Below are 57671 nucleotides of genomic sequence, written 5' to 3'. Positions count from 1 at the left end.
GGTCGTGCCTCTTCCGATTCTGCCCTTTACAACGTGCTCTATGGGGGTTCATTTTTGTTTATGAATGGCGGTCTCAAATTAGGCTTCAATACCGATAAAGGTAAAAACTTCAAATTCCAAGAAGTAACGGGGCATCCTTCTGCCGATAAATGGTATCACGTGGCAGTAACTTATGAAGAATTAGAAGGTCGCGCCTATTTGAAAATGTACGTGAACGGCGAATTGATGTTCGATTCTGCTGCCCCTGCTAAAATCAACGATTTCCCAATACTATGCTTTGGTAATGGTAACCTCGATGCTTATGTACGCGAAATGCGCCTTTGGAGCAAAGCGCTTACTCAAGGACAAGTAGCCGCTACCCAAAATTTTGTAAAACCCGATTCCGATGGCTTGGAATTGTACATACCGTATAACGAAGACCCTTATGTTGAGGAAAACGGACAAAAAGTAGTGAAAAATGCTTCTACCAATCCTAATAAAAAATTACCTGAAAAATGGTATATTCACACTATCAATGGAGAAGTAAAACTCCCTACTGTAGATTATAACACCGAAGTTGAATTCTAAAAAAGTAAAAACAATGAAAAAAATATATCTATTAGGAGTACTTACTGCTGTTGCTTTATCTGTAGCTTGTACTCGCGACTCTAAGGAGTTAGACATCCTTAAAGAACCTACGCCTACACCTCCCGTAGTTTCTAACCCTCCGGTAGACCTCTCTAAAACTATCGTATCTTTCTCACCCAGTGAAATAAGCGAAAAAGTGTTTAGAGACCCCAATACCAAACTCATTGAGGACACCTCTTTCAGCTTTGCGCCTAAGTACTTACAACGAGTATTGGCTACAGGCGAATCGGTAACCCTAAAAATTGAAAAAGAACAAGTAGGCTACGAAAGAAGCCTGCCCGATGGAGCTTACACTGTTGAAAAAGCTGAAATCTCATCAGCTAACGCCAATGAACAATTTAAGGTAACCCTCAAACCTGAGGCACTTAAAGAAATCGATATCACCAAAGAGTATACCCTCCGCTTTCGTATGAAAATAGCGAGTAAAACACCTCAAGACCTTGCTGTTGAAACCGCTACCGACGATGGTGCTTATCGCATCAAAATTTCTTTTGTAGAAGATAGCTTCCCTAAAGATGGCAACAATTTAGAAGAAGCTGACAGTGCTTCGTCCTCAATTATTGATGATGAAGAATATGAATTTGAGTCTAATTATGCTCCTGGTCACTTGAGCAAACTCAAAAATAGTTATGAAAACTGGTGGGTAGACGGTGAAAAAAATGGTATCTATCTTATCACTAATTTTGGTGATGAAACTGAAGTGAATGGTATAGTGATTTCTCAGCCTTGGAGTGACACAAAAACTCTTGAAGGGGTAGATATTTCAGCCTCTCCCGATGGTACTACTTATTACCCTCAAGGCTCTTACACACGTAGTAGCTACAAGCAAAAAATATACTTGAAGTTCAAAAAACCTATCAAGGTAAGGAGCATTAAATTTACCAATTTCAAAAAACATAACGATAGATATATCGATATCTATAGAGTTCAGTTCTTTTAAACAAAAATAGGTTTGGTTCTTAAAACTTTGTCAAATACCTCAATGCCTCGCGCTATGGTTTTTGGCAAAGTTTTTTTGTACTGTATTTTTTACTACTTTTGCGCCTTGATAATTGAAATCAAAAAGTAAAAAACTAATGAACACTACCCACTGGAAAAATCATCTCAACAACTGCGGATTGCACCGCACTCCCTGTCTATTTATCATCGACTATAAAGGCGAAAACGGAAGGGTATTCCCTCTCTCCCAGCTTCCTAATGATATTGTTTTCTCTTTTGCTGAAGAGAAAAAAACTAATGCAACGCCTATTCCTATAGAAAAATACCCCATTCCTTATCCCGAATTTCAAAAAGCCTTTGATAAGGTACATTCTCACCTTAAAAACGGCGATACCGAGCTTGTAAACCTCACTTTTGCTACCGAAATTTCAGCCGTTTCTCTCAAAGAGGTATATCACAACGCCTCTGCTAAGTACAAATTGCTGTACAAAGATGAGTGGGTGTGCTTTTCGCCCGAAATATTCGTAAAAATAGAAAATAACCTGATAAAAACCTACCCTATGAAGGGGACTATCAGCGCAACAATCCCCGATGCCGAGGCGACACTTCTCAACAACGAAAAGGAAATCGATGAACATCACAAGGTAGTACGCCTATTGTCCGACGATTTGCAAAAAGTAGCTACCAATGTACACACCACCCGCTTCAGATATGTAGATGTGATTAAAAAATCTACGGGCGATCTTTTGCAAACAAGTTCTGAAATCGTCGGTGAACTGCCCAACGGTTGGCAAGCACACTTAGGTGATTTGTTGGCGACATTGCTCCCTGCGGGTTCTATTGCGGGCGCGCCTAAAGAAAAATCGGTTGAGGTTATTGCCAAAGCCGAAAATTATGAGCGTGGTTTTTATACGGGCATTGCAGGCGTTTTCGATGGTAATATGGTAGATAGTTGTGTGCTTATACGCTTTATTGAACATATCGGTGATAAGTATTACTACAAAAGTGGTGCTGGCATTACCGCACAAAGCCAACCGCAAAACGAATACAATGAGATTATCGAGAAAATATATATCCCTATTTAATGGAAAACCAACAATTTATAGAATCAATAAAGCTCCTCGATGGTGATATCTATCATTTAGCATATCACCAAAAGCGTGTTTGCCGTACCTTTTCACATTTCTTCCCAAATGAAAAGGTACTTTCACTGCAGGATAGTATTGCCAAAATTGCCTTACCAGCAATTGGAAAGTACAAAATTCGTATTGTGTATAGCAAGGAGAGCTCTATTGTAGAAATACACCCTTATCACATCAAACCTATCAGCACTATCAAATGTGTAAACGCCGATGAATACGATTATTCTTATAAATTTTTAAACCGAGAATTTCTCAACACTTTAAAACAAACTTCTGGTGCCGATGAGGTGATTTTTCTCAAAAACGGCAAAGTTACCGATAGCAGCTATGCTAATATCATCTTTTTTGACGGCAAACAATGGCTTACACCTTCCACTTTTCTTCTCAATGGTACCTGCCGTCAGCGACTCCTCAACGAAGGTAAAATTACCGAAGCCCCTATACACTACACTGATATTCACAACTTTGAACAAATAGGTTTCATCAATGCGATGCTCGATATGGGAGAGTTTAATTTGCCAATGAGTAAATTAGTAAATTAGCAAATTTGAAAATTAGCAAATTTGAAAATTAGCAAATGAGGTTAAGCCCATATTTCTCATTAGAACAATCTTTCTCATAAATACTCACTTTTCCGGATTGTCCCCCTTCGGGAAAGCCAGCGAGTGCTCACAGCTGGGTATGTGCTACAAACGCCTACACACAAAAACTTTTTGGATATCCCTTCAACTGATTTACAATCACTTTTCCGGATTGTCCCCCTTCGGGGGAACGGGGGCTAACCCCCTTCCTCATTTATTAAAAATATTTTATAATACACCTCCTATAAAAAATAAATCCATTCCTTATATATTGCTTTTTCTTTTCGTTTTACTACCTCTTGAAGACTAAAAAACGCCATTTTTAACTGTTAAAAAACAAAAATCGTAAAAATAACACAAGTAAATAAAATAAAGGACTTTAATTTATATACTTGATTATGAGTGTTATATAAAACAACTTCCTCTTAAAGTAAAAATTTTAATAAAAATATTTAATAAAAAACTTGCAATTTTGTTTTTTTTTGTTTTTACTTTGCACCGTCAATAAAAATAATTAGCAAATTAGCCAATTAGTCAATTAGTAAATTAGTCAATGATTTATTTGCTGATTTCCAAATTTTCAAATTTTCAAATTTAAAAACTATGCAAAGTAAAGTAACTTTGATCAGACATTGGGTAACACTTTTGTTGCTCTGTCTAACTACTTCCTCTTTATGGGCGCAAACGCTCGATGTTAAAGGGAAAGTAACTGATGCTAACAAAGAACCCTTAATGGGGGCAAGTGTAGTAGTGAAAGGTACTACCCACGGGGTGAGTACTGATATGGACGGGAACTATTCCCTCAACAATGTGCCTCGCGGGGCTACTTTGGAAATTTCTTATATAGGAATGATTACCCAAAACATTGCTGTCAATGGGCGTTCGCTTATCAATGTGCAAATGAAAGATGAAAACCAACAGCTTGAAGAGGTGGTAATTGTGGGCTATGGTACTCAAAAGAAATCGAGTATGACAGCTGCGGTGTCTTCAGTCTCTGCTAAAGAGGTGCAAAAGCAGGTAACTGCCAATGTGGCTTCTGCCTTGCAAGGACGTACCCCTGGGGTAGAAATCTTGCAACGCGGCGGAATTGCGGGTGCTGAGGTGAATATTGTTGTACGTGGAGCAGGCTCATTTGGTGCTACTGCACCGCTTTATGTAATCGATGGGGCTATTGCCGATGGTCTTGATGCGCTCAACCCTTCCGATATCGAATCCATAGAAATACTTAAAGATGGTTCAGCAGCGGCTATCTATGGTTCACGTGCTGCCAATGGGGTTGTGTTAGTTACTACTAAAAATGGTAAGAGTGGTAAAACCATAGTAGAGGTAGATGCTTCTTATTCATACCAAACGCCTTCTAAAATGCTGAATATGATGAATGCTGAACAATGGCGTACTTTTGCTAACCAAGTAGCTGACAATAGTCCGTCTTACGACCGTGCTCCTCAAAACGTAAACCCTACCGACCCTAATCGCAGTACCGATTGGCAGGATTTATACTACCGCAATGCACCAATGAGTAGTTTCAATGCGAGTGTATCGGGTGGTGGCGAAAACTCTACTTTCAACACCAGTTTGGGTTATGTAAGACAAGAGGGAATTATCATCAAATCGGAATACGACAAGTACAATGCACGTATCAACTCTACTTTCAAAAAGGGTAGATTTTCCTTGACAGAGAAACTATCGATTGCCAATACTAAGAAAGTAGCTCCTCCGAGTGTTCGTACGCTCGAAATGCCTACTATTCCTGTAACCGATGAAAACGGTCGTTATGTGTCTACTGCTGCTTCAAAAGGCTATTCTATCACCAATACTAATATTTCTAATCCTTTAGCAGCTATTTATAAACAAGATGCTTTCACTCGAAACACTAGTGCTACGGGAAGTTTATCAGGAGCTTTTAAACTGATGAAAGGTTTGCAATATAAGCTAAATGTAGCAGGTACTTATGTAAATACCAATACCTATAAACACACTCCTGCTTATAATACCTTCTTTAATCCTGATGGTACTCCTGATGCTAAACTCAATCAAACAGGACGTACTTCATTATCGGAAGGTAGAGCGGAACACTTCAATTATACTATTGATAATCTGCTCACTTTTAACCGTACTTTTCAAAAGAAACACCATTTCGATGTGCTATTAGGTACCAGCTGGATGCGTGAGTTTTACCGTAAAAACTCTATCAGTTCAGGGGTGAACGATTTAGGAGCCCCTACCGTAAAAACGTATAATGGTGAAGGGGTAGTAGGGTCTAACCAACTTAACAGTGCGTTACTTTCTTTCTTCGGTAGGTTGAATTACGACTACAACAACAAGTATTTGCTATCTTTTAGCTTGCGCCGTGATGAGTCCTCTAAATTTGCCAAAGGGCATCGTATAGGCTATTTCCCTTCAGCTTCAGTAGGTTGGAATATTCATTCAGAACCTTGGTTTGATACCGAACTGCTTAGCAAACTAAAACTGCGTGCCAGTTATGGTGAATTAGGTGCTAACTTTATTGACCCTTATACTTTCTTGAATTTGGCTTATGGTCCTGTACCAGCTATTTTCGGTAGTAGCCGTCAGTATGGTTATGTTACTCGCTTTGCACAACAAGACCTTACGTGGGAAACTTCTATTACCTCCAATGCAGCTATCGAGGTAGGCGTACTCAACAATATGCTCACCTTCACAGCCGAATACTTTATCAAGCGCAACAACAATTTGTTAGCACCACTCGAGTCATTACCTTCTTCAGGACAAACAATTACGATTAATAAAGGAGCTGTACCTAACTACAATACAGCTTCTGTGGAAAACAAGGGATTGGAGTTTTCTTTGGAATTCAGAAAGAAATGGGATGATTTCACTCTTAACTTCCAAACCAATCTCACTTATATGCAAAATAAAGTGTTGGCATTGGGTGAAGGGGTACAACCTATTCGTGGAGAGTTGATGAGTGCTAAGTTTAACGACCGTCCTACCATTACTAAAGAAGGCTTACCTATCGGTACTTTCTGGGGCTATAAAGTAGTAGGAATTAATGACCAAGGCGATTTTCTTTATCAAGCCAAAGACGGCACTGCTAAGCTGGCTAAGCAGCTAAAAGAAGACGATAAACAAGTAATCGGGAACCCTACTCCTGATTTCACTTTTGGCTATAACCTCAATTTGAATTATAAAAATTGGGATTTCACCGCTTTCTTCCAAGGGGTAGCAGGCAATGAAATTTTCAATGCCGAAAAGTATGATTTGTACTTCAACTATAATAGTAATGCGCCTGTAGATGCCTTAAATTCTTGGACTCCTACCAATCGCAATACTAAATTACCTATTGCCAAAACTGATAACTATAATGGTGGCAATGCTTTACCCAGTACATTCTATATAGAAGATGGCTCGTATTTGCGTCTTAAAAACGTGCAAATAGGCTATACTTTTCCTGAAACATTACTCAAAAAGATAGGAGGCTTGCGCTCATTGCGTATTTACGGCAGTGCTCAAAACCTCTTTACCCTCACTAACTATTCTCTTTATGACCCTGAGGTAAGTAGCAACGCTTTGTTCAACAAAGGTATTGACGGCTTGGAAGCCAATGCCCCTGCTATCAATGCCCGCGTGTATAATATGGGATTAAAACTCACTTTCTAAACTGAATGCAAAATGAAAAAGAATATATACAAAATTATAGCTGTGAGCTTACTATTAGCCACTACAACGGCTTGCGAAAAAACCTTTGACGAATTGGCGAGCAACCCTAACCAACAAGACGTAAATGGATTTTACAATACCCCGCAAAATATCAACAAAGGGGTGATAGGAATCTATGCCTATATCACTACCCCTCGTGCGATGGGTACTGCAGGACGCTTGCAAATCAATCGTGGTGATGAGAGTAGCGACTGCTCCGACTATGGAGAACCTGGTCAGTATTCTGCTAACCTATCCAGCTCTTGGTATACCATTGTGCAACCTTATGCGCTCTTCTATACTGCAGCTTCTCAAGCCTGCCAAATGATAGAAGCAATTCCTAATGTAAACTTTACGAACCAACAGTTGAAAAATGCCTATTTGGGTGAAGCTTATTTTTTAAGGGCTTATACACACTGGTTTTTATTTCTCAACTTTCGCAATATCCCGTTGATGAAAGAATTGCCAAAGTCTGCCAAAGACTACAAACCTCAGGCAACTCCTGAAGAGGCTTGGGATTTTATTATCTCCGACCTCAAACGTGCTAAAGAACTCTTACCTGAAAAAGGTTTTTGGACAGGTGAATCAATAGGGCGCGTTACCAAAGGTTCAGCTATCGCACTGCTCGGTAAAGCCTATTTATACCGCTCAGGCATTGAACGTTATTATGGCAACAGCACTACTACCTATTACAACGAGGCAGCTGCCGAGTTCAACGAGCTTATCCTCAGTGGTAAATATCGCTTGGTAGCCGATTATAACGACAACTTTAAGGTAGCTACCGAAAACAACGATGAGTCTATTTTCGAGCTCCAATTCTTGGGTGATGTAACCAATACGGGCTTCAACCCTGGTTTGTCTAACAGTGGGGTGTGGCGTGACCCTCGTGGCTATTTACCTCCTACCAATAAAAATGCCAGCAGTAGTGTGATTCACGATTGGGTATACAATACCTTTGTCAATTCTAAAGATGCTTCAGGGCATACCGACCCACGTATGTTTGGCACATTGATTTTTGATGATACTAAACCCGAAATTAATGCCCGTACAGGTGATGAAGTACGTATTTTCGACAATAAAACTTTTAGAGAATACTACGGTGCAAAAGGTTTTGGAGTAGCTAAAGCTCAAGCTAATAAATATAAAGCGGCTTGCCGTAAAGGTATTGATTGGACACTTAGTACTCGTAACCCTGGTAATAACTTCTATATGTGGAACGGTAGAGCTAATGGCTTAAACCAAATAGAAATTCGCTATGCCGATGTATTACTAATGTATGCTGAAGCGGTTGTAAATGGAGGAACACAAGGCTCTTTGAGTGCGTTAGACGCTGTAAACCAAGTACGTGCCCGTGTAGGGATGCCTGCCGTAGCATCTGTAGATATGAACGTGATTGAACGCGAACGCATCTTAGAACTTACTCAAGAAGGACATCGCTTTTTTGACCTCTTGCGCTGGGGCAAAGTAGTACAACGCTTCCGCGAATTAGAAGCAAGTGATCCTAATTTCAAACAGTATAACAATTCAGCTTACCTCGGTTTCCAAGAACACAAAAACGAGTGGCTACCGCTACCAGTAGACGAAGTAGAAGGCAACCCTTATATCCAACGTAATAACCCCGGCTGGTAATTAGCAAATTAATATAATGAAAAAAATAATATTTTTACTTTCAATTACTTTATGTATAAAGTCTTTCGGTCAGGTACTTCATAACGGCATTCAGCTACCTGCTGAGTGGCCTCCCCGTTATGAAGAGCCTACTGAGAGAAAAGAAATGCCCGTACCTTATTTGCAGCATAAACCTGCTGTCATTCCTATCAATACGGGCAGACAACTATTTGTAGATGACTTTTTGCTCAGTGAGAACCATTTGCAAAAGGTTTATCATACCCCTACTTACTATGCGGGCAACCCTGTATTGGAACCTGATAGAGAATGGGAGAAAACTACCCAAGGAGCCGTCTATGCCTCTCCTTTCAGCGATGGGGTGTGGTATGACGAGCGTGATGGCAAATATAAAATGTGGTACCTTACTGGGGCTGGATCGCTCCACAAGCAAGACCCTCAAACTTTCTACACCGGTTATGCCGAATCAACCGATGGTAAGCATTGGATAAAGCCCGCAATGGGAGTTTATAGCAATACTAATATTGTAGAAACATCTAACCGTGATGCGGCTACCGTATGGCTCGACCGCAATGAAAAAGACCCTGCCAAACGTTGGAAACTCTTTAATGTAGAACGCCGCCCTTCTGACCGCCGTTGGCAGTTTGTACTCAAATATTCTCCCGATGGTGTGCATTGGAGCAAAGGGGTAGCGCAGTCAGGTGATATATACGACCGTTCTACAGCCTTCTACAACCCTTTTACTAAAAAATGGGTCATCAGTATGCGCTATGGCACCCCCGTGTCAAGCCGTTCACGTGCTTATGTAGAACATTCTGACCCCGAGACTCTTGTATCGGTAACCCACCGTATACGCAAAGACGACCGTGATAAGTACGTACACTTTTGGTTCACCCCCGATGATAAAGAGCTACGCCACGAAAAATACCCCGAAGTAGAACCTGGTATTTATAACTTCGATGCGATTGCTTACGAGAGTATCATACTCGGATTCTATAGTGCGTGGGCTGGACCTGAAAACAAAGTGTGCGAGCAGGATAAGATACAGAAGCGCAATGTGATTTCTCTCGGTTATAGTCGTGATGGTTTTCACTTTGCACGCCCTACCCACCAACCCTTTATGAATGTGAATGAAACTAAAGGAGCGTGGAATTGGGGGAATATGCAGTCAGTAAATGGGGTGCCTATTATTGTAGGTGATTCGCTTTACTTCTATGCCAGCGGTCGCAGACTCAGTGAGGTGTTCTGGGATAGCCATACCTCTACAGGCTTGGCTACTTTGCGCCGTGATGGTTTTGTATCGCTCAAAGCTGACAAGAAAGAGGCTTTTGCCACTACCGAAAAAGTGTCTTTTGACGGTGAATACCTTTTTGTAAATGCAGCAGTTAAGAAAGGCAAACTATTAGTAGAAGTGTTAGACGAAAAAGGTTCTCCTATTGCAGGTTTTACTAAAAAGGAATGTGTAGTATTGCAAAAAAGTGATAGTACCAAAGCACGCATACAATGGAAAAACAACGCTACCCTCACAGCACTCAAAGGCAAGACTGTACGTTTTAAATTCTACCTTACCAATGGTGATCTCTACGCTTTCTGGGTATCTCCTTGGGAAACAGGTGAAAGTCGTGGCTATACCGCTGGCGGTGGCAAAGGCTTAAACCCCTCAGGTATTGATGAACCGTAAAAATTAGCAAATTTGAAAATTAGCAAATGAGCAAATGAACCTCCTAATTCTCATATTGCCCATATAGTTTACACTTTTGCAGCTTGTCCCCCGTTCGGGGACAATTAACAAATCAACAAATGAAAAAAATAATATTTTTACTTTCAATTACTTTATGTATAAAGTCTTTCGGTCAGGTACTTCATAACGGTATAACACTATCACCACAGTGGCCACCCCGTTATGAAGAGCCTACTGAGAGAAAAGAAATGCCCGTACCTTATTTGCAGCACAAACCTGCTGTCATTCCTATCAATACGGGCAGACAACTGTTTGTAGACGATTTTTTGCTCAGTGAAAACTACCTTCAAAAGGTCTATCACACACCGCGCTTCTACGCTCAAAATCCGGTACTCAAAGCTGATAAACCTTGGGAAAACACTAAGGAAGGCTATCCTTACGCAGCTCCTTTTAGCGATGGAGTGTGGTATGACGAACACGACAACAAGTTTAAAATGTGGTACTTAGCAGGAGCATCTCAGGCAAATGATGCCAAACACGGATTAGCTACTTGCTATGCCGAATCACTTGATGGCAAGCATTGGACGAAACCCTCATTAGATATAGTGCCAGGTACTAACTATGTAGATGTGAACAATCGTGATGCGGCTACGGTATGGCTTGACAAACAGGAAAAAGACCCCGCTAAACGCTTTAAGTTCTTCAATGTAGAGTACAAAGTGATGAATAACATAGAGTACAAAAGCGACTATGCTCAATACCAAATTGTGTTGAAATATTCCTCCGATGGTATTCACTGGACTGATAAAGGCGTAGCTCACTCAGGTAGCATTACCGACCGTTGTTCCGCTTTCTACAATCCTTTTACCCATCGTTGGGCTATCAGTATGCGCTATTCGGTGCCTAAGGTATCTAATCGTTCGCGCTCTTATTTAGAGCACGCTAATGTAGAAGATGCTGTAAGTCTTGCTCATATGATGAGCCGACAGCTACACGAGAAATACCAAGTATTTTGGTTCACCCCTGATGATAAAGAAAAACGTCACCCCGATTACCCCGAAGTAGACCCTGGTATTTATAATTTTGATGCCATTGCCTATGAGAGTATCATATTGGGCTTTTACAGTCAGTGGCAAGGGCCTGAGAATGGCATTTGCAAAAAAGCAATGATGCCTAAACGCAACGAGGTACAATTAGGTTACAGTCGTGATGGTTTTCACTTTGCTCGCCCTACTCACCAGTCGTTTATGGCAGTAAATCCTACCGAAGGAGCGTGGAATTACGGCAATATGCAGTCGGTGAATGGGGTACCTATTATTGTAGGTGATTCTCTTTATTTCTATAGTAGTGGTCGTTCTAAGAATGGTATTTGGTGGGATGCTGGTATGAGTACCGGTTTAGCTACCTTGCGCCGTGATGGCTTTGTATCGCTCAAAGCTGATAAGAAAGAGGCTTTTGCTACTACCGAAAAAGTAAGTTTTGATGGTGAATACCTCTTTGTAAATGCAGCGGTTAAGAAAGGCAAACTATTAGTAGAAGTGTTAGACGAAAATGGGACTCCTATTGCAGGTTTCACTAAAAAGGATTGTATAGTATTGCAAAAAAGTGATAGTACCAAAGCACGAGTACAATGGAAAAACAACGCTACCCTCACAGCGCTCAAAAGCAAGCCCGTACGTTTTAAATTCTACCTTACCAATGGTGAACTTTACGCTTTCTGGGTATCTCCTTGGGAAACAGGTGAAAGTCGTGGCTATACCGCTGGCGGTGGCAAAGGCTTAAACCCCTCAGGTATTGATGAACCGTAAGAATTAGCAAATTTGAAAATTAGCAAATGAGCAAATGAATTTAACCTTATATTTCGCATTAGAACAATATATTCCTATAAATACTCACTTTTCCGGCTTGTCCCCCTTCGGGGGTTCGGGGGCTACCCCCTAACCCCTAACCCCTATCCCCTCCTTAACTAAAAATATTTAATAAATAATTTGTATTTTTAAAATAGTTACCGTACTTTTGCAGGATATTTTTAGAAACGAATTTAAAATTGAATATAAAAATATCAATATTTAAAAGAATAAATCAAAATTAAACCAATGGATTTTAAACAATTAGAAAAACAATACCGCGATGAACTCTTGCAAAACGTCATTCCGTTTTGGTTAGAAAAATCGCAAGATAAACAGTACGGAGGCTACTTCACCTGCCTCGACCGCCAAGGAAATGTATTCGATACTGATAAATTTATTTGGCTACAAGCCCGTGAGGTATGGCTCTTCAGTATGCTCTACAATCGCGTTGAAAAACGCCAAGAATGGTTAAACACCGCGATACAAGGGGCTGAATTTCTTAAAAAATATGGTCACGATGGGCACCTCAATTGGTATTTCTCTTTAGACCAACAAGGGAATCCTTTAGTAGAACCTTATAACATCTTCTCCTATACCTTTGCCACAATGGCTTTTGGTCAGCTGAGTATCGCTACAGGCAATCAGGAATACGCCGATATTGCCAAGAAAACCTTTGACATTATCCTCTCCAAAAAAGACAATCCTAAAGGCAAATGGAGCAAAGCACACCCCGGTACGCGCTCTCTTAAAAACTTTGCCCTCCCGATGATTTTGTGTAATTTAGCCCTCGAAATAGAACCGCTCTTAGAGCCTTCTTTTATTGAGGAGGCAATGGAGGCTTGTATCCACGAAGTGATGGAAGTGTTTTTACGACCTGAATTGGGCGGTATAGTAGTAGAAAATGTAAATGCTGATGGTTCACTATCTGATACTTTTGAAGGTCGTCAGCTTACCCCCGGTCACGCTATCGAGGCAATGTGGTTTATAATGGACTTAGGCAAACGCCTCAACCGCCCCGAACGGATAGAAAAAGCGGTGCAAACTACCCTAACAATGCTCAACTATGGTTGGGATAAACAGTATGGTGGTATTTACTACTTTATGGACAGAAAAGGTTGCCCACCTCAACAATTAGAATGGGATCAAAAATTGTGGTGGGTACATATCGAAACGCTTATCTCTCTCATAAAAGGCTACCAACTTACAGGTAATAAAGAGTGTTTAGTGTGGTTTGAAAAAGTGCACAATTACACTTGGGAGCATTTCAAAGACCCTAAATATCCTGAATGGTGGGGCTACCTCAACCGCCAAGGCGAAGTACTTCTCGACCTGAAAGGCGGTAAATGGAAAGGCTGTTTCCACGTACCCCGTGGCTTATATCAAGTATGGAAAACAATTGAAATGATCAATGGTTAATGAATAATGATAAAGAACATATAATATACAAAACTTTGTCAAAGTCTTTAATGCCTGCCGTGCTACGGTCTTTGATAAAGTCTGTACTATTCGTTTTATCTCTAATAATATTGACGGCTTGTACAGAAACCCAAAAAGAACAATCTATGAAAATGAATATCACAGCACTTACCACTCAAGGCTTAGAAGACGACCTTCAAAAAGGCGTCTCTGCCGCTTATGCTGCTCTTATAGATGATAATCTATTAGTAGCAGGAGGGTGCAACTTCCCCGATAAACTCGGTTTTGAAGGAGGGAAAAAAGTGTTTTATGACGAAATTCTTCTATTCAATAAAACACAGAACCAATGGCAAACTATAGGTAAACTCCCCGAAGCAGCTGCTTATGGGGTTTCAGTAGCTATTTCCGATGGCTATTTGTGGATAGGCGGGCAAACGGCTACTCATTCGTTAGCTACCTGCCATAAAGTGCAATATACTAAAGAAAAAGGACTTACCCTTACTGATTTCCCTGCCTTGCCCGAACCGCTTGATAACTTCGCTGGTACGAGTATAGGTAGTAAAGTTTTTGTAGCAGGAGGTAACGCTTCTGGCAAACCTTCTAATAAAGTTTACTATATTGATACCGAAACTGATAAAGAGTGGCATCGCTTAGCTGACTTCCCAGAGACTGCCAGCGTACAACCCGTAGTAGCAGCGGTAACACACGAGAGCGATACCCATTTGTACTTGTTTGGCGGCTTCTTTGGTGGTGATACTACTCACGCACCTGCCCTCATTACTACCGTATGGCGTTATAGCTTGCAACAACAGCAATGGCAGAAAGTAGCTACTGAAGAAACGGCTGATAAAAAGCTATTTACCCTCACAGGAGCTACAGCTTTAGCTATTGATAACCGCTATATTGCTTGTTTTGGTGGAGTGAATGCTTCTCTATTTATAAATACTATCACCGACCTCTATCATATAGGTCGCGATACTACCCTCACCGATGAGGCGCGCAAACAGAAAAACTACGACTATATGGCGCATTATATGACCCAACCTATAGCGTACTATAAGTTTAACCAAGAATGCTATTTGTTCGACACCCATACAAAGCAGTGGTCGGTACTCGATACACAACCTGATTTTGCTCGTGCGGGTGCTACTTTAGTAGGTACTCCCGATGAGTTTTATCTTATCCAAGGCGAACTCAAACCTGGTGTACGCAGCCCTAAAACCTATAAACTTAAAATTTTGTCTAACTAAAAAGCCCTGCTAAATTCCCTTCTTAAGAGGGGATAAGGGAGAATATTATGAAAAACAACAAAATATACCCTTGGATAGTAGTTGCCCTACTGTGGGTAGTAGCACTACTGAATTATTTAGACCGACAAATGCTCTCTACGATGCAGGAGTCGATGAAAATGGATATTAAGGAGCTTACCGTAGGCGATAACTTTGGTCGCCTAATGGGCATCTTCTTACTTATTTACGGATTGATGAGCCCTGTAGCAGGTGTTCTTGCCGACCGTCTCAACCGCAAGTGGATGATAGTAGGTAGCCTCTTTGTATGGTCGGCTGTAACCTATGGAATGGGCTACGCAACTACTTTTGACCAAGTGTACTGGCTACGTGCCCTGATGGGTGTGAGCGAAGCCTTATACTTAGCTACAGCCCTCTCAATGATCGCCGATTACCACAGCTCAAAAACACGTTCGTTAGCGGTGGGTATCCACATGTCGGGGCTCTATGCCGGTCAAGCCTTGGGAGGTTTCGGGGCTACCATTGCCTCTAACTATACGTGGCATACCGTTTTCCACTGGTTTGGTATTGCAGGTATTGTATATGCTGTATTCTTAGTGTTCACTTTGTTTGACATCGAAAGAAAACCCGCTGTTCCTCAACAAGCGACTACAGTTCCTAAAAGTAGTATGGGTCAATCACTTACCCTTGTGTTAGGCACAGCTTCTTTTTGGATATTGCTCTTCTACTTTATGGCATCGAGCTTCCCAGGCTGGGGTACTAAAAACTGGTTGCCTACCCTCTTTTCAAACAACTTAAACGTACCAATGGCAACCGCAGGCCCCATGGCAACCATTTCTATTGCAATTTCGTCTTTCTTAGGGGTACTCATCGGGGGAACCCTCTCCGATCGCTGGGTACAGACAAACATCAAAGCGCGTATCTATACTAGTACTATAGGTTTAGGTCTCACCATTCCTGCTTTGGTATTGATGGGGTTTGGTAGCTCCTACGCTGCAATGATAGGCGCAACTTTGCTCTTTGGTATTGGTTACGGAATGTTCGATACGAATAATATGCCTATCTTATGCCAAATTATTCCACAACAACAGCGTGCTACAGCTTATGGCATTATGAATATGGGAGGCGTATTGGCGGGTTATGCCGTTACCCGAATGCTCGGCTCTTCAAGCGATACTGGTAACTTAGGAGCTGATTTTAGCAAACTATCAGTAATCATCCTAATAGCCATCGTACTGATGCTCATATTCCTAAAACCAAAAAGAGAATTGTGCGGTAAATAATGAACAAATTAGCAAATCGACAAATTAACAAATTTATAATATATGACATTTGAAAAAATCAATGGGCTCATTGTAGCCCCCTTTACCCCTTTCGACAAAAAAGGCGAGGTAAATTTAGAACCAATCGATCAGTATGCTAAACTCTTACAAAAAAATGGATTGATAGGAGTGTTTATCAACGGTTCATCAGGCGAAGGCTATATGATGACGGTTGAAGAACGTATGAAGATAGCCGAGAAATGGGTATCAGTAGCTCCTCAAGGCTTCAAAGTGATTGTGCACTGCGGGGCAACTTGTATCAAAGATAGCTACAAAATGGCACAACACGCCCAAGAAATTGGAGCTTTTGGTATTGGCGCGATGGCTTCTCCTTTCCCCAAAGCGGGTAGAGTTGAAGAGCTTGTAAAATACTGCGAAGAGATAGCTTGCGGAGCCCCTAACTTGCCTTTCTACTTTTATCATATTCCGGTACTCAATGGAGTGTATTTGCCAATGTTGCCTTTCCTCAAAGCAGCCGATGGTCGTATCCCTAACTTAGCAGGTATCAAATATACTTATGAACCGCTTTATGAGTACAACCAATGTATGCTGTACAACAATGGCAAATACGATATGCTCTACGGCTTAGACGAGACGATTCTCAATGCGCTTGTAATGGGCGGAGCTCGTGGCGGTATCAGCGGTACCGGTAGTTATATAGGTAAAGTGTTGGTAGGCATCATCAATGAATACCACAAAGGCAATATTGCTAAAGCAGCCGAGTTGCAAAACTATGCCCAAGATGTGATAAATGTAATCGCCAAATATCGTGGTAACATCGTATGTGGCAAACGTATAATGAAGTTGCTTGGTTTAGACTTGGGTATCAACCGTACGCCTTTCCAAAACATCACCGATGAAGAAGAAGCTATCATTAAAAAAGAATTGGAAAACATCGACTTTTTTAACAGATGTAATCAACTATAAGTTTTTTCTTTTCACTAAAAGAGAAAGAGCCGGCAGCAATAAACTGTCGGCTCTTTCATTATAAAAAATACTAACTATGAACTACTTTAATTGCAATTCATTTACAATCTTTTGGATTTTATCGTCCAAAATCTTTTGAGTTGCTTCAAAAGCATCTACACTGCTCAAAGGCGTATTTACACTGAAATAGAACTTAATTTTAGGTTCTGTACCACTGGGGCGTGCTGCCACACGAGTGCCTTTATCGGTGTGATAGATAAGCACATTCGATTTAGGAACGTCTATATCTTCTACTTTGCCAGTAAGTGGGTGGAATGCCTTAGATGATTGGTAATCACAAATGAGACTTACTTTTTCTCCATTAATTTCTTTCAACGGATTTTCGCGTAAGTCTTTCATCATTTGGGCAATTTCTTCTGAGCCTGAAATACCTTTTTTTACCAAGGAAATGAGATATTCTTTGTAGAAACCGTATTTGGTATAAGCGTGTAGCAATTCTTTGTAGAACGAACTGCCTTTAGCTTTAGCGAATGCTGCAATCTCGCAAGCTAATAGAGTAGCAGTTACCGCATCTTTATCGCGTACAAAATCGCTTACCATATAGCCAAAACTTTCTTCACCACCACCTATAAAAGTGAGCTTAGGGAAATCTTTAATCATTTTGGCAATCCATTTGAAACCTGTAAGTCCTTCTTTGTATTGCACTTTGTAAGCATTAGCAATCGCGTGAACCATAGGGGTCGAAACGATGGTAGAAGCGACAAACTCATTACCTTTAAATCCTTTTTTGCTTTGTTGTTCCAATAGGAAGTCGGTCATCATTACCATTGTTTGGTTACCGTTAAGCAGTACCATTTTGCCGTGAAGGTCGCGAACAGCTATACCTATACGGTCACAATCTGGGTCGGTACCTATTACGATATCCGCTCCTATTGCGTCTGCTTTTTTGAGTGCCAACGTAAGCGCTTCGGGCTCTTCAGGGTTAGGTGATTTTACGGTAGGGAAATTACCATCGGGTACAGCTTGTTCTTCTACGATATGTACATTGGTAAATCCTGCGCGTTTGAGCACATCGGGTACCATTGTAATAGAGGTACCGTGTAAAGAAGTAAAAACAATTTTGAGTTTGTCTTTCTCAGGAGCATTGAAGTCGCCGTGTTTGATAGATGCTTCGGCAAAAGCATTGTCAAGTTCTTTGTCGATGTAGTGAATAAGACTCTCATCGGCGTTGAATTTGATATCTTTGAAGTCGAGTGCTTCAATAGCTTTCATAATATCACCGTCTTCGGGCGGTACGGTTTGTCCGCCGTCTTGCCAATACACTTTATAACCGTTGTATTCTGGTGGGTTGTGAGAAGCGGTAAGCACGATACCTGCTTGGCATCCTAAGTAGCGTACGGTGAAGGATAGTTCAGGAGTAGGACGAAGGTCGGAGAAGAGAAATACTTTTATGCCATTAGCCGCAAACACATCGGCTACTACTTTGGCAAATTTTTTAGAGTTGTTGCGGCAGTCGTGAGCGATAGCTACTTTTATTTCTTGGTTAGGGAAACATTTTTTGAGGTAGTTGCTCAATCCTTGGGTATTTTTTCCTAACGTGTATTTGTTGATACGGTTGGTACCGATACCCATAATTCCACGCATACCTCCTGTGCCAAACTCTAAGTTCTTGTGGAAAGCTTCGTTGAGTTCATCGGGATTTCCATCGATGAGGGCTTGAACTTTACTGCGGGTTTCTGCATCAAAAGTGTCAGAAAGCCACGCTTTTGCTGTGTCAATACTTTTCATAAAATCAATAATAAAGGCTGACTCCTAATTATATATTTTATCAGCGTTGTTTTTCGTTAGCAAAGGTACGAATATTTTTTTAATTAGCAAATCTGTTAATTAGCAAATTTACTAATTTTGAGAATTTTTCAATTCATTCCACCATTCGTATAGCATAAATTCTAATTCCTTTTTTTCTTTCCGTTCTACAAGGCGATGCGCTTCGGGTTTCTCCATTACATAATAAGCCAAAGTGCCTATTTCTTCTTCAGTTAGATGATGTTCGTTCTTGAGGTAGTTATTCATCTCATTTACAATATAGTGTGCTACCATCAAGTTCTTTTCGTTGATAACTTGTTGTTTGATAATTTTTGCTTTACCATTCAGCTGATTGATAATAGCTATAAAATTTATCCCTACATTTCCTACTAATAATTTATAGAGGGTGAGTTTATCTACTTGAAGAATATCTGTATTGGCATATTCTCGTTTTTCTTCCCAAGTGCGCTCTTTGGGGGTATGTTGTAGGATTCCTAAACTTTGAGCAGTTATTTTAGGTCTTTCACTCACACTTACTTCGTCTAAAATAATCGTAACGTCGGTCATTTTTAGAGTGACCAATCGCTGAAAATCCATTTGAGTAAGACTGCGATAGAGAGTTTTCTTACCCACAAAAGTAGCCTTGAGCGTATGTCCTTTTTGAGCTTCTATTGAAAACGAACCTTCTGCATCGGTAGTTGTGTAATGTTGATTGTCGATGTTTTGAATATGTACCCCTTCTATAGGTGCATTATTGTAGAACACCTTTCCTCTAACGCGCGTCGCTTCTTGCCCCCTTGTTACAAAGGAGATGAACAGGAGTAATATGAGGAAAAAATCTCTCATCTGTTGAGTAATCAATTGCTTGCTTGTGCGGCTCGTAATTCATTCCACGCTTCTAAAAGCATAAATTCCATTGGTTTGTTGTCTTTTTTGCGTACAAGCTCGTGAAAATCGGGGCGTTCCATTACAAAATAAGCTAAAATATCTATCTCTTCTTCGTTTAATTTGAGCTCTTTTTGTAGAAAAGGAGCCATATTTTCACGAATATAATGTGCTACAGCCAAGTTCTTTTCGTTAGCTACTATTTTTTTGATAATCTTTTTTTGTCCTGACAAAGTATTTAGAATTGAGACAATACCCAATCCCTTGCTAGCATATAGTCGTTTTTCAGCAAAAGTGCGCTCTTGAGGGGTATGTTGTAAGATACCTAAATCTTGAGCTGATAGTTTGCGATATTGTGAGACTTCTACCTCATCCAATTGGTTTACAGCTACGTTCATTGTGATATTAAGCCCTCCAAAGCCAAAATCGGTTTTGGTAAGTACACGGTATACAGTTTCCATTCCCACAAAAGTAAATTGTAAAGTATGGCGTTCACGCGCTTTAAGGGTAAAATAACCGTTGGCATCGGTAGTGGTGATGGCGTGAGTATAGAGGTTTAGCACGTGTACCCCCGATAGCGGAATTGTGTCGTGCATTACCCTGCCCCGCACCTCTGTCTGTGCCCATACATTGGTACCGTACCAACACAATACAAATATGAATATAAATAATCGCTTCATCGCTTGTTATTTGTTATTTGTTACCTGAATCTGTCCCACCTATTCTTATCGAAACTGTGCTTTTTCCAATACAACATAATGAGGAAACCGATGAGAGCGCCTCCCACGTGAGCAAAGTGAGCGATATTGCCTCCAAAGATAGAGAAACCTGTAAAACCTGAGATGAGGTCTAAGCCTACAAGTATAGGAATAAAATAGCGTGCAGCAATAGGGTAAGGCACGAAGAATAACATCAGTTTAGCATCGGGGAAGAACATAGCAAAAGCCACCAATATACCATAAATAGCCCCTGAAGCGCCTACTGTAGGGGTAGCTATAGCTGCTGCCATATTGTCAAAAGTACTCTTATTGATAATCGTTTCCCACATAGGCAAATATTTTCTGTCGGAAAGAGCACTGATTACTTCTTCGGTTGATACACCTACATTTTGAAGAGCTTCCAATCCTTGATGTACATAGTAATAATTAATTATAGTATGCAGTAAAGCCGCGCCTATACCACAAGAGAAATAGAAGAAGAGAAACTTACCGCGCCCCCATATATTTTCAAGAGGAGTACCAAAAGCCCACAGTGCATACATATTGAACAATAGGTGGGTAAAACCTCCGTGCATAAACATATAGCTCACATATTGCCACCACCCAAAATGAGTATTCTCAAAATAATGAAGTGCCAACAGTTGTGTGAGGTCTATATTTGGAATAAGATGCAGTTCTGTAATGAGTAACAACACTGCATTGATGATAATTAGGTGTAATACTGTTTTTGATATTCTTTCCATATTTAAATTAGCAAATTAGTTAATTAAGTTATCAATTTCATTTGTTGATAAACTGTAGTAAATTCGCTTTCCAAAAGGCGAAATTAACACTTCTTGACAACTAAACAAATTATTTATCAAAGTTTCTTGTTCTTCTTCACTGAGCACCTGCCCTGTTTTTACAGCTAAACTTTTGCATAAGGCTTTAGCAAATGCTTCTTTTTGAGTATTTTCGGTAGTAGGGAGCGCCTCTATATGCTGCTGCAATAGTTCGTTGAAAATATTAGGTATCTCACTATCAGTAAGATGTAAAGGAATGCCACTTACTACTACCTTGTCGCTCTCTATAGCAAACATAAATCCACTGCTTTCAAAGAGATCGCGCAACTGGGTGATTACTTCTAATTCGTGAGGTGCAAAAGATAGTTCGTAAGGAAACATCAGCTGCTGTACTGCTGTGTGAGAAGATTGTAGGTTCTTCATAAAATCTTCAAACAAAATGCGTTGGTGTGCCCTATTGCAGTTGATGATAATGAGTTCTCCTCCCAAAGTAGTAACTAAGTATTTTTTAGCTAATGCGATGATTTTCTTACCCTGATTTTTAGCAGGTTCGGCTTCAAAGAGTGAGCTCACAATAGTTTCAGAAGCCGACGTATCTACCGCCGATTCAATTCCCGTGTACAAACTTTCCCACGAGGCTGTTTTTTTAGGATAATTACCAAAATTGGAGCTACTTCTGCTACTGCTCCGGCTTTCGTACTCTTCTTTAAACGGATTGAAATTGGGGTCTACTTGTATTCTGGGAAATTCAGGGGTTTTATCTTTGTAGTTATACGGAATATCAAAAGTAGGGTCTTTGCTAAAATCGAGTGTAGGAGCAATATTAAACTGACCTAAACTGTGTTTCACTGCCGATTTTAGCAAAGCGTAAATGCTGTGCTCTTCCTCAAATTTGATTTCAGTTTTTGTAGGGTGGATATTGATGTCTATCGTGGTAGGGTCTACCTCTAAAGAGATGAAATACTCTGATTTTTGGTCGGCGTGGATAAGCCCCTCATAAGCGGCTGTAATAGCGTGGTTGAGGTATTGATTTTTCACAAATCGGTGGTTCACCATCAAGAATTGCAAGTTTTTAGTCTTTGCTAAATATTCAGGTTTTACAATAAACCCACTGATTTTCACTAAAGGAGTATCTTCGGCTATGATAGGCACTAATTTTTCATTGGTTTTTCCTCCAAACAGATGCACAATACGTTGGCGGAAATTGGTAGCTGGTAGGTTGAAGAGTTCGTTACCATTGTTGTACAGATAGAAGTGAATGGCGGGGTGAGCTAAGGCAACGCGGTGAAACTCATCGAGTATATGGCGAAATTCCACTGTATCCGATTTTAGAAAGTTGCGACGTGCTGGAATATTGAAAAAGAGGTTTTTCATCGCAATACTCGTACCCGCAGGACATACACAAGGCTCTTGGCGTGTGATTTTACTCCCCTCGATGTGTATTTCGGTACCTAACTCATCCTCAGGGCGTTTGGTTTGCATCTCCACGTGGGCAATGGCAACGATAGAAGCGAGGGCTTCTCCGCGAAATCCTTTAGTTTGCAAGTGAAAAAGGTCTTCAGCTTTTTGTATTTTAGAAGTTGCGTGACGCTCAAAAGCCATACGTGCATCGGTAGTACTCATTCCTATACCGTTGTCTATCACCTGCACAAGTGTTTTACCTGCATCTTTAATGAGCAGTTTTATTTCGGTAGCGCGGGCATCGATAGCATTCTCCAGCAGTTCTTTCACCGCCGAGGCTGGCCGTTGAATCACTTCTCCTGCCGCTATTTGGTTGGCTACGTGGTCGGGTAATAAACGGATTATATCACTCATTCAATTTACAATTATCAATTAACAATTAACATAGTAAAAATAACTAAAAAGCTGTTGCTTACTATGGTTCTCTCTCCTCTTTATAAGGTATTCATATAAAAAATAACAGCCTATATATGTTGAGAATAAACTCCATAATAGTAGAAAATATTGGATGCTTTCTCATCAAAAAAAGTAGCTTTTGTGAATTGCCCCCTTCCCTTCGGGAGGGGGAACGGGGGTAGGCTTTTAAAAACGAATACCCTATCTTATTTATTAAAAATTTTTGCAAATATAAAAAAAGTATTACTTTTGTAGAAAATTATTTTAAAAATGAAACGTCTTTTTTTATATACCATCATCACAATCAGTTTATTATCCTGTGTAAAAGACCCAGTAGAGAATGCTAATTCCTCTATTTTAGGCGCTTCCGACTATACAGGGAATGATGTAGATTTACGCGTACGTGATTTTATTTGGAAAGGGTTGAACGCTTACTATTTGTGGCAAGCCGATGTACAGAATTTGCAAGACAAGCGTTTTGGTTCTCTACCTGATACCAAAGCCGATAAAAACAAAAGTTACACCCAGTTTTTGAAGAGCTTTAGTGATCCTAAGGATTTGTTCTATAATGGCTTACTCAATAATTATAAACGAATAGACCGCTTTAGCTATATCACCGATAATTACACCGATCTCGAAAACCACTTCAAGGGGATTACTGCCAACTTGGGGATGAATTATACGATTGGATTGGTTCAAAAATTAGGGATTTATTTGGCGTATGTGCGCTATGTAGTACCTAATTCCGATGCCGAAAGATTAGGTTTACAACGTGGAGATGTGATATTGAGTGTCAACGGGCAACAACTTACGCGCACTAATGCCCAACAACTGTTGCAAAAAACGCCTATCATCTCTTTTGCTACTTACAGATTTGTGAATGATAAATTCGAACCTACCGGAAAAACCTACACTCTACGCCAAGAACAAACCCCCGAAAACCCTGTGCTCATTCATAAAGTATTCAATAAAGGGGGTAAAAAAATAGCTTACTTAATGTATAATGCCTTTGTAGCCGATTTTGATGAGGCTCTCAACAACGCTTTTGCCGACTTCAAAGCGCAAGGTGTTACCGACCTTATTCTCGATTTGCGCTACAACGGTGGTGGAAGTGTAAGTACAGCTACCTATTTAGCCTCAATGATTACCGGTCAGTTTGCAGGGCAGGTATTTGCCGTTGAACGCTGGAATAGCAAAGTGCAGCCCTATCGAGGAAATTCTCGTGAATATTTCACCGATAACATAGTGAAAGATAGTAGAAAAATAGCAATTAACAGCTTGCGAATGAGCAAGGTATATATCATAACTTCCGAAAATACTGCTTCAGCTAGTGAGTTGGTAATCAATGGGCTAAAACCTTATATCCAAGTAGTACAAGTAGGAGCCACTACTATAGGTAAAAATCAGGGGTCAGTTACAATTTACGACTATATTGATGCGCAAGGAAAAGTGAAAAACCCTAAACACAAATGGGCAATGCAACCTTTGGTGATGAAAATAGAAAACGCTAAAGGGGTAGGCGATTATGTAAATGGTTTGTCTCCTGATATTTTTATAGAAGAAATAGGTAGTAATTTAGGAGTGTTAGGTGATGAAAGTGAGCCGCTTTTAGCTCGTACATTACAAGAAATTACAGGTATTAATACCTCTGGCAGAGCCCCTCTATCAACCGCTAAAACATCTTTTTCCTTTGAAGCGCTCTGCACCTCAACTTCAGGCTACTTCGGCTTAAACGAAATGTACAAATGAATAAATTCCACGAACTAACAATATCCAAAATCACACACCTCACTACTTCATCGGTAATGATTACCTTTGAGGTACCCGAGCTATTAAAAAAAGTATTTAGCTTTGAGGCTGGTGAATACCTTACTCTACAACAAACCATCAACGGACAAAAAGTACGTCGTGCTTATTCCATTTGTTCAGGAGTGAATGAGGATGAATTGAGCGTTGCTGTGAAACGCGTACCCAACGGATTATTTTCTACTTATGCCACTACCCAGCTCAAAGCAGGCGATGTATTAGAAGTGATGCCGCCTATGGGCTCGTTTGTTTTTTTCTACGATATTTTTGGAAATCGCGATATTATGCTTTTTTCGGCAGGAAGTGGCGTCACTCCTATGATGAGTATTGCCAAAACTGCTTTAGCAAAAACCAATATTAAAGTGGTGTTTGTCTACGGTAATAAATCTAAAGAAGAAACCTTGTTTTTTGACGAAATTGAGGCTTTAAAAGCGCAATACCCCGACCGTTTTTTGGTGCATTATGCCTTTAGTCAAGAACCTTGGGGCGACCACTATACAGGGCGTATCAACGATAGAATAGTGAATGAACTTTTTACTAAGTACAAAGATTTCAATTGGGGGCGTTACTACGCTTGTGGCCCTACCGAACTCGTGAAAAACCTCCGTGAAATACTCCTGTTGAGAGGTATTGATAAAGACCGTATTTTCACCGAACTCTTTGAAGCTTCACCCGCCGATGTTGATTACAGCTCCCTGCAAGGCAATGTAGCCATTACACTACAACTCAATGGCAAAACTCATACTTTTGAGAGTGCACGCAACCAAACGCTCCTAAACTCTGCTCTTTTTCGCGGTTATGATGCACCTTACTCCTGCCTCAATGGTGTGTGTAGTAGCTGCATCGGTAAGGTAGAAGAAGGAGAAGCTAAAATGGCAAAAAATGAAGTGCTCAACGACGAACAAGTATCGCAAGGCTATATCCTCACTTGTCAAGCTTATGCGATGACTGATAAAATAAAAGTGAGAATTCCAGGATAAAATCTCTATATATGAAAATTCAGAAAACAGTACAGATACTCAACAAACGTGCTAAGTTTGAATACGAAATTCTCGACAAATACACAGCGGGAATCGTGCTCGTGGGTACCGAAATAAAATCAATAAGGTTAGGAAAAGCCTCTATAGCTGAGAGCTTTTGTGAGTTTAATGACAAAGGTGAACTATTTGTAATCAACTCTACTATCGAGGCCTATGATTTTGGTACGCACTACAACCACCGCCCTAAAACAGAACGCAAATTGCTCTTACAGAAAAAAGAATTGCGCAAACTCAATAAAGAAGTGAAAAATAGCGGACTCACCATTGTGCCGCTCAAACTTTTTATCAACGACAAAGGTTTAGCAAAAATGGACATTGCTTTAGTGCGAGGTAAAAAACTATACGATAAACGCGAAACCATCAAAGACCGCGACAACAAGCGCAATTTAGACCGATTAATGAAACACTAACCTAATACCACAAACCTAAAAAAAATGTATAAAGAATTTAAACAACTCCCCGATGATGCCCGTGTGTGGATATACCAATGTAACCGCAGTTTTACGGAAGATGAACAAGCGCAATTGCGCACTCAGTTAGAAGATTTTATAAGCCATTGGATGGTACACGGCAAGGAATTGCTTTCCTCTTTTGAATTGCGTTACAACCGCTTTATTGTGATAGGAGCCTCTCCTGATGCTCACGGTGTAGGCGGCTGCTCTCTTGATGTTTTAGCGCGTTTCATTCAGGATTTAGAAGCCCAGTACAATGTCACTTTGCTCGATCGTATGAATGTGAGTTACCGTCAAGGGGAACATATTGCATATAAAAACCTCGCCGATTTCAAGAAGATGGTAAAAGATAAAGCTGTATCGGCTCAAACTATAGTATTCAACAATTTGGTAAATACCAAAATAGAATACGAAGAAAATTGGGAAGTGCCTTTAGAAGATAGCTGGCACAACCGTTTTTTGTAATTAGCAAATTAGCAAATGTGAAAATTTGCTAATTTGCTAATTTCTTAAATCAATATATTTGGTTTCGTACTAAATCTTCAAAAGTCTCTGCTTTTCTGATGAGTTTCGCCTCACCATTTTGCCACAATACTTCAGCAGGACGCAAACGTGAATTGTAATTGCTTGCCATTGTATAGCAATATGCCCCTGCATTATGGAAACAAAGAATGTCTCCTTCAGTAATTTCAGCTATTTGTCGGTTAGAAGCAAAAGTATCTGTCTCACAAATATAGCCCACTACCGAATAGAAGCGTTTTTTACCCTCAGGATTAGAGAGGTTTTCAATATAGTGAGTTGCCCCGTAGAACATAGGGCGGATGAGGTGATTAAAACCTGAATCAATACCCGCAAACACAGTGGAAGTAGTTTGTTTCACCACATTCACTTTCACTAAAAAGCGTCCTGCCTCACTTACTAAAAATTTACCAGGTTCAAAAGCCAATGTAAGGTCGCGCCCGTATTCTTTACAGAACTCCGCAAATCGTGTACTCAGGCGTTCGCCTAACTCCTCTATATTTGTTTGTATATCCCCCTCTTTATAAGGCACTTTAAAACCACTTCCAAAATCTATAAATTGCAAGTCCTTAAAGTTCTTTGCTGTTTCAAAGAGTATTTCGGCAGCATAAAGAAATACATCTATATCTAAAATATCGCTACCCGTATGCATGTGGATACCGTTGATGTGCATTTTTGTATTCTCTACAATGCGCAAGATATGAGGAATTTGGTGAATACTAATTCCAAATTTACTATCAATATGCCCCACCGAAATATTGCTGTTACCCCCTGCCATTACGTGTGGGTTGATGCGAATGCACACTGGTACTTCAGGGTGTTGCGTGCCAAACTGTTCCAAGAACGAAAGGTTATCTATATTCAGCTGAACGCCCAAACGCATCGCCTCTTCAATCTCACTCATTGATACCCCATTAGGAGTAAAGATAATTTGTTCAGGAGCAAAACCTGCTAATAAACCTAATTGTACCTCTTGGATAGAAACGGTATCAAGTCCAGCACCTAAACTCTTCATCAGTTTCAAGACAGCAATATTAGAAAGCGCCTTCATTGCATAGTTGATACGCAATTTAGGTATTGAGGCAAAAGCATTGGAAAGACGTTGATATTGACTGCTAATTTTTTCAGCATCATATACATACACAGGATTTCCGTAGGTATGCGCTATATTCAGTAAGTCTTCTGTTTTCATTTTTTATTTTTCTAATTAAGACCGCAAAGGTAGTAATAATTTGGCAATTAGCCAATTTGTCGATTAGTAAATCACTCATAATTAGCTATTAGTTGTTACTTATTTTTTTGGGTTACTAAATCAAAAATAAAATTATAAGAGTCGTTTTTTCAATTTTTTGCTTTATATTTGCACAATGAAAAATAAATCTCAATGTCTCGTAGTTATAAAAAAGCCATTTTTAAAGATAGTGGAATAGGTAGAAAAGCCTATCATCGCATTGTAAGGCGACACAATGGTACAATTCTAAAAACAAAGATAAAGCACAATATTCTTTTAGATAACACTGAAATAGAGATTGAGCTAAAAGATGCTAAGACTATTGTAAATAGCTATAACTATTGTGATTGGAAAACAAATTGGGAACAAAACACTAAATTGAAAAAACTTCTTTCTCGAGAACAATTAAACAAGTGGAGAAGAAAATAAATCTCACAAAAAAATGAAAACCATCTCTGAAATACGCGCAGATTTTCCTATACTCAACCGCACAATCCACAATCGTCCGCTCATCTATTTTGATAACGGTGCGACCTCTCAAACGCCTACCTCTGTGATTGAGGCGATAGTACATTACTATACATACCAAAACGCGAATATCCACCGTGGAGTACACACCCTTAGTCAAGAGGCTACTGATGCTTATGAGCAGGCACGACAGAAACTACAACGCCATTTTAACGCTCGTAAATCTTCCGAAATTATTTTTACAGCAGGTACGACTCACGGCATCAACTTGGTTGCCAATGGCTATGCTGCTCTTATGAAAGACGGTGATGAGGTGATTATTTCGGCTTCAGAACACCATAGCAATATAGTACCTTGGCAGTTGGCTTGTGAGCGAAGTGGGGCTACCCTAAAGGTAATCCCAATGAATGAGCAGGGTATTTGGGATATGCAAGTCTATAGCGGACTGCTTAATGAACGCACACGAGTGGTATGTGTACAACACGTATCAAATGCGTTGGGCAATATACATCCTATTGCTGAAATTATAGCCCAAGCACATTGTGTAGGGGCTGTTGTATTGGTAGATGGAGCGCAAGCAGCTCCGCACCTCCAACCCGATGTGCAAGCCCTTGATGTAGATTTCTATGCTGTATCGGCTCATAAAATGTATGGACCTACGGGCGTAGGTGTACTCTATGGCAAAGAAGAATTATTGTTGCAATTGCCTCCTTATCAAGGAGGAGGAGAGATGATTAAACAAGTGCAATTTGAAAAGAGCACTTATGCTGATTTGCCTTATAAATTTGAAGCGGGTACACCCAATATTTGTGGCGGTATTGCCTTTGGTGCTACTATTGATTACATACACTCCTTAGGTATAGAGGCTATAGCGGCTCACGAACATCAATTGTTAGCTTATGCCATTGAAAAGCTGCAAACTATAGAAGGGATTATCCTCTATGGCAACCCCGATTTAACACAACGTACAGCAGTTATATCTTTCAACTTGCAGGGGGTACACCCTTACGATGTAGGGGTGATTCTCGACCAATTAGGGATAGCAGTACGCACAGGGCACCATTGTGCGCAACCTATTATGGATTTTTATCAAATCCCAGGTACAGTGCGAGCGAGTTTTGCTGTATACAACACTTTTGAAGAGATAGATACTTTCGTGGAGGCTGTAAAAAAAGCTCAGAGGATGCTCTGCTAATTTATGAATCGACTAATTGACTAATTGACAAATTATTACTACCTTTGCCCCCTCAAACACCTAAAATCATTATGGAAGAAGTAAGATATGACGAGGATAGCATTCGCTCTCTCGACCCCTTAGAACACGTACGTTTACGCCCTGGTATGTACATCGGAAAGCTGGGAGATGGCTCTTCAGCTGATGATGGTATCTATGTGCTCCTCAAAGAAGTAATAGATAATAGCATCGACGAGTTTATAATGGGTGCGGGTAAAACCATCGACGTAAAAATCAACGATAATAAAGTGGAAGTACGCGATTATGGTCGTGGTATCCCTTTAGGAAAAGTAGTAGATGTAGTTTCTAAAATGAATACAGGGGGTAAATATGACTCTCGTGCGTTTAAGAAATCTATCGGACTCAATGGAGTGGGTACTAAGGCCGTGAATGCTCTTTCGGCTTACTTCAAGGTAGAATCGATACGCGATAATCAATCAAAATCAGCATCTTTTGAAAGAGGTATTTTAAAAGAAGAATCTCCTATAGAAGAAAGTACTAAAAGACGCGGTACAGGAATCGTTTTCATTCCTGATGATACCATCTTCAAAAACTTTAAATTTCGCAATGAGTATGTGGTGCGTATGCTCAAAAACTACGTATACCTCAACCCAGGGCTCACAATCAACTACAACGGCGAAAAGTTCTATTCTGAAAACGGACTTCGCGACCTTTTAGCTGAAAATAACAACGAAGAAGATTTCCTATACCCTATCATCCACCTCAAAGGCGAGGATATAGAGGTCGCTATTTCACATAGCAAAACCCAATACAGCGAAGAGTACTACTCATTTGTAAATGGACAAAACACCACGCAAGGAGGTACGCACCTCAACGCTTTCAAAGAGGCCTATGTGAAAACCATTCGCGATTTCTACAAAAAGAATTTCGACCCTTCAGATGTGCGTAAATCTATCATCGCAGGGCTTTCTATCAAAGTAATGGAACCTGTGTTCGAGAGCCAAACAAAAACCAAATTAGGTTCTACCGAAATGGGTGAAGGAATGCCTACAGTGCGCACTTATATCAATGACTTCATAAGCCGAAATTTAGATGATTTCTTGCATAAAAATAATGAAATTGCCGATGCTATCTTGCGAAAAATTATGCAAGCACAACGCGAACGCGAAGAATTGGCAGGTATTCGCAAATTAGCCAAAGATAGAGCTAAAAAAGCAAACTTACACAATCGCAAACTCCGCGATTGCCGTGTGCATCTCACTGATACCAAAGATGAACGCGCTCTTCAAAGTACCTTGTTCATCACCGAGGGGGATTCAGCATCGGGGTCTATCACCAAGTCGCGTGATGTAACTACCCAAGCAGTCTTTTCACTGCGCGGTAAGCCGCTTAATACTTACGGGATGACCAAGAAAATAGTGTATGAAAATGAAGAGTTCAACCTTTTGCAAGCAGCTTTAAACATCGAAGATTCTATGGACGACCTCCGTTATAACAATATCGTAGTCGCCACCGATGCCGATGTAGATGGTATGCACATTCGCTTGCTACTTATCACTTTCTTTTTACAATTCTTCCCAGAAATCATCAAAGAGGGACACCTATATATATTGCAGACACCTTTATTTCGTGTGCGCAATAAGCAACAGAAGATATACTGCTATAGCGAAGAAGAAAAACAAGCCGCTATAGAAAAACTCAAAGGAAAACCTGAAATTACCCGATTTAAAGGATTAGGTGAAATCTCTCCTGATGAGTTTAAAGATTTCATAGGTGAAGATATCCGTTTAGATCCTGTGATGATGGATAAATCTATTCATACTGAGCAGCTTTTAGAGTTTTATATGGGTAAAAATACTCCTGATCGCCAAGAGTTTATTATCAACAATCTAAAAGTAGAAATCGATAATTTCGAGTAAAATAAGGTTGTAGTACGACGGTTAAACGATTTTTTTCATCTGATAGTAATAAAGTTTACAACGAATATACCATAACATACAATTGAAAATCAGATTTTTGTGATATTAAAATTTTGTTTGTTTGATAATTATTTGTATCTTTGTAGCAACTTTTTCTTATAAAAGACTATTTAAATGAGAATTTTTAAGTACTACCTATTATTAATGGGATTGTATAGCACCTCATTACAAGCTCAAATCATTTTTACTGAAAGCCTTGCCCCTGCAATTGACACGACAAAGGTGTGGCAGGGGAGCATTGCACCTGAAATAAATTTTAAAACAGAGAAAGACAATTTTTTTCAAGTGAAAAACAATACCAATGTGAGTATTCTGCTAAGTAATAAAAAGGCTTTTACACTTCTCAATCAGATAGAGATTACTACTATTGGCAATACTGTGAATGTGAGTAATGGTTTTATACATATTGAATACCGTTATTTAGCCAAACCAAGATGGGAAATATATCCTTTTACTGAAGCTGTATGGGTACCCAGTAGAGGATTGCTATTGCGTATTGCTTCAGGAGGGCAATCGCGTTATCACTTTGTGCAATCAGAGCATTTCGTTTGGACAGGAGGTATTGGTTTTTTTTATGAATATGAGAAGTGGAATATGGATGGCGTACCTAACCTTACAGTACCCAATGAAACACGTGAGCAGCAAACCATCAAAGCGCGTTTTGCAATGGGGTTAAAAGTAATCTTTACCGAAAAATGGAACTTCACTACCAGCGGCTACTTACATTCACGTTTAGACAGCAATGTAAAGAATCCGCGTTTTGCCTATAGTTTTGACCTCAAACATCACTTTAACGAACATTTTGGAGCATGGCTCTCTTATCAAGCAATCCAACACACTAAACCTATCTTCCCTATCAAAAAACTCTACGCTGTAGTAACAGGAGGCATTTTCTTTACGTGGTAAATTATTAATCTTTTGTTTTATTCTTCTTCGTTTGCCACACGATGCCCCCTACAAGCCATAACATTAATAATATAGCACCTACTAAACTGAGACTACTACCTGTTTTTACTATTTGAGGTTCAAAAGCAAAACGTATTTCGTGTTTGCCAGCGGGTACAGAAAGCGCTCTCAAAGTATAGTTTACACGATAAATAGGCACTTCTTTGCCATCGATAGTAGCTTTCCAGCCGTGAGGGTAGTACATTTCGGAGAAAACTGCCAAACCATTGTGAGGATTGTTACTTTCGTATATCAGTTCATCAGGACGTACATTTTTTAGTGTAATCACTGCAGTTGTATCAACAGTGTATTGTGTGGGGAGGGTTGTTTTCAAATCATTGGCTGTTGCCAAAGCTTCTTGAGCAGGTTTAAATTTCTCTAAAGCCTGCATTACCTCATCATCATTATTTTTTAAACTGAGTTGTTTTACAAACCACGCACTGCCTAAAGCATCATCATTATGTATGGGTTGCATTTGTCCTTCTTGGTTACGCAAAATTATATATTTCACGTTCAGCATATTGAGGACTTCCATATTACCTTTAGCGATTTGGTAATCAAAAAGTTCCTGCAAGCGTTTGGGTTTGGCAGCGTGATAGCCTCCAATAGAATGGTGGAAATACGAAGTGCGTGCCCCATTGATCCCCACTTGAGGTTCATAAACACGATAATAACTCTTATCTTGCAGAATTGCTCTATCAGCAGCGGTTTCCTCGAAAGGATTTTCTATTTGGTATTTATCTACAAAACTATCTTTATTCACATAGCGTTTGGCTACCCCTCCCAAATCAAAGAAAAGCAAGACTAAAAGTGCAATTTGCATTCCCCTAAGTGGGATTTTTTTGTATTGATAGAGAAACAAAGCTAAAGCAGTAAGGAGGAAAAGCACTGTACTTCTCAACACATCGGCGGTATAGATGCTCTTGCGGTCTTCCACTATAGCTTGAAGTATTTGTTGGTTTGCATAGTAACTATCGTTAGCGCCTTGAAAGTCTAAGAATCCTTTGGCTAACAAAAGTACTCCCATTAATCCTAAGCAAATATAAAGGGTGTGAAGTAGGTATTTTTTGCGTTGTTCTTCTTCTGTTTTAAGGAATTGTTGCAGTCCGACGATTGCCAATATAGGCACACAGAGTTCCAAGAGCACTTGTATAGACGATACGGCTCTGAACTTGTTGTAGAGCGGAAAATAGTCAATCATAAAATCGGTAAGGATACCAAAATTTTTACCCCAAGAGAGCACAAGAGCCATTAATGAACCTGCCAAGAGCCACCATTTGAGTCGGTTTTTCACTACAAAAAGAGCTAACACAAAGAGGAAGAACACTACTGCACCTATATAGGCAGGAGCGGCTACCAAAGGTTGGTCACCCCAATAGGTAGGTAAATGTTTTGTTTCGTTGAGAGCTTGTTCAGGAGGCGCTCCTAATTGCAATAAAACTTCGTAAGTATGAGAATCTTTACCTAAATCTTCACCGTTAGAGCCTCCTAATAAGCGAGGCACAATGAGGTTCAGCGATTCGGTGATACCATAACTATATTCGGTGATATAGTCGTGAGAGAGTCCGCTACTTTGTTTTTTAGGCGTTCCTTCTGGAGTAAAAGTGAGTGTAGATTTACTGCGCGTACTCCAATCGGCATATTCGCTGGTAGTGAGTAGCAGGGTAGCATTGGCGAGCACGCTCACCACCACAGCCCCCACAAGTACAGCAGTTGCTTTTGCAAAATCATTGAGTTGTTTATCTTTAACAGCTTTATAGAGCAATCCAGCGCCTAAGAGCAGTACTAAAAGAAGTAGGTAGTACGTCATCTGGAAGTGGTTGGCAGAGAGTTCTAAAGCCAAAGCCACTGCTGTGAGCAAGCCTCCCCAAAGGTATTTCCGCTGAAAAACCATCAAGATACCCGCCAATACGGGTGCAAAATAAGCAATAGCGTGTGCTTTAGAGTTATGTCCTGCCTCTAAGATGATAATCAGGTAAGTAGAAAGCCCAAAAGCAATAGCCCCCAAGAAAGCATTTTTGTAATCTACTTTGAGCACCAAGAGCAAAATATAAAACCCTACGAAGTATAAAAAGAGGTAATCGGCAGGACGTGGCAAGAAGCGTAGTGTCCTATCCAATTGTTTTACAAGGTCGTTAGGGTACTGCGCCCCCAATTGATAGGTAGGCATACCACCAAAGGCACTATTCGTCCAATAGGTTTCTTTGTTTTCTGTTTGGCGGTAGTCGTTGCGTTCTTTTGCCATACCCGTGTACTGAGCAATATCACTTTGGAATATGCCTTTCCCCTGCAATACGGGATAGAAAAAAGCGAGCGCAATGACTGCGAATAGCGCAATTATAACAATGTGGGGGGTAATTTTCTTTGCCATTGTGAATTAAATTTCTTCGTAATCGATATATTCGCCTACTTGCTTGGTAGCTTGAGGGTTTTTAGAATGAGGATTGTTATTGATAATTGTTTGTTCTCCAGCTTGTCGCTGAGAGCGATTTTGCTGGTAAGCATTTTGTTGGTATTGATTTTGAGCGCGTTCAAATTCCTTTTGCATTCTTTGGCTCATCCGAGTGAGGAAAAAGCGCATTATAGAAGGAGCAAAAGCGCGCATAAGGATTCTTATCCCCAAGAATATCAATATAATAATCAGGATTGTTCGTATAAATCCTGTGAAAGAAGCTTCTGCCATCATTTCTATTTTTTTAGTTTCATTGGGGCAAAGGTAGAAAGAAATTAGCAAATTAGCAAATTTATAAATCTCAGTATATTTTTGTTCGTTATTCATTGTTAATTATCAATTATTTTCTACCTTTGCCACATCAAAATATAAAACGAAGAAATACAATGAATATCCAACAACTTACCGACCTTACTACGCAGGTGCGTAGAGATATCCTCAGAATGGTTCACAAAGTAAATTCAGGACACCCAGGAGGCTCTTTGGGCTGTGCCGAATTTCTCGTTTGCCTCTACAACGAGGTAATGGACATAAAACTTCCTTTTACAATGGACGGCAAAGACGAGGATTTATTTTTCCTCTCTAACGGACATATATCTCCCGTATTTTACAGCGTATTAGCCCGCCGTGGCTTCTTCCCTATAAGCGAACTAAATACTTTCCGCTTGCTCAACTCACGCTTGCAAGGACACCCTACTCCTCACGAAGGTTTGGAAGGCGTACGCGTGGCTTCAGGCTCCTTAGGACAAGGTCTTTCGGTTGCCATTGGGGCAGCTCTTGCTAAAAAACTCAACGGCGACAAGCACCTTGTATATACTCTTCACGGCGATGGCGAACTACAAGAAGGACAAATATGGGAAGCCGCTATGTACGCAGGCGGTAAAGGGGTAGACAACCTCATCGCTACAGTTGATTACAACCACAAACAGATTGACGGTCCTACTGATGTTGTAATGCCTTTAGGTAACCTTCGCGCTAAATGGGAAGCCTTTGGCTGGCAGGTAATCGATATTGAAAAAGGCAACGATATTGCTTCTATCTTAAAAGGATTGGCAGATGCCAAAGCCTTAACCGGCAAAGGTAAACCCGTGTGTATCTTGCTCCACAGCGAAATGGGGAATGGCGTAGACTTTATGATGGGCACTCACGCTTGGCACGGCAAGGCTCCTAATGACGAGCAATTGGCTAAAGGTCTAGCACAGAACCCTGAAACGTTGGGCGATTATTAATTAGCAGATTAGCAAATTAGAAAATTAAAAATTGATATTTATGGCTGAAATTACTGAAAGATTAGCTGATAGTGAAGAAAAAGAAGAGCTTTTAGCTTTGAAAGAAAAAGCTATTGACTTGCTAAAAGAAAATAATTTCGCTTGTGATGAAAGCAATCCTAAAGAAGTAGCTACTTCTTTAAGACATTTTATTGATGCTTATAAAGAGCAAAAAGTTACTACCGATACCTTAGCATACGACAAGGTAGATTTAGCTTATGGTTTAGGAGAATTATTTGCTAATGCAGTAATGAATTTCTATCAATGGGAGTATTTCTATCTTGATAAAGGCAACGATGTCGCTGGTTTTGCAGTAGTAAATCCTAATAAAAAATGGTATATCTTTGTTCATCATTATCTCTACGATTTACTTTTTGATGAAGAAAAGGAAAACAACCTATTACTAAATTTCAATATGCTTGAAGCAAGTGTATTAACACCTTATGAAAAACCTAATCAAAAGTATATAGGGTTAAGTTAAGAATTATACGTAATATAAACTACTTTGTCAAAGTCCTTAAAGCCTACCGTGCTACGGTCTTTGGCAAAGTTTTTTTATTATTAAAGAAACTATGTACAAAATTGCTACTTGGAATGTTGAGCGTCCTAAAAAAGGAACTCAAAAAACAGCTCTTGCCATAGCAAAAATTGAAGAACTCAACGCCGATGTTTTAGTACTTACTGAAAATGCTACTAGTATATCATTAACGGAATTATATCCGTTTTCTGTACATTCTTTAGCTTATGAAAGAACTCCTGAAGAACATTGGGTTTCTATCTTCTCTAAATGGCAAATCACTGAACAAATACAAACTTTCGACAACTACCGAACAGCTTGTGCTGTAATAAAAGCACCTTTTGGGGATATTACTGTTTTTGGGACAATTATTCCTTACCATCAAGCAGGAGTATCAGGAGTTAGGTATGGAAATTTAGGGTATAAACAATGGGAATATCACGAAAAAGACTTGCACCAGCAGGCTAAGGATTGGCAACGTATTACAGAAGAAACTCAAAACCCTTTATGGGTAGTGGGTGATTTTAACCAAAGCCGATATAACCATCAAGGATATGGCACTGAAAAAGTAAGACAACTACTTTCTGATTATCTCAAGAAACTAAATTTAACTTGCGTAACAGAAGGAGACCTCTCCCCTTTTCTACACCCTGATCCTATTAAAAACAAGATAAGAAATAACATAGACCATATTTGTATTTCCAATTCCTTTATCAAAGAAATGAAAGAATATCAAGTAGGAGCTTGGGATCATTTCAATGAAGAGGGAAAATATATGTCCGACCACAATGGAGTTTTTATTAGTTTTGAGATTTAAAATTTGTCAGTAAAGATATTTTAATTATTTTTGCATAAGAAAAGAGCAAATCAGCTTATCGCTACGAAAGTAGAGGAAAGTCTGGACACCACAGAGCATCATAGCGGGTAACACCCGTCCGCCGCGAGGCGAGGACAAGTGCAACAGAAAGAATGTATGGGTAATGCCATAGTGAAATCAGGTAAACTCTATGAGGTGCAACGCCGCGTAAACCAGCGTTTGAGGGTTGCTCGCCCGATGTTGGAGGGTAGGCGGTTAGAGCTAATGAGCAATCATTAACCGAGATAAATGATAAGCACTTATCAGCAATGATAAGTACAGAATCCGGCTTATGATTTGCTCTTTTTTTATGGTCTAAAAGAAAAGGGGAGGCTGTCCGAAAAGTTTAGTTTAAACTTTTAAGGACAGCCTCTTTTTTATCAAATTATCTAATTTAAATCTATTTACAATTGATAAGTTGTTTGAGCGCGCTCATTTCCTTATACTTTTCACGGGCCTCCCCAGCAGGATAACCAAAGTAAGTTTGTCCGCCCTCTAACGATTTAGAAATACCACTTTGGGCTAAAATCACTGCTTTTTCACCTATGGTGATTCCGCTGGTCATTCCCACTTGCCCCCAAATAGTTACTTCGTTTTCTATCACTACACAACCTGCAATGCCTGTTTGTGAAGCGATGAGGCACTTCTCGCCTACTACCGTATCATGCCCTATGTGCACTTGGTTATCTATCTTAGTTCCTTTCTTGATAGTGGTATCACCTGTTACTCCTCTATCAATGGTACAAAGGGCACCTAAATCAACATTATCTTCAATTACTACACGACCGCCAGACTTGAGTTTATCAAAACCTTCAGGGCGTTTTTTGTAATAAAAAGCATCTGCTCCGAGCACTGTACCGGCGTGAATAGTTACATTATCACCTATTACACAATCATCGTAAATACTCACATTGGAATGGATACGACAGTTATTACCTATTACTACATTGTTACCCACAAAAGTACCTGGTTGTACTACTGTATTTTCACCTATACGAGCTGAAGGTGCTATGAGTGCTGTTGCTTTTTGGAAAGGTTTAAAAAAATCGGTGAGTTTATTGAAATCGCGAAAAGGGTCATCGGAGATTAAAAGAGCTTTCCCTTCCGGACATTCCACTTCTTTATTAATTAGTACAATGGTAGCCTTAGAGTGCAAAGCTTTTTCGTAATACTTAGGATGATCTACAAAAACTATATCACCAGCTTGTACGACGTGAATTTCGTTCATTCCAAGTACTGGAAAATCTTTTGCTCCGACGTATTTTGCATTGATAATAGTCGCTATTTGTTCAAGAGTATAAGGTTGTGGGAAGCGCATAATTAGTCTTTCATTCTTTCGACGTAAGTACCTTTTTCAGTTTCTATTTTAATACGGTCGCCTTCGTTGATGAAAAGAGGTACATTGACAGTAGCTCCTGTTTCGACAGTAGCAGGTTTGGTGGCATTGGTAGCGGTATTACCTTTAACACCAGGTTCTACGTGTGTAACAGTGAGGATAACATTAGCAGGCATTTCTACTGAAAGAGGAGTTTCGTCTTCGGCATTGAAGATTACCATCACAGTTTCACCTTCTTTAAGCAAATCGGGGTAATCGAGCATATCTTTACGGATGTGCACTTGGTTGAAGTCGTCGTTATTCATAAATACGAATTCATCACCTTCGGCATATAGATATTGGAAAGAGCGAGTTTCGACACGTACATCTTCAATTTTGTGACCGGCAGAGAAAGTGTTGTCGAGGATTTTACCTGTGGTAACACTTTTGAGTTTGGTACGCACAAAAGCAGGACCTTTACCTGGTTTTACGTGTAGGAATTCAATGATTTTGTAGATATCGTGATTGAAGCGAATGCACAATCCTTTTTTAATGTCTGCGGTTGTTGCCATTTATTTTATTTTAAGTTATTTGTTTTTAGTTTTAAGTTCTTAGTCTTTTATTAATTCACCGTGATAGCCTTTCATAATGCCGTGTTGAGAGCGACGGACAAATTGCAAAATTTCATCGCGTTCGACGGTAGCTTCCATTTCGGCTTCTATATAGTCCAAAGCGTGAGAAGTACTAAGTTTTTTTTGGAATAGTACGCGGTAGATATCTTGTATTTCGCGTATTTTCTCGGTAGTAAAGCCACGGCGATGTAACCCTATAGAGTTGACTCCAACATAAGAGAGAGGGTTTCGAGCAGCCTTCACATAAGGAGGAACATCTTTGCCTACAAGTGAACCGCCAGTTACAAAGGCATAACTCCCAATAGAGCAAAACTGATAGACAGCCGTCATACCAGCCATCACAGCACAATTACCAACAGTTACGTGCCCTGCAAGAGTAGTACCGTTAGAGAAAATACAATTATCACCAACAATGCAATCGTGAGCGATATGAGAGTAAGCCATTATTAGACAATTATTACCGACTACGGTTTTCATACGATCGACGGTACCTTTGTTGATAGTTACGCACTCTCTAATAGTAGTATTATCACCTATGTGAGTAGTGGTTTCTTCACCTTTATACTTGAGGTCTTGTGGAATGGCAGAGATAACAGCTCCAGGGAAAATTTTGCAGTTTTTCCCGATACGTGCGCCCTCCATAATGGTTACGTTAGGTCCTATCCAAGTGCCTTCACCTATTTCTACATTTTTACTAATTGTAGTAAAAGGTTCAATCACTACATTTTTAGCGATTTTAGCATCGGGGTGGACATAAGCTAAAGGTTGAATCATATACTTTTATTTTACTTTAACAATTTGAGCCATCAGCTCAGCTTCGGTAGCTAACTTGCCATTCACATAAGCGTAGGCTTGCATGTGACAAATACCACGGCGAATAGGGGTTAGCAATTCTAATTTAAATATAAGGGTATCCCCTGGTACCACTTGTACCTTGAACTTCGCATTATCGATTTTCATAAAGTAAGTGAGGTAGTTTTCGGGGTCGGGGACGGTACTGAGTATCAAGACACCTCCGGTTTGAGCCATTGCTTCAATTTGGAGTACTCCAGGCATTACAGGAGCTCCGGGGAAGTGCCCTACGAAGAAAGGTTCGTCCATTGTTACGTTCTTTAAGCCCACGACATGTTTATCGGAAAGTTCAAAGATTTTGTCGACCAACAAGAATGGTGGACGGTGAGGTAACAATTTCATTATATCAACAGTGTTGAGCAAGGGAGGTTGATTGATATCTATAGAAGGAACGTTGTTACGACGTTCATTTTTTATAATCTTAGAAAGTTTCTTAGCAAATTGGGTATTGGTGAAGTGCCCAGGTTTAGTAGCAATCACTTTTCCGCGAATGCGTGTACCTACCAAAGCCAAATCGCCTATTACATCTAATAGTTTATGACGAGCAGCTTCGTTAGGGTAATGCAAAGTAAGGTTATCAAGCACTCCGTTAGGTTTTACAGAAATATTATCTTTGTTGAAAACCTTTTTGAGTTTTTGCATTGTACTATCAGAGATTTCTTTATCTACATAAACAATAGCGTTGTTCAAATCTCCACCTTTAATCAAACCGTGGTCGAGCAAGGCTTCAAGCTCGTGCAAGAAACTAAAAGTACGAGCATCGGCTATTTCGGTTTTAAATTCGGAAAGTTTATTGAGGTAAGCATTTTGAGTACCCAATATTTTAGTACCGAAATCTACCATTGTAGTCACTTGGTATTCCTCGGCAGGGATGAGAGTAATCTCACTACCTGTTTCTTCGTTTACATAAGTAATTACTTGTTTTACTATATACTCATCTCGTTCGGCATCTTGAGGAGTGATACCTGCTTTTTCAATAGCTTCTACAAAGTATTTAGAGGAACCGTCCATAATAGGAGGTTCAGAGGAGTTGAGCTCAATAATCACATTATCCAAATCCATACCGACGAGCGCTGCTAAGATGTGCTCACAAGTTTGGATTTTCACCCCTTTTTTTTCTAAGACTGTGCCACGTTCAGTACTTGCTACATAGGTAGCATCCGCTTCGACAACAGGGTTTCCTTCTAAATCGGTACGTACAAAGGTAAAACCATTGCCTACTGAAGCTGGTTTAAGCACCATTTTTACTTGTTTACCAGTATGTAACCCGATGCCTTCTAAGGTAATTTCTTTGGATAAAGTATTTTGCTTTATCATAGTGTATTTATTTTAATTTTTTTTCTAATTCTTCTAAGCGTTTAAGCAAGTTAGGTAATTTCCTAAAAATTACATAAGCTTTGTTGTATTCGGCGTGCCCTAAGGCGGGAGAACCTTGTATAGCTTCATCATCTTTAAGGTTGCGACCTACCCCTGTTTGGGCTTGTATTTTCACGCGATTGCCTATTACTAAGTGACCTACGATTCCCACTTGACCACCTATCATACAATTTTCGCCTACTTTAGTTGAGCCAGCGATACCTGTTTGGGCGGCAATGACTGTATTTTTACCTATTTCTACATTATGAGCAATGTGTATTTGGTTGTCCAACTTTACTCCCTTACGAATGATAGTAGAGCCTAAAGTTGCACGATCTATAGCTGTTTCTGCACCTATATCGACAGAGTCTTCAATCACGACATTGCCTATTTGTGGGACTCTACTGAATTCTCCTTTTTCATTAGGTTGGAACCCGAATCCATCGGCACCTAACACTACTCCACTGTGGAGCATACAATCTTTACCTATGACAGTTTCGGAATATATTTTACAGCCTGCAAAAATAGTAGTCCCCTCACCTACTGATGAGTTATCACCTATATAAGTATTGGGATAGATTTTTACATTATCGTTTATCACTACATTTTCGCCAATATATACAAAAGCTCCTATATATACGTTTTGTCCTATTTTAGCAGATGGAGCGATAAACGAAGGTTGCTCTATACCTACTTTATTCATTTTCACTTGATTGTAGAACTCTAAGAGTTTAGTAAAAGCAGCATAAGCATCGTCTACTCTCACTAAGGTTGCTGATATTTTATCTTCAGCCTCAAAGTCCTTATTTACAATCACTATGGATGCCTGAGTGGTATAGATAAAATGTTTATATTTAGGGTTTGCCAAAAAAGATATACTCCCTTCACTTCCCTCTTCAATTTTTGAAAGTTTATAGACTTCAATTTGGGGATTTCCTTCTACTTCGCCGCCGAGTACATTGGCTATTTGTAATGCTGTAAATTTCATTTAATTAGTTTATAATCAAAACGATATAGGAGTATATTTATATGTTTTCACCTTGTAAAAAGGTTATTTTTCGCAACAAAAGTATAAAAATTATTTTATATAGCACTCATTTTACTATTTTTTTTCTCTATTGAGTAATTTTACCTTCTCTTTTTTCGCCTTATTTTGGATAGCAAATGTAGTATCGTTCGGTTACTTGAGAGAGGGGTTCTAAGTTGATAGCTTCAGAGGTTTTACTGAGATCTACTACTCTACCGTTTTTAGTGAGTATTTTTATAATTTCATTTTCGGGGTTATAAGCTCTGTTAGTCATCACTCCTGTAAAGACAAAGTACTTCATATCTTTTTCATCTACTCCTTTGGCAAGTGATAGTTTTTGGAGTCTTTTTATCTTTTGCTCTTCAAAATCGTTTAAGCGGACTTTTATTTTCAGTAAATCGCGGTTAAGCAACATTTTGCTGAGTTTAGAGAGCACTACATCGGGGTGGAACTGCCATTCTTTCATTGCTGAAATAATATCTGTATCGTCTAAACGGGCGAACATCTCAAGTACTTCGTGTGAAAAATTATCTTTGGATATTTTGTTTTTCACGAAGAAAGCTAAAGCGGTGGACATAGTGAGTTTTTGACCTTGTTGTACTAATTCCTTAGCACGATTGAGCAATCTAATTAATATTTGTTCGGCGGCTACGCTGGTTTTGTGCAAATACACTTGCCAATACATCAATCGTCGGGCTATCAGGAATTTTTCGACAGAGTACAAGCCTTTTTCTTCGACTACTAATTCGTCGTTGCGCACGTTAAGCATTGAGATAAGGCGTTCAGAATTGATATTCCCTTCGGCAACTCCTGTATAAAAACTATCGCGTTTGAGGTAATCGGCTCTGTCCATATCTAACTGCCCCGAGATGAGTTGATGCATAAACTTACGAGGGTAAGTACCTTGAAATATTGCTATAGCGGTATCTAATTTGCCATTGAATACATTGTTAAGCTCTTGCATAAAGCGCAACGAGATTTCCTCGTGAGAAATACCTTCGACAATGCTGTGTTCCATTGCGTGAGAAAAAGGTCCGTGCCCTATGTCGTGCAACAATATGGCAATATAGAGTCCTTCAGCTTCTTTTTCAGAGATTTGTATTCCCTTGAAACGGAGCATCTCTACTGTTTTCTGCATTAAGAACACACACCCCAATACGTGCTCAAAACGAGTGTGTTTAGCCCCAGGGAACACCAAATACGAAAGTCCCATTTGGTTAATGCGTCTGAGTCGCTGGAAATAGGGGTGCTCAATAATGTCGAACACCAGAGTGCTGGGGATATGGATAAACCCATAAATAGGGTCGTTGATAATTTTTAGCTTATTTCTTGACCGCATTGAACTGTTTGTTTTTTAACCACTCGGCAGTAGCTTGATAAGTACCAATACAAGCATCGGCTTGTTCTTTGTTCACATTATTTTCTTTTATTTGCTCATAAAACAAGGGATACTCTTGTGAGGGTTGTTCAGTTTCTTTGTGCAAACTGTATTGAGTGGTTTTTCTCAAAGGTGATATAATAGTGAGTTTATCGGGGGTTAAGTAACCTAAATCTTGATAAGTAGCAATATAAGCACGCGGTTGATAGCCTTCTTTTAGTACATCTTGCCCTATAAATTTAGATGTATAACTAAAGTTAAGCAAGCCCATTACTGTAGGCATTACGTCTATTTGTGATATCATTGTATCTACTTTTTTAGGAGCGATAAAATCGGCAACAATAAAACAAGGGATGCGATAGCCATCTAAAGGCAGTTCGGTGCTACCTGCACTCGATGCACAATGGTCGGCTACAATCACGAAAAGAGTATTTTTGTACCATTCTTGTTGTTTTGCCATCTCAAAGAATCGCTTGAGCGCATAATCGGTATATTTTACTCCACCTGCACGTCGTTTTTCAGTAGGAGGGATATCAATTTTACCTTCAGGATAAGTAAAAGGGCGGTGATTGCTCACGGTCATCCAGTGATTGAAGAATGGTTTGCCAGCTTTAGCTTGTTCATTCATCACCTTTATAGCTTTGTTTGCCATATCTTCATCGCAAACGCCCCAAATATTAGAGAAAGTAACTTCTTCGGGTGCAAAGCTCTTGCTATCTACAATATCGTAGCCATTACCAGTGAAGAAATCCTTCATATTATCAAAATAACTATCGCCTCCATAGAGATATTTCACATCATAACCTTTACTTTTGAACACGCTACCTGTGGTAAACTTATTTTTATTATCCTTACGCTTCACCACGCTTTCCCCTGGAGTAGGTGGTATGCAAAGGGTTAGGGCTTCCAATCCTCTCACAGTACGGTTACCTGTAGCATACAAATTAGTAAAAAACAAGCTGTTATTAGCTAAGCTATCCAAGAAAGGCGTACGATTATCAGTATTACCATACATTGTAAGGTATTCTGCTGAAAGACTCTCTACTGAAATAAGGAGCACATTGTGGTGTACTTCGGTAGTATCGCCTACAATTTTTCGTTCGAGGGCAGGCGCATTGAGTTGTTTAAGCACAATACTTTCAGCTTCTTTTTCTGGCAAGGTAGGATAAAACTGAAAGAAGTCTAACTCACTATGAGTAAAAGCGTAATAAAACTTGTAAACACCATTGCTTTGTATTTCTTGAGCAAAAGTATTTTCGGCACTAATGGTATCAAGTCGTGGCAAACTCCACATTCCTACAAGAGCAAGCAATAAATAGACTATGAACAATGCAGTTTTTTCCAACAGTGTAGGGATAGTTTTTAAAACGCTCTTAGTTTTTATAAATAAATAAATGGTAATAGCCAAAACTACGACAAACACTCCTGAAAACAAAGGTACTATAGGGTAGCTCTCCATTATATTACCTATCACTTCATTGGTATAAATAAGGTAATCTACTGCAATAAAGTTATAACGAATCCCGAACTCATTCCAAAAGAAATATTCGCTTACTGCATTCATCACTATGGCAAATACATAGATAGCCAACGTAATAAAATACAATGCATTGCGCAGTTGGGCTCTGTACTTAGGTAAAAAGAGCAAAAGAGCAAAACACAACGTTTTAAAGCCGAAGAAAGCTAATGCGATTTCGGGAATCACACCTCCATATTGTGCAAATATATTGTTAGGATAAAACTGTATATAGAGTAGTATGAGGATAAATGCTCCTAAAATAATGCCTCCGTAAGGTTTTTTGTACTTTACATTAGCAATAAATAGGAAATAAAGCATTAAAATACTACTTGCCAATACTATCACAAAAGCGTCGGATAGTAAGCCTATGAAAAGCATCTTAAACACACTCCACACCGAAAATGTGGTAGCAGTGATAGGGTGCAGCATAAAGACAATGCGTATCACAAACGATACGATAAGGTATAAGGTAGCTATATATGTAAAAGGCTTTATTCTTTCTAAAATAGACTTCATAGATAGTTATTTTTGAATGATAAACATTGTTGATTTCTCTCTTAAAAAAAGAAACGCCTTAAAAAGACTCATAAGGCGTTTCATCTTTAAAATGAAAAAAAAATTTTAATTTACTGGTTATTATTGAGCATAATTGGCATTGCCAACATCAGCACTTTTTCTCCTTCATCAAGACCATCGATAGGTGTGATAAGTCCGGCACGATTTGGCAAGGACATTTCTATCAAGATTTCGTCGGAGTCTAAGTTGTTGATCATTTCTTTTAGGAACTTAGAGTTGAATCCTATTTCTAAATCGTCACCTTGATAATTACAAGTGAAGCGTTCTTCACCTTTATTGCTATAATCTACATCTTCAGCTGAGATTACCAAGTTAGAACCTGCTACTTTTAATCGTACCTGATGTGTAGTTTTATTAGAGAACAACGACAGACGATTGATAGAGCTATAGAATTGTGAACGATTTAGGATGAGTTTGTTAGGATTTTCTTTAGGAATTACCGCATCGTAGTTAGGATATTTACCATCAATAAGGCGGCAGATGAATTCCATATCGTCAAAAGAGAATTTAGCATTGCTCTCGTTGTACTCTATTGTTACTTCGGTTTCACTACCTGCTAAAATACCTTTGAGGATGTTCAATGGTTTTTTAGGCATAATGAAATCGGCGGCATCGTTAGCTTTGATATCTAATCGTTCGTATTTCACTAATTTATGAGCATCAGTACCGACGAAAGTGAGTCCGTTTTCGCTAAATTGGAAGAGAATACCACTCATTGTTGGGCGGAGGTCGTCGTTCCCAGCGGCGAAGATTGTTTTTTGTACAGCAGTAGCTAACACATCGCCTAACAAAGTTACTTTACTTGCTTCGGGCAAAGCTACAGGACGAGGAAACTCCTCACCATCTAAATAAGCTAAAGTATAATTACCTGTAGTAGAACTAATTTCTATTACATTATTTTCTTTTACCAAGAAAGTAAGCGGTTGTTCTGAAAAGGTTTTAAGAATATCTATCAACAATTTAGCTGATACGGCAATACTACCTTGAGAATCTGATTCGACTTCCAAAGTACCTCTTACAGTGGTTTCTAAATCGGAAGCCGAGATAGTTAAAGAATTGGTAGATAGTTCAAACAAAAAGTTATCGAGTATAGGCATAGTGTTGTTGTTATTAATCACACCGCCAAACACTTGTAACTTCTTCAATAGGTAAGAACTCGATACTATAAACTTCATATTTTTATGTATTTTTAAATAACAAATCTTACTCCATTATGGAGTAATAATGGCAAAAGTAGTAATAATATTTATCACTGCCAAATATTTTGGAATATTTTTTTGTTTTGAATTTTTCTCAAAACAGATATTGTAATGAAGTTTTGAGTGTTGAACTGAGAGGATTATGTGTTTTAGCTGTAGAGAAGAGGTAAGAAAAATCAAGTTGGAGTGATTTGTATTTAACCCCTATGCCCACTGTGAAATACTGTAAGTCGCCTTTGTTAGGGTGCTGATAATGATAACCCATACGTACAAAAAACTGCTGATTATAAGCGTATTGTACACCTATTGATTTACTAATTTCGTGCCACTCTTCTGAAAAACCATTAGGGGCATCGCTAAACGATTTGAAAATGCCTTGTAGAAAATCTTCATTACCTTCAGGCACTGAGGGAACTAACAATTTATTAGCTTCTACTAATAACGAAATAGAATGTAATTCACTAAATAACAGATTGTAAGAAGCTCCTATTTTTAAATTGGTTGGGATAAAATACTCTTTGCCTAAATCCTCATACTTTACTTTAGCTCCTATATTTGAGAGCTGAAAGCTCCACGTATAATATCCCCAAACATTACCTATAGGGTGTTCACGAGAAGTGTAGTAGCCAGAAATATCAAAAGCAATACTCCGTGCTGTAGTATTCCCTTCTGACGGTAAGCGCAGAGCTGATTGCAAATAGCGAGTTGCTACTCCCATAGCAAATTGTTCGCTGAGTTTGAGATTATAGGACAGGTCTGCTGCAAATTCCGACGGACGTACATTGCCTGCTAAATAAGCATTACTGCTTATATTTTGAGTAAGAGCTACTTCACCTATAGTAAAATAAGTAAAACTTCCTCCCCACGCACTTCGGCGTAAGCGCTTGTAGTAAGTAATATTGCCTAAGAATACATCTTTAGCTAACTTGTTTAAATAGGGTGCATAACCTACTCCCACTCCTGAAGTGGCTTCAGCAAATACATATTTAGCAGCATTCCATTGCTGAGAAAACACATCTGGAGATGAACATACCCCTATATCTCCCATTCCTGAAGCAGTAGCATCTGTACTGAGCAACAAAAACGGAAAAGCCGTAGTAATAGGTTTTTCTTCCTGAGCAAACATAGGGAAGATTGTTATAAAAATGAGTAGGTTGTATAGGTATTTCATAAATGCTAAAGTTTTATAACTTACATAGGTGAGGTAGTAGCTTTATTCATCTCTAATATTTTTATCATTACTTCTACTTTAAAAAATAAGAATAGCATACTTATCAAAAAAAATAAAACAGTAAGTATTATAGAAGCTATTTTACTACCAAAAAACTTAGGTTTTTCCTTTTCTACAATTCTTATTCCTTTACCACTTCTGTAATATTTCAAATAAAAAAAAGAAGAAGAATTACTAATATAATTACTTTTTGAATTGTACTTAAATAACAATTAAAAAAATATGTTAATGGTATATCAATCAGTCCATTGATTATAAAAGCAGATGTAACTCCTAATGCCCAAATAGTTCTTGAATGAGGCTGATTATCAGATATAACCTTCACATAAAAAAGATAAATATAATAATAAAGCACGTCCATCATTTGCCGTAATTTTCATAAAAATAATTCCAAAAATATTCATTGGATTCAGAAGGTTTTCCATACCTCTTCTCTCAATGGTTATACCAGTAGCGATATGTAGATTCTTGATACCATTCCATACCAGTCGTAAACCTACCAAGTTCCCAGCCTATTCCCCAAGCAAGACCAGGTATTCCTCCAAGTGTTGAAAAAGCATTAGTTCCTTGTTCAAGAATTGATTGAGTATTGCTTATCTCGCCATTTCGTCTTTCTATTTCTATAACTGCAGCATTCCAAAATCCTAAGACATTACCTGCCCAAGCAATTCTATTTGCTGTTGCTTTAGCAAATTTATTTTTACCTCCTGTAATTCCATTTCCTCCCCAATTTTGTTTATATATCTTAAAGTTTTTACCCATCCAAGTACCATATGTTTCACTATAATATAATTCATTACCAATAGTTGTCAGTGCTCCTGCATAAATTTCCCACCCAGGAGCTTTTCCTTCCTGAGGTACAAACTGATTTTGATAAGGTGCAGATTGATTTTGATAAGATGCAAATTGATTTTTTGGATTCTGCATTAGAGTTTCTACTGCATTGGAAACATACGTATTAAATTCTGCATTTGTAGTTATAACCACTCTCTGTGTAGCATTATTCCCTTGAAACCATTCTTTTACAGAATTATATTGTTTTGAAAACCATTGTCCTACACTTCTTCCTTGTTTTTCAAACCATTGTCCTGTACTTTTTGCATTACGTCCTATCCAATCTTTTATGGTGTCCCAACTAGCTGTTGCAGAAGAAATAATAGTACCTAATCCTATAACGGCTAAAGTAGTTAATGTAAAAAATTCTTCACCCGTAGGATCTGTGTATAACAACGGATTGTTAAGTACATATCCATATCTATTAAAGTTTTGGGTGTTAAAAGGGTCTTGTACATAGTTATCGGGTTGTAAGAAACGGTGTAGCGCTGGGTCGTACAAGCGTCCGTTCATATGTATTAAGCCTACGGTTTGCAGGTGTTCGTGTCCTGTAAAACCACGGTCAAGTAGTAAGTTTTCTAACTTATTGCCGTTGCCGTCAGTGATGCTCAATACCTTGCCCCAAGCATCAAAATGGCGGGCTTCTACGAGCTTGCCGTTAAGGTCGGTGATGGCTATAATGCTCCCTAATTGGTCTCTATGTAAAAAGAGCAGTTTTCCCTCTTCACCATTGCTATTATATACCGCAGGAGCACTATACGGGTCACCGCCAAGGTAAAACACAAAGTTAATGCTGCCTTTAGCTTTATCCTCTTTGATTTCTACGCTGCCATCAGCACTGTAATGTTTATGAATAGGACGTTTCTCTTTTTCGGCTTCCGCATTGCCATAGAAGCTATGGGCACGACTGCCAAAGGCGTTGTACAAATAGGTGATACGCTCTTTGTCTTTTATGTAAATCTGCTCAGGACTTATTTTTCAATATTTCAATGTACTTTAATCACGATGTAAAGGTACAAAATATTTTTCAATCTTGCCTATATACATTAGTAAAATATATGTTTTTAAATCCTGCCTTTTTTAACTTATCTGCAGTTTCTAAACCAACTACAGTGAGATAGCTCTTATTGGAAAAAGAAGCAAATCTGTACTCACTCCTACAAATAAAATCATCTGTATCCATATAAAAATCTTGTTTACAATATCTGGGTGTTATTACAGTTTCATCATAACTTCCACAGCAATCTCTATAATTCAGAAACAAAGACTCTTTATAATCTAATTCATAGATATTATGAACTATAAAATAATAAAACAATGGAGATTTAGGAAGTTGGATAAACTCTAATCCTTCATAATGATTTTCCTCACAAAAATCTTTAAATTTTTGTGATACAATGATATAGTGATCATAAGTACCTAAAAAATTTCCTTTTTTATTCTTTACTTTATAATCTAAATTTGCAACATCAGCTATCCTATTTTTACAAATAGGACATATATCTGTTCTTTCCTGAACTTTAGGGTATACAAAACCCTTTTCATCTGTTCCTACAATTATTTTTGCCACCATAATATTAAATTTAAATTGTTATTCTTGCTATAAATCATTAGTTGGTCTATATACATTAGTAAAATATATGTTTTTAAATCCTGCCTTTTTTAACTTATCTGCAGTTTCTAAACCAACTACAGTGAGATAACTCTTATTGGAAAAAGAAGCAAATCTGTACTCGCTTCTACAAATAAAGTCATCTGTATCCATATAGAAATCTTGTTTACAATATCTGGGTGTTATTACAGTTTCATCATAACTTCCACAGCAATCTCTATAATTCAGAAACAAAGACTCTTTATAATCTAATTCATAGATATTATGAACTATAAAATAATAAAACAATGGAGATTTAGGAAGTTGGATAAACTCTAAACCTTCATAATGATTTTCCTCACAAAAATCTTTAAATTTTTGTGATACAAAAGTATAGTGATCATACGATACTAAAAAATTTCCTTTTTTATTTTTCACTTTATAATCTAAATTTGCAACATCAGCTATCCTATTTTTACAAATAGGGCATATATCTGTTCTTTCCTGAACTTTAGGATATACAAAACCCTTTTCATCTGTTCCTACAATTATTTTTGCCACCATAATATTAAATTTAAATTGTTATTCTTATAAAAATCCCATCGAGCATCCCAATACTTTATCCAATTTTTATCATAGAATTGCTTCATTGCATCAAATCTCTGTGTTCTGTTAAAATTGGTTCGTATTTGTAAGCCAGAATTTCTTGGTTGAGGTCGCATATGTTGTCCTAAAGCATTCTTTTTCTCTACCAAAAAATTGTTGAGGTCTTTGTGCAATTCCTGATGTCGAGAAATACTCATTGGGGTTAATTCCTGATCAGGAGCTCCTCCCATAAAAATAGGATCTGAATGATGTAGTTGTATCTTTTCTCCTGTCCAAGGGCTCAATTTATTTTCCTTTGCATATCTATACCCACCTATAGCACCAGTAGTAAATCCTATGCCAGCACCCATAAGACCGCCTCTAACACCATCTGAAAAAGCTCTATCAAAATCTTTATATTGTATATAGGAAACTGCTGTTCCAATTGCAAAACCTGATACAGCGCCTCCTACACTATTAACAGCAGCTTGTCTTAGCACAGGACTACTAATAGAAGAAAATATACCTCCTAAATTTTTTGTTGCCCATCCTCCAATCTTTGCCCCTGCCCACGAAGTAGCGGCACCTATAGCTGTAGCAGTTACACCATCATCAAAATTAAGACTACTCCAGCCACCCTGTGAGACTTGTGTAGTTATATAGTTTCCTAATCCTGAAATAGCTCCCACTGCGAATGGCCCTACATAAAGAGAAGCCCAACCTGAAACCGCTCCTACTCCAAAATATCCCAATGCACTACCCCAAGAGGTTACATTTCCTTGTATAGCATTTACTGCCAAGTTAATAACACCTCCTACAACAGCAGCTATCAAATCATCTATGCCAAACCATTCTCCTGTAATGTCATTATACACCAACGGATTATTCAAGCAATAGCCATATCTATTAAAGTTTTGGGTATTAAATGGGTCTTGGATATAGTTATCAGGTTGTAAGAAACGGTGTAGCGCTGGGTCGTAGAGACGTCCATTACAATGGATTAAGCCTACACTTGCTAAATGCTCGTGCCCTGTATAACCGCGGTCAAGTAGTAAGTTTTCTAACTTATTGCCATTGCCGTCAGTGATGCTTAACACTTTGCCCCAGGCATCAAAATGCCTTGCTTCTACGAGCTTGCCGTTAAGGTCGGTGATGGCTACAATACTACCAAGCTGATCACGATGTAGGAATAATAATTTACCTTCTTCACCATTGCTATTGTATACCGCTGGAGCACTATACGGGTCGCCACCGAGGTAAAATAGAAAGTCAATACTTCCTTTTGTTTTATCCTCTTTGATTTCTACACTGCCATCGGCACTGTAATGCTTATGAATAGGGCGTTTCTCTTTTTCGGCTTCCGCATTGCCATAGAAGCTATGGGCTCGACTGCCAAAGGCATTGTATAAGTAGGTGATACGCTCTTTGTCCTTTACGTATATTTGCTCAGGACTTATTTTCAATATTTCAATGTACTTTAATCACGATGCAAAATTAGTACCATCTATTAATCCTATCTAAAAAGTAATTGTAATTATACATTTTTAAAAAGAAACTTATAGGTTTTGCTTCATTTTTCATACTATAATACTCCACAGCAAAGTCATTTGTTTTGTAATATAATCGTACCTTATCTTCAAAAAGCTGATAAGCTATGTGCAAATCATTTTTAACCTCCTCATAATTATGTTCTATACCTTATCTCTCTCATTTCCATATGGTTCAATAAAATATTTCGGGGAGGCGTTATACTCTTGAATAGCATTTAATACATCCTTACAGTGCATTTCTTTGAGTAATGCATCTATTGGAAAAGTTTGCATTGGCACAAAATAGTTCTTCCCAAAGTAATGTACTTTATCTATATATTTTTCCTTGTAAAAAGGTATTTTTGCATGGGTAAGATAGCTGTATACGTTCCTAATAAATACCCATAATTCTCCTCTTGTAGTCCTATCTAAAATAGTTTTATCGGCTAATGCACTTAGGTATTTATCTAATACAAAATACAGTAAAAGCATATCAGTGGTAGAGACGCATTGCTTTAAAAAGAAACCTTTTTTAGCCTTCTGTGAGTTAAGTACTTTGGTTTCTAAGAGGTGTAAGGCGTAAGAATAGTACTTTTCATTCTCTTTAAAAATTGCATAGTATTCCTCTATCTCATTTTCTGAGAACCTATCTATAGAAAGAAACATTTGTCTATAAAGCAATGCTAAAAATAAAGTTTCTTGTTTAGTCATTTTGATTAAAACTTTATGTTATAATAGTATTGAGGTCTGTATTCTGGAGATATTTTTAATCCTTCTAGTCCTGTTCTTACTCTAAAATGGAACTGTTTATAAGGAATAGGAGTTGGAGTAAGGGATTTTACTGGTAAAGCCAATTCAATAAAAGCCCCTTTGCCTGAGTTACCAAAATCTATTCCTAAGTCTAATTTAGGAGCACCATCAAAATCTACTCCAATAAAATTATAATCAGATTCTCTTGAAGGATTTAACTTTAGTTGGTTCTTTATTAAATCCATATTTTCTGGACTTGTATGATGTCTTACTATCGTTTCTCCTTCTTTTGGTATAAGCCTACCATTCCAAGGGTTTAAACCTTCTTTTTTTGCATACCTATACCCTCCTGCAAATCCTGAAACAGATCCCACTCCTGCTCCAAAAATAGCTCCTGACCCAGCACTATTCCAAGCTGCATCAAGATTTCCTGTTGTAATATAACCAGCTGTAAATCCACCTATAGCTCCTCCAGCAGCTCCTCCAATAGCTCCAGCTATAAATCCTTTAACAACAGGGATTGTTATATTAACGCCTTGAAGAAGTACATTAGTCCCTTTCCCAGCAGCAAATCCAGCTGCTCCTCCGATGGCTCCTGATAAAGCTCCAATCCCCATACCTTGTAAAACCTTACCATTCCCACCTGGCAATACTGCAAACCCACCACCTGATATAGCACCCCCAACAGCTCCTCCCACCATTGAAGAGACAAGTGTAGTTCCTCCTGCAATGGTTCCTCCAACAGCAGAGCCAACACCTGCCGATACACCCCCTATAACAGCCCCACCTGCCATTCCTATCCAAGTGTTAGCATTGCTATAGTTCCATTTAAACGGATTATATGTACCATTAGCTTGCGCACCTCCTATATAAGCACCTATTACCGCAGCAACTAAAAATATCCATTCCCCATCCTGATCTACATATACCAACGGATTATTCAAACAATACCCATACCTATTAAAGTTTTGTGTATTAAACGGGTCTTGGATATAATTGTCAGGCATCAAAAACCTGTGTAGAGCAGGGTCGTACAGACGCCCATTCATATGGATTAAGCCTACGCTTGTGAGGTGTTCGTGTCCTGTATAACCGCGGTCAAGTAATAAGTTTTCTAACTTGTTGCCGTTGCCGTCAGTGATGCTTAGCACCTTGCCCCACGCATCAAAATGTCTTGCTTCTACGAGTTTGCCATTAAGGTCGGTGATAGCCACAATACTGCCCAATTGGTCGCGGTGTAGGAATAATAATTTGCCTTCTTCGCTATTATTAGAAGTATATACCGCAGGAGCACTATACGTATCACCGCCTAAGTAAAACACAAACTTGGTGCTGTTATCGGTTTTGTTACATACTATCTCTACACTACCATCGTGGCTGTAGTGTTTTAGCATTGGGCGTTTCTCTTTCTCAGCTTCCGCATTGCCATAAAAGCTATGAGCACGATTGCCAAAAGCATTGTATAAGTAGGTGATACGCTCTTTGTCCTTTATGTATATTTGCTCCGGAGCTTTGAAAGCGTTGTATCTTATAACGGGTAAAGGGTATTTTTCTAAATAAGTCTCGCCTGATTCGTTGGTAGTGAGCTTTTGTTGTTGGTAGCCATTACGCGTGTATTCATAGGTACCTATGACACTATTCTCAGTGATCCTTCCGCGTTCATCATATTGGTGGGTGGCATTACCCCAGCGGGGATCGTAATCGTATGAGCTACAAGCTCTATTTATAGTAGGCACGAGCTACAAGCTCGCGCCAGCTGGGAGAATAGAGCACTTCGTCTATTATCTTTATTTGATTTACAATTTCTTTTGAATGTCTCATTATAAAGTTATATCCTTAAAAAAGAAATATTTATTTGTATTACTGTCTTTTATATCAAATGAAATACAAAAATAAACATTATTTAGTTTATAATTAGATATATATTTAATGGCTTTTTCTATACTTCTTAATACATAATCTACCTCGCTTTCTCCTTTTTTTCTATTATAACTCCAATTGTCATAATTATATTCAAAATAACCATTATTATTAATATTGACTACATCTCCTCCCAAAACAGCAATTCTACTCTTTAGACACTCTTCTAAAATCTCTAAGGCATCATTCTTTGAAAAAGATTTTTGTATTGTTCCATATACAGGAGTTCCTCTTTTTAGTAGTGCTATTAATTTATCAGTTAAATTCATAAGAAACTATTGTTATCACATTACCTAACTTTTATGAATATTTTACAGCTATAAAACAATCTCTGAATAAGGTAATTTTAAAATCTTTTTACTTTGTTTGTTGGTTTCAATTTGTCTTAGAAAAGTATCCCTATTATCTATCACTTCTTGCAAAGAGACTAACCAACTATTTATAGAAGCATTAGATTCTTCAAAAGATTTATTATCCCATTTTACATTATAAATATCTCTAAATACTTGTTGAGCTCTTTCTTTATTCACATACAAGGCTATCTTCATTTTAATTTCTTGATATTTTGCATAACTGAAAGAGTTAGTAAGTCCCCCATTAAAAGGGGCTTTTCTAATATAACTTTCTAAAAGAGCATTTATTTTATCAATTTGTATGTCTACTTCTAAAGAAATTGGAAGTTGTTTATCGATACAACTTACCACTTCTTTAAAATACTCATTGTGTTTTAAATAAGGTATATCACACTGAAACCCTTTCTTATTATAAAACTCTTGTAATAATATTTCTTCAGAGAGGTTTGTGCCTAAATCTTTATCAAACAGAGTATAGATAACAAAATGAGGTCTATATTGCTCCATAAAAGGAACCTTTATCAATTCTATACCAACAATAAGAGTCCCTAGAACTTTATAAAATTTATTTTGAGTATAGCTCCCTAACTGAGGGAAAGCACTTTGCCATTCTTTGTTAATTTCTTGTTTCAGTTCTCTGTCTATTTTCATACTATTATGGTTTGATTTTAAAAATTTTATAACCTTTATAATTTCTTTGATATTTTTCAAATTGTCCTTTTCTCCAGTCAGCACCTCCAAATTTAAAATCATATATATTCATAGTTTTATGATTTACTACATCTAAAAAACCTCTATTACCAAGTCCTAGAATCTTGTTATTATTAAAATATTCTCCAAATCTTAGTCCTCTATCTCCATAAATATTTTGATATCTTTTTAAAAGAGTACTAGCTGCTTGATGTTTTAGAGTCCCTGTTACCCCATCATTTTTTGTAAAAGGGACAAAATCATCCGCAAAAATAGCTGATCTTTGTATCAATTTTTCTTCATAGATTATCCCATTCCAAGGATTAACACCTTTTTCTCTTGCATACTGAAATCCTTGAACAACCCCTAAAGCCGAACCTAATGCCAAACCATAGCCAGCTCCTTTAACACCATCTTTAAAAGCTTGATCAAAATCTTTAGTATATGCAAAAGAAATTCCTGCTGAAAGAAGAAAACCAGAAGCTGCATTACTAGTGCCACTTATCAATACATTTTTAAGA

49 protein-coding genes, 1 other RNA gene and 1 pseudogene (1 of these 51 running past the window's edge) are annotated in these 57671 nt (G+C 38.7%); 24 read left to right on the top strand and 27 right to left on the bottom strand.

All coding sequences use genetic code 11. The annotated features are described in order from the left end of the window. The 12 genes from JMN12_RS08440 to JMN12_RS08385 form a co-directional block, all read left to right on the top strand. Nucleotides 1-567, top strand: partial view of a DUF1735 and LamG domain-containing protein gene (locus JMN12_RS08440; RefSeq protein ID WP_009412306.1) — the 3' portion only. 717 nt of this gene lie to the left of the window's left edge; only the last 567 of its 1284 coding nucleotides appear in the window; its start codon lies beyond the left edge, outside the window; it ends in the stop codon at nucleotides 565-567. Nucleotides 568-580: 13 nt separating this feature from the next. After that, a complete protein-coding gene (locus JMN12_RS08435) occupies nucleotides 581-1567 on the top strand; it encodes a discoidin domain-containing protein (RefSeq protein ID WP_203138610.1) in 987 nt (328 codons plus the stop codon). Between the two features lie 136 nt (nucleotides 1568-1703). Beyond that, nucleotides 1704-2651 carry an aminodeoxychorismate synthase component I gene (locus JMN12_RS08430; protein WP_203138609.1) on the top strand — a complete coding sequence of 316 codons (948 nt, stop codon included), beginning with the start codon at nucleotides 1704-1706 and terminating at the stop codon, nucleotides 2649-2651. Continuing rightward, a complete protein-coding gene (locus JMN12_RS08425) occupies nucleotides 2651-3250 on the top strand; it encodes an aminotransferase class IV (protein WP_203138608.1) in 600 nt (199 codons plus the stop codon). Before JMN12_RS08430 ends, JMN12_RS08425 begins: the two co-directional genes overlap by 1 nt. 642 nt (nucleotides 3251-3892) lie before the next feature. Continuing rightward, on the top strand, nucleotides 3893-6928 hold the full coding sequence (locus JMN12_RS08420) for a SusC/RagA family TonB-linked outer membrane protein (RefSeq protein WP_203138606.1): 3036 nt from the start codon (nucleotides 3893-3895) through the stop codon (nucleotides 6926-6928). A gap of 12 nt (nucleotides 6929-6940) precedes the next feature. Further along, nucleotides 6941-8596: a RagB/SusD family nutrient uptake outer membrane protein gene (locus JMN12_RS08415; protein WP_009412301.1), complete on the top strand. Its 1656-nt coding sequence runs from the start codon at nucleotides 6941-6943 to the stop codon at nucleotides 8594-8596. Between the two features lie 16 nt (nucleotides 8597-8612). Further along, nucleotides 8613-10274, top strand: a complete 1662-nt coding sequence (locus JMN12_RS08410; RefSeq protein WP_203138605.1) for a hypothetical protein — start codon at nucleotides 8613-8615, stop codon at nucleotides 10272-10274. Between the two features lie 119 nt (nucleotides 10275-10393). Then, nucleotides 10394-12082, top strand: coding sequence for a hypothetical protein (locus tag JMN12_RS08405; protein WP_203138604.1), 1689 nt, complete (start codon nucleotides 10394-10396; stop codon nucleotides 12080-12082). A 288-nt stretch (nucleotides 12083-12370) separates the two neighbouring features. Next, on the top strand, nucleotides 12371-13540 hold the full coding sequence (locus JMN12_RS08400) for an AGE family epimerase/isomerase (RefSeq protein ID WP_203138603.1): 1170 nt from the start codon (nucleotides 12371-12373) through the stop codon (nucleotides 13538-13540). Continuing rightward, nucleotides 13540-14790: a cyclically-permuted mutarotase family protein gene (locus tag JMN12_RS08395; RefSeq protein ID WP_203138601.1), complete on the top strand. Its 1251-nt coding sequence runs from the start codon at nucleotides 13540-13542 to the stop codon at nucleotides 14788-14790. Before JMN12_RS08400 ends, JMN12_RS08395 begins: the two co-directional genes overlap by 1 nt. A 47-nt stretch (nucleotides 14791-14837) precedes the next feature. Then, nucleotides 14838-16070 (top strand): MFS transporter, encoded by a 1233-nt coding sequence (locus JMN12_RS08390; RefSeq protein WP_203138592.1) that lies wholly within the window; start codon nucleotides 14838-14840, stop codon nucleotides 16068-16070. Between the two features lie 42 nt (nucleotides 16071-16112). Further along, nucleotides 16113-17036, top strand: a complete 924-nt coding sequence (locus tag JMN12_RS08385) for a dihydrodipicolinate synthase family protein (protein WP_203138590.1) — start codon at nucleotides 16113-16115, stop codon at nucleotides 17034-17036. 81 nt (nucleotides 17037-17117) lie between these two features. Here JMN12_RS08385 and JMN12_RS08380 read toward each other — a convergent pair whose 3' ends face one another. The 5 genes from JMN12_RS08380 to mutL form a co-directional block, all read right to left on the bottom strand. Further along, nucleotides 17118-18824, bottom strand: a complete 1707-nt coding sequence (locus JMN12_RS08380) for a phospho-sugar mutase (protein ID WP_198472390.1) — start codon at nucleotides 18822-18824, stop codon at nucleotides 17118-17120. Nucleotides 18825-18935: 111 nt separating this feature from the next. Beyond that, nucleotides 18936-19688, bottom strand: a complete 753-nt coding sequence (locus JMN12_RS08375; protein WP_009414327.1) for a carboxypeptidase-like regulatory domain-containing protein — start codon at nucleotides 19686-19688, stop codon at nucleotides 18936-18938. An 11-nt stretch (nucleotides 19689-19699) separates the two neighbouring features. Further along, nucleotides 19700-20407, bottom strand: a complete 708-nt coding sequence (locus JMN12_RS08370; RefSeq protein WP_198466571.1) for a carboxypeptidase-like regulatory domain-containing protein — start codon at nucleotides 20405-20407, stop codon at nucleotides 19700-19702. Nucleotides 20408-20427: 20 nt separating this feature from the next. Beyond that, nucleotides 20428-21189, bottom strand: coding sequence for a rhomboid family intramembrane serine protease (locus JMN12_RS08365; RefSeq protein WP_009414329.1), 762 nt, complete (start codon nucleotides 21187-21189; stop codon nucleotides 20428-20430). 15 nt (nucleotides 21190-21204) lie between these two features. Next, nucleotides 21205-23043, bottom strand: a complete 1839-nt coding sequence (gene mutL, locus JMN12_RS08360; RefSeq protein WP_203138579.1) for a DNA mismatch repair endonuclease MutL — start codon at nucleotides 23041-23043, stop codon at nucleotides 21205-21207. A 312-nt stretch (nucleotides 23044-23355) separates the two neighbouring features. Here mutL and JMN12_RS08355 point away from each other — a divergent pair, with 312 nt between their 5' ends. From JMN12_RS08355 to JMN12_RS08340, 4 genes are read left to right on the top strand one after another with little or no spacing between them, the layout of a single operon-like run. Continuing rightward, nucleotides 23356-24834, top strand: coding sequence for a S41 family peptidase (locus tag JMN12_RS08355; protein WP_203138568.1), 1479 nt, complete (start codon nucleotides 23356-23358; stop codon nucleotides 24832-24834). Further along, nucleotides 24831-25871, top strand: coding sequence for a ferredoxin--NADP reductase (locus JMN12_RS08350; RefSeq protein WP_203138563.1), 1041 nt, complete (start codon nucleotides 24831-24833; stop codon nucleotides 25869-25871). Before JMN12_RS08355 ends, JMN12_RS08350 begins: the two co-directional genes overlap by 4 nt. Before the next feature lie 11 nt (nucleotides 25872-25882). Further along, nucleotides 25883-26341 carry an SsrA-binding protein SmpB gene (gene smpB, locus JMN12_RS08345; protein ID WP_002682121.1) on the top strand — a complete coding sequence of 153 codons (459 nt, stop codon included), beginning with the start codon at nucleotides 25883-25885 and terminating at the stop codon, nucleotides 26339-26341. Between the two features lie 24 nt (nucleotides 26342-26365). Further along, a complete protein-coding gene (locus JMN12_RS08340) occupies nucleotides 26366-26848 on the top strand; it encodes a hypothetical protein (RefSeq protein WP_002682125.1) in 483 nt (160 codons plus the stop codon). A gap of 49 nt (nucleotides 26849-26897) precedes the next feature. On the opposite strand, the gene lysA is transcribed toward JMN12_RS08340, so the two are convergent. After that, nucleotides 26898-28094, bottom strand: coding sequence for a diaminopimelate decarboxylase (gene lysA / locus JMN12_RS08335; protein WP_203138562.1), 1197 nt, complete (start codon nucleotides 28092-28094; stop codon nucleotides 26898-26900). Nucleotides 28095-28286: 192 nt separating this feature from the next. Here lysA and JMN12_RS08330 point away from each other — a divergent pair, with 192 nt between their 5' ends. From JMN12_RS08330 to JMN12_RS08315, 4 genes are all read left to right on the top strand, one after another. Beyond that, a complete protein-coding gene (locus JMN12_RS08330) occupies nucleotides 28287-28562 on the top strand; it encodes a hypothetical protein (protein ID WP_203138561.1) in 276 nt (91 codons plus the stop codon). 13 nt (nucleotides 28563-28575) lie between these two features. Beyond that, the gene (locus tag JMN12_RS08325; protein ID WP_203138560.1) at nucleotides 28576-29796 is read left to right on the top strand and encodes an aminotransferase class V-fold PLP-dependent enzyme; all 1221 of its coding nucleotides are present in this window, start codon (nucleotides 28576-28578) and stop codon (nucleotides 29794-29796) included. Between the two features lie 71 nt (nucleotides 29797-29867). Next, entirely contained in the window at nucleotides 29868-31715 is a 1848-nt protein-coding gene (locus JMN12_RS08320; RefSeq protein WP_088594620.1) for a DNA topoisomerase IV subunit B, read from the top strand. 174 nt (nucleotides 31716-31889) lie between these two features. Beyond that, on the top strand, nucleotides 31890-32681 hold the full coding sequence (locus JMN12_RS08315; RefSeq protein ID WP_238423857.1) for a DUF481 domain-containing protein: 792 nt from the start codon (nucleotides 31890-31892) through the stop codon (nucleotides 32679-32681). Between the two features lie 4 nt (nucleotides 32682-32685). On the opposite strand, the gene JMN12_RS08310 is transcribed toward JMN12_RS08315, so the two are convergent. Next, entirely contained in the window at nucleotides 32686-35091 is a 2406-nt protein-coding gene (locus tag JMN12_RS08310; protein ID WP_203138559.1) for a YfhO family protein, read from the bottom strand. Between the two features lie 6 nt (nucleotides 35092-35097). Further along, the gene (locus JMN12_RS08305; RefSeq protein ID WP_009414341.1) at nucleotides 35098-35499 is read right to left on the bottom strand and encodes a DUF4834 family protein; all 402 of its coding nucleotides are present in this window, start codon (nucleotides 35497-35499) and stop codon (nucleotides 35098-35100) included. Nucleotides 35500-35558: 59 nt separating this feature from the next. Between JMN12_RS08305 and JMN12_RS08300 the strand changes: the two genes are divergently transcribed. From JMN12_RS08300 to rnpB, 4 genes are all read left to right on the top strand, one after another. After that, complete coding sequence (locus JMN12_RS08300; RefSeq protein WP_198466579.1) at nucleotides 35559-36401, top strand: transketolase; 843 nt, start codon at nucleotides 35559-35561, stop codon at nucleotides 36399-36401. 40 nt (nucleotides 36402-36441) lie between these two features. Continuing rightward, on the top strand, nucleotides 36442-36921 hold the full coding sequence (locus JMN12_RS08295; protein ID WP_009414343.1) for a hypothetical protein: 480 nt from the start codon (nucleotides 36442-36444) through the stop codon (nucleotides 36919-36921). A gap of 91 nt (nucleotides 36922-37012) precedes the next feature. After that, nucleotides 37013-37774, top strand: a complete 762-nt coding sequence (locus tag JMN12_RS08290; protein WP_088594626.1) for an endonuclease/exonuclease/phosphatase family protein — start codon at nucleotides 37013-37015, stop codon at nucleotides 37772-37774. A gap of 42 nt (nucleotides 37775-37816) precedes the next feature. Then, nucleotides 37817-38121, top strand: an RNA gene (gene rnpB, locus JMN12_RS08285) — RNase P RNA component class A. Between the two features lie 92 nt (nucleotides 38122-38213). On the opposite strand, the gene JMN12_RS08280 is transcribed toward rnpB, so the two are convergent. The 19 genes and pseudogenes from JMN12_RS08280 to JMN12_RS08190 form a co-directional block, all read right to left on the bottom strand. Then, nucleotides 38214-39131: a UDP-3-O-(3-hydroxymyristoyl)glucosamine N-acyltransferase gene (locus JMN12_RS08280; RefSeq protein ID WP_203083168.1), complete on the bottom strand. Its 918-nt coding sequence runs from the start codon at nucleotides 39129-39131 to the stop codon at nucleotides 38214-38216. Between the two features lie 2 nt (nucleotides 39132-39133). Beyond that, the gene (efp, locus tag JMN12_RS08275; RefSeq protein ID WP_009414345.1) at nucleotides 39134-39700 is read right to left on the bottom strand and encodes an elongation factor P; all 567 of its coding nucleotides are present in this window, start codon (nucleotides 39698-39700) and stop codon (nucleotides 39134-39136) included. 39 nt (nucleotides 39701-39739) lie between these two features. Next, nucleotides 39740-40534 carry an acyl-ACP--UDP-N-acetylglucosamine O-acyltransferase gene (gene lpxA / locus JMN12_RS08270; protein WP_009414346.1) on the bottom strand — a complete coding sequence of 265 codons (795 nt, stop codon included), beginning with the start codon at nucleotides 40532-40534 and terminating at the stop codon, nucleotides 39740-39742. Between the two features lie 6 nt (nucleotides 40535-40540). Further along, nucleotides 40541-41929 carry a bifunctional UDP-3-O-[3-hydroxymyristoyl] N-acetylglucosamine deacetylase/3-hydroxyacyl-ACP dehydratase gene (locus tag JMN12_RS08265; RefSeq protein ID WP_009414347.1) on the bottom strand — a complete coding sequence of 463 codons (1389 nt, stop codon included), beginning with the start codon at nucleotides 41927-41929 and terminating at the stop codon, nucleotides 40541-40543. 7 nt (nucleotides 41930-41936) lie between these two features. Then, the gene (gene lpxD / locus JMN12_RS08260; protein ID WP_198466583.1) at nucleotides 41937-42956 is read right to left on the bottom strand and encodes a UDP-3-O-(3-hydroxymyristoyl)glucosamine N-acyltransferase; all 1020 of its coding nucleotides are present in this window, start codon (nucleotides 42954-42956) and stop codon (nucleotides 41937-41939) included. Nucleotides 42957-43116: 160 nt separating this feature from the next. Next, on the bottom strand, nucleotides 43117-44334 hold the full coding sequence (locus tag JMN12_RS08255; RefSeq protein WP_203138556.1) for an HD domain-containing protein: 1218 nt from the start codon (nucleotides 44332-44334) through the stop codon (nucleotides 43117-43119). Then, nucleotides 44318-46408 (bottom strand): LTA synthase family protein, encoded by a 2091-nt coding sequence (locus JMN12_RS08250; RefSeq protein WP_203138555.1) that lies wholly within the window; start codon nucleotides 46406-46408, stop codon nucleotides 44318-44320. The genes JMN12_RS08255 and JMN12_RS08250 overlap by 17 nt, the downstream gene beginning before the upstream one ends. 110 nt (nucleotides 46409-46518) lie before the next feature. Next, nucleotides 46519-47643, bottom strand: coding sequence for a DNA polymerase III subunit beta (gene dnaN / locus JMN12_RS08245; protein WP_088594632.1), 1125 nt, complete (start codon nucleotides 47641-47643; stop codon nucleotides 46519-46521). Nucleotides 47644-47761: 118 nt separating this feature from the next. Then, nucleotides 47762-48838 carry a type IX secretion system outer membrane channel protein PorV gene (gene porV / locus JMN12_RS08240; RefSeq protein ID WP_203138553.1) on the bottom strand — a complete coding sequence of 359 codons (1077 nt, stop codon included), beginning with the start codon at nucleotides 48836-48838 and terminating at the stop codon, nucleotides 47762-47764. A gap of 20 nt (nucleotides 48839-48858) precedes the next feature. After that, a complete protein-coding gene (locus tag JMN12_RS15255) occupies nucleotides 48859-49050 on the bottom strand; it encodes a hypothetical protein (protein ID WP_238423856.1) in 192 nt (63 codons plus the stop codon). Nucleotides 49051-49333: 283 nt separating this feature from the next. Next, entirely contained in the window at nucleotides 49334-50659 is a 1326-nt protein-coding gene (locus tag JMN12_RS08230) for an RHS repeat domain-containing protein (protein ID WP_238423855.1), read from the bottom strand. A 100-nt stretch (nucleotides 50660-50759) separates the two neighbouring features. Continuing rightward, on the bottom strand, nucleotides 50760-51305 hold the full coding sequence (locus JMN12_RS08225; protein ID WP_203138551.1) for a hypothetical protein: 546 nt from the start codon (nucleotides 51303-51305) through the stop codon (nucleotides 50760-50762). A 27-nt stretch (nucleotides 51306-51332) separates the two neighbouring features. Further along, complete coding sequence (locus JMN12_RS08220; RefSeq protein WP_203138549.1) at nucleotides 51333-51887, bottom strand: hypothetical protein; 555 nt, start codon at nucleotides 51885-51887, stop codon at nucleotides 51333-51335. Beyond that, nucleotides 51872-53371, bottom strand: coding sequence for an RHS repeat domain-containing protein (locus JMN12_RS08215; RefSeq protein WP_238423854.1), 1500 nt, complete (start codon nucleotides 53369-53371; stop codon nucleotides 51872-51874). Before JMN12_RS08215 ends, JMN12_RS08220 begins: the two co-directional genes overlap by 16 nt. A 228-nt stretch (nucleotides 53372-53599) precedes the next feature. Next, nucleotides 53600-54148 (bottom strand): hypothetical protein, encoded by a 549-nt coding sequence (locus tag JMN12_RS08210; RefSeq protein WP_203138548.1) that lies wholly within the window; start codon nucleotides 54146-54148, stop codon nucleotides 53600-53602. Nucleotides 54149-54153: 5 nt separating this feature from the next. Beyond that, complete coding sequence (locus tag JMN12_RS08205) at nucleotides 54154-55923, bottom strand: RHS repeat domain-containing protein (RefSeq protein ID WP_203138547.1); 1770 nt, start codon at nucleotides 55921-55923, stop codon at nucleotides 54154-54156. 84 nt (nucleotides 55924-56007) lie between these two features. After that, a complete protein-coding gene (imm40, locus tag JMN12_RS08200; protein ID WP_203138546.1) occupies nucleotides 56008-56376 on the bottom strand; it encodes an Imm40 family immunity protein in 369 nt (122 codons plus the stop codon). A 48-nt stretch (nucleotides 56377-56424) separates the two neighbouring features. Next, the gene (locus JMN12_RS08195) at nucleotides 56425-57111 is read right to left on the bottom strand and encodes a hypothetical protein (RefSeq protein ID WP_203138544.1); all 687 of its coding nucleotides are present in this window, start codon (nucleotides 57109-57111) and stop codon (nucleotides 56425-56427) included. A gap of 4 nt (nucleotides 57112-57115) precedes the next feature. Continuing rightward, nucleotides 57116-57671: pseudogene (locus JMN12_RS08190) on the bottom strand (hypothetical protein); the annotation flags it as partial.

This window comes from Capnocytophaga genosp. AHN8471, from assembly GCF_016806945.1.
GTDB lineage: Bacteria > Bacteroidota > Bacteroidia > Flavobacteriales > Flavobacteriaceae > Capnocytophaga > Capnocytophaga periodontitidis.
Note: the sequence above shows the minus strand (reverse complement) of the source record. Positions and strands in the feature narration are given on the sequence as shown.

What these genes read in the sequence shown, in the direction of transcription:
- JMN12_RS08435 (WP_203138610.1), top strand. Translation starts at nt 581, where the DNA reads ATGAAAAAAATATATCTATTAGGAGTACTTACTGCTGTTGCTTTATCT.
- JMN12_RS08430 (WP_203138609.1), top strand. Translation starts at nt 1,704, where the DNA reads ATGAACACTACCCACTGGAAAAATCATCTCAACAACTGCGGATTGCAC.
- JMN12_RS08425 (WP_203138608.1), top strand. Translation starts at nt 2,651, where the DNA reads ATGGAAAACCAACAATTTATAGAATCAATAAAGCTCCTCGATGGTGAT.
- JMN12_RS08420 (WP_203138606.1), top strand. Translation starts at nt 3,893, where the DNA reads ATGCAAAGTAAAGTAACTTTGATCAGACATTGGGTAACACTTTTGTTG.
- JMN12_RS08415 (WP_009412301.1), top strand. Translation starts at nt 6,941, where the DNA reads ATGAAAAAGAATATATACAAAATTATAGCTGTGAGCTTACTATTAGCC.
- JMN12_RS08410 (WP_203138605.1), top strand. Translation starts at nt 8,613, where the DNA reads ATGAAAAAAATAATATTTTTACTTTCAATTACTTTATGTATAAAGTCT.
- JMN12_RS08405 (WP_203138604.1), top strand. Translation starts at nt 10,394, where the DNA reads ATGAAAAAAATAATATTTTTACTTTCAATTACTTTATGTATAAAGTCT.
- JMN12_RS08400 (WP_203138603.1), top strand. Translation starts at nt 12,371, where the DNA reads ATGGATTTTAAACAATTAGAAAAACAATACCGCGATGAACTCTTGCAA.
- JMN12_RS08395 (WP_203138601.1), top strand. Translation starts at nt 13,540, where the DNA reads ATGAATAATGATAAAGAACATATAATATACAAAACTTTGTCAAAGTCT.
- JMN12_RS08390 (WP_203138592.1), top strand. Translation starts at nt 14,838, where the DNA reads ATGAAAAACAACAAAATATACCCTTGGATAGTAGTTGCCCTACTGTGG.
- JMN12_RS08385 (WP_203138590.1), top strand. Translation starts at nt 16,113, where the DNA reads ATGACATTTGAAAAAATCAATGGGCTCATTGTAGCCCCCTTTACCCCT.
- JMN12_RS08380 (WP_198472390.1), bottom strand. Translation starts at nt 18,824, where the DNA reads ATGAAAAGTATTGACACAGCAAAAGCGTGGCTTTCTGACACTTTTGAT.
- JMN12_RS08375 (WP_009414327.1), bottom strand. Translation starts at nt 19,688, where the DNA reads ATGAGAGATTTTTTCCTCATATTACTCCTGTTCATCTCCTTTGTAACA.
- JMN12_RS08370 (WP_198466571.1), bottom strand. Translation starts at nt 20,407, where the DNA reads ATGAAGCGATTATTTATATTCATATTTGTATTGTGTTGGTACGGTACC.
- JMN12_RS08365 (WP_009414329.1), bottom strand. Translation starts at nt 21,189, where the DNA reads ATGGAAAGAATATCAAAAACAGTATTACACCTAATTATCATCAATGCA.
- mutL (WP_203138579.1), bottom strand. Translation starts at nt 23,043, where the DNA reads ATGAGTGATATAATCCGTTTATTACCCGACCACGTAGCCAACCAAATA.
- JMN12_RS08355 (WP_203138568.1), top strand. Translation starts at nt 23,356, where the DNA reads ATGAAACGTCTTTTTTTATATACCATCATCACAATCAGTTTATTATCC.
- JMN12_RS08350 (WP_203138563.1), top strand. Translation starts at nt 24,831, where the DNA reads ATGAATAAATTCCACGAACTAACAATATCCAAAATCACACACCTCACT.
- smpB (WP_002682121.1), top strand. Translation starts at nt 25,883, where the DNA reads ATGAAAATTCAGAAAACAGTACAGATACTCAACAAACGTGCTAAGTTT.
- JMN12_RS08340 (WP_002682125.1), top strand. Translation starts at nt 26,366, where the DNA reads ATGTATAAAGAATTTAAACAACTCCCCGATGATGCCCGTGTGTGGATA.
- lysA (WP_203138562.1), bottom strand. Translation starts at nt 28,094, where the DNA reads ATGAAAACAGAAGACTTACTGAATATAGCGCATACCTACGGAAATCCT.
- JMN12_RS08330 (WP_203138561.1), top strand. Translation starts at nt 28,287, where the DNA reads ATGTCTCGTAGTTATAAAAAAGCCATTTTTAAAGATAGTGGAATAGGT.
- JMN12_RS08325 (WP_203138560.1), top strand. Translation starts at nt 28,576, where the DNA reads ATGAAAACCATCTCTGAAATACGCGCAGATTTTCCTATACTCAACCGC.
- JMN12_RS08320 (WP_088594620.1), top strand. Translation starts at nt 29,868, where the DNA reads ATGGAAGAAGTAAGATATGACGAGGATAGCATTCGCTCTCTCGACCCC.
- JMN12_RS08315 (WP_238423857.1), top strand. Translation starts at nt 31,890, where the DNA reads ATGAGAATTTTTAAGTACTACCTATTATTAATGGGATTGTATAGCACC.
- JMN12_RS08310 (WP_203138559.1), bottom strand. Translation starts at nt 35,091, where the DNA reads ATGGCAAAGAAAATTACCCCCCACATTGTTATAATTGCGCTATTCGCA.
- JMN12_RS08305 (WP_009414341.1), bottom strand. Translation starts at nt 35,499, where the DNA reads ATGAATAACGAACAAAAATATACTGAGATTTATAAATTTGCTAATTTG.
- JMN12_RS08300 (WP_198466579.1), top strand. Translation starts at nt 35,559, where the DNA reads ATGAATATCCAACAACTTACCGACCTTACTACGCAGGTGCGTAGAGAT.
- JMN12_RS08295 (WP_009414343.1), top strand. Translation starts at nt 36,442, where the DNA reads ATGGCTGAAATTACTGAAAGATTAGCTGATAGTGAAGAAAAAGAAGAG.
- JMN12_RS08290 (WP_088594626.1), top strand. Translation starts at nt 37,013, where the DNA reads ATGTACAAAATTGCTACTTGGAATGTTGAGCGTCCTAAAAAAGGAACT.
- JMN12_RS08280 (WP_203083168.1), bottom strand. Translation starts at nt 39,131, where the DNA reads ATGCGCTTCCCACAACCTTATACTCTTGAACAAATAGCGACTATTATC.
- efp (WP_009414345.1), bottom strand. Translation starts at nt 39,700, where the DNA reads ATGGCAACAACCGCAGACATTAAAAAAGGATTGTGCATTCGCTTCAAT.
- lpxA (WP_009414346.1), bottom strand. Translation starts at nt 40,534, where the DNA reads ATGATTCAACCTTTAGCTTATGTCCACCCCGATGCTAAAATCGCTAAA.
- JMN12_RS08265 (WP_009414347.1), bottom strand. Translation starts at nt 41,929, where the DNA reads ATGATAAAGCAAAATACTTTATCCAAAGAAATTACCTTAGAAGGCATC.
- lpxD (WP_198466583.1), bottom strand. Translation starts at nt 42,956, where the DNA reads ATGAAATTTACAGCATTACAAATAGCCAATGTACTCGGCGGCGAAGTA.
- JMN12_RS08255 (WP_203138556.1), bottom strand. Translation starts at nt 44,334, where the DNA reads ATGCGGTCAAGAAATAAGCTAAAAATTATCAACGACCCTATTTATGGG.
- JMN12_RS08250 (WP_203138555.1), bottom strand. Translation starts at nt 46,408, where the DNA reads ATGAAGTCTATTTTAGAAAGAATAAAGCCTTTTACATATATAGCTACC.
- dnaN (WP_088594632.1), bottom strand. Translation starts at nt 47,643, where the DNA reads ATGAAGTTTATAGTATCGAGTTCTTACCTATTGAAGAAGTTACAAGTG.
- porV (WP_203138553.1), bottom strand. Translation starts at nt 48,838, where the DNA reads ATGAAATACCTATACAACCTACTCATTTTTATAACAATCTTCCCTATG.
- JMN12_RS08225 (WP_203138551.1), bottom strand. Translation starts at nt 51,305, where the DNA reads ATGGTGGCAAAAATAATTGTAGGAACAGATGAAAAGGGTTTTGTATAC.
- JMN12_RS08220 (WP_203138549.1), bottom strand. Translation starts at nt 51,887, where the DNA reads ATGGTGGCAAAAATAATTGTAGGAACAGATGAAAAGGGTTTTGTATAT.
- JMN12_RS08210 (WP_203138548.1), bottom strand. Translation starts at nt 54,148, where the DNA reads ATGACTAAACAAGAAACTTTATTTTTAGCATTGCTTTATAGACAAATG.
- imm40 (WP_203138546.1), bottom strand. Translation starts at nt 56,376, where the DNA reads ATGAATTTAACTGATAAATTAATAGCACTACTAAAAAGAGGAACTCCT.
- JMN12_RS08195 (WP_203138544.1), bottom strand. Translation starts at nt 57,111, where the DNA reads ATGAAAATAGACAGAGAACTGAAACAAGAAATTAACAAAGAATGGCAA.